Origin of the sequence: Streptomyces phaeofaciens (genome assembly GCF_014648915.1) — a bacterium.
In the GTDB taxonomy this organism is placed as follows: Bacteria; Actinomycetota; Actinomycetes; order Streptomycetales; family Streptomycetaceae; genus Streptomyces; species Streptomyces phaeofaciens.
In genome coordinates this window covers 230,687-286,935 of the sequence record NZ_BMSA01000006.1, presented here as the reverse complement: position 1 = coordinate 286,935, position 56,249 = coordinate 230,687, and the positions used below count along the sequence as shown (strand labels likewise).

At 71.8% G+C, this 56,249-nt stretch carries 54 protein-coding genes (2 of these 54 running past the window's edge); 23 read left to right on the top strand and 31 right to left on the bottom strand.

The window, feature by feature from the left end:
* Window positions 1–260, top strand: partial view of a serine/threonine-protein kinase gene (locus IE275_RS14375; RefSeq protein WP_189711573.1) — the end only. It extends 1,945 nt beyond the left edge of the window; only the last 260 of its 2,205 coding nucleotides appear in the window; the start codon falls outside the window, past its left edge; the stop codon is at window positions 258–260.
* A 152-nt stretch (window positions 261–412) separates the two neighbouring features.
* Here the strand turns inward: IE275_RS14375 and ilvD are convergent, their stop codons facing one another.
* The 4 genes from ilvD to IE275_RS14355 form a co-directional block, all read right to left on the bottom strand.
* Window positions 413–2,266, bottom strand: coding sequence for a dihydroxy-acid dehydratase (ilvD, locus tag IE275_RS14370; protein WP_189711572.1), 1,854 nt, complete (start codon window positions 2,264–2,266; stop codon window positions 413–415).
* Window positions 2,267–2,390: 124 nt separating this feature from the next.
* Entirely contained in the window at window positions 2,391–3,140 is a 750-nt protein-coding gene (locus tag IE275_RS14365; protein ID WP_189711570.1) for a TetR/AcrR family transcriptional regulator, read from the bottom strand.
* A complete protein-coding gene (locus tag IE275_RS14360; protein ID WP_189711568.1) occupies window positions 3,137–3,964 on the bottom strand; it encodes a sugar phosphate isomerase/epimerase family protein in 828 nt (275 codons plus the stop codon). Before IE275_RS14360 ends, IE275_RS14365 begins: the two co-directional genes overlap by 4 nt.
* A gap of 296 nt (window positions 3,965–4,260) precedes the next feature.
* Window positions 4,261–5,193, bottom strand: coding sequence for a Ppx/GppA family phosphatase (locus IE275_RS14355; RefSeq protein WP_189711566.1), 933 nt, complete (start codon window positions 5,191–5,193; stop codon window positions 4,261–4,263).
* Between the two features lie 167 nt (window positions 5,194–5,360).
* Here IE275_RS14355 and IE275_RS14350 point away from each other — a divergent pair, with 167 nt between their 5' ends.
* Window positions 5,361–6,155: a DUF3109 family protein gene (locus IE275_RS14350; RefSeq protein WP_373299220.1), complete on the top strand. Its 795-nt coding sequence runs from the start codon at window positions 5,361–5,363 to the stop codon at window positions 6,153–6,155.
* A 55-nt stretch (window positions 6,156–6,210) separates the two neighbouring features.
* Here IE275_RS14350 and IE275_RS14345 read toward each other — a convergent pair whose 3' ends face one another.
* Window positions 6,211–7,941 (bottom strand): RNA polymerase sigma factor, encoded by a 1,731-nt coding sequence (locus IE275_RS14345; RefSeq protein WP_189711562.1) that lies wholly within the window; start codon window positions 7,939–7,941, stop codon window positions 6,211–6,213.
* A 239-nt stretch (window positions 7,942–8,180) separates the two neighbouring features.
* Here IE275_RS14345 and radA point away from each other — a divergent pair, with 239 nt between their 5' ends.
* Entirely contained in the window at window positions 8,181–9,590 is a 1,410-nt protein-coding gene (gene radA, locus IE275_RS14340; RefSeq protein ID WP_189711560.1) for a DNA repair protein RadA, read from the top strand.
* 81 nt (window positions 9,591–9,671) lie between these two features.
* Window positions 9,672–10,796, top strand: coding sequence for a DNA integrity scanning diadenylate cyclase DisA (gene disA / locus IE275_RS14335; protein WP_189711558.1), 1,125 nt, complete (start codon window positions 9,672–9,674; stop codon window positions 10,794–10,796).
* Window positions 10,797–11,084: 288 nt separating this feature from the next.
* Here the strand turns inward: disA and IE275_RS14330 are convergent, their stop codons facing one another.
* On the bottom strand, window positions 11,085–11,906 hold the full coding sequence (locus IE275_RS14330) for a hypothetical protein (protein WP_189711557.1): 822 nt from the start codon (window positions 11,904–11,906) through the stop codon (window positions 11,085–11,087).
* Window positions 11,907–12,167: 261 nt separating this feature from the next.
* On the opposite strand from IE275_RS14330, the gene IE275_RS14325 reads away from it, so the two are divergent.
* The 5 genes from IE275_RS14325 (at window position 12,168) to cseC (ending at window position 17,050) form a co-directional block, all read left to right on the top strand.
* Window positions 12,168–13,091 (top strand): HhH-GPD family protein, encoded by a 924-nt coding sequence (locus IE275_RS14325; RefSeq protein WP_189711555.1) that lies wholly within the window; start codon window positions 12,168–12,170, stop codon window positions 13,089–13,091.
* A 313-nt stretch (window positions 13,092–13,404) separates the two neighbouring features.
* The gene (locus IE275_RS14320; RefSeq protein WP_189711553.1) at window positions 13,405–13,947 is read left to right on the top strand and encodes a SigE family RNA polymerase sigma factor; all 543 of its coding nucleotides are present in this window, start codon (window positions 13,405–13,407) and stop codon (window positions 13,945–13,947) included.
* Window positions 13,932–14,576: a hypothetical protein gene (locus IE275_RS14315; protein WP_189711551.1), complete on the top strand. Its 645-nt coding sequence runs from the start codon at window positions 13,932–13,934 to the stop codon at window positions 14,574–14,576. The genes IE275_RS14320 and IE275_RS14315 overlap by 16 nt, the downstream gene beginning before the upstream one ends.
* A gap of 408 nt (window positions 14,577–14,984) precedes the next feature.
* On the top strand, window positions 14,985–15,683 hold the full coding sequence (cseB, locus tag IE275_RS14310; RefSeq protein WP_189711550.1) for a two-component system response regulator CseB: 699 nt from the start codon (window positions 14,985–14,987) through the stop codon (window positions 15,681–15,683).
* Window positions 15,684–15,694: 11 nt separating this feature from the next.
* Entirely contained in the window at window positions 15,695–17,050 is a 1,356-nt protein-coding gene (cseC, locus tag IE275_RS14305; RefSeq protein ID WP_189711548.1) for a two-component system sensor histidine kinase CseC, read from the top strand.
* A gap of 34 nt (window positions 17,051–17,084) precedes the next feature.
* On the opposite strand, the gene IE275_RS14300 is transcribed toward cseC, so the two are convergent.
* The 3 genes from IE275_RS14300 to IE275_RS14290 all read right to left on the bottom strand — a co-directional run bounded on the left by IE275_RS14300 (window position 17,085) and on the right by IE275_RS14290 (window position 19,740).
* Window positions 17,085–17,519, bottom strand: a complete 435-nt coding sequence (locus tag IE275_RS14300) for a VOC family protein (protein ID WP_189711546.1) — start codon at window positions 17,517–17,519, stop codon at window positions 17,085–17,087.
* Window positions 17,516–18,013 (bottom strand): helix-turn-helix transcriptional regulator, encoded by a 498-nt coding sequence (locus IE275_RS14295; RefSeq protein WP_189711605.1) that lies wholly within the window; start codon window positions 18,011–18,013, stop codon window positions 17,516–17,518. The genes IE275_RS14300 and IE275_RS14295 overlap by 4 nt, the downstream gene beginning before the upstream one ends.
* A gap of 143 nt (window positions 18,014–18,156) precedes the next feature.
* Window positions 18,157–19,740 carry an MDR family MFS transporter gene (locus tag IE275_RS14290; protein ID WP_189711544.1) on the bottom strand — a complete coding sequence of 528 codons (1,584 nt, stop codon included), beginning with the start codon at window positions 19,738–19,740 and terminating at the stop codon, window positions 18,157–18,159.
* 134 nt (window positions 19,741–19,874) lie between these two features.
* On the opposite strand from IE275_RS14290, the gene IE275_RS14285 reads away from it, so the two are divergent.
* The gene (locus IE275_RS14285; protein ID WP_189711542.1) at window positions 19,875–20,471 is read left to right on the top strand and encodes a TetR/AcrR family transcriptional regulator; all 597 of its coding nucleotides are present in this window, start codon (window positions 19,875–19,877) and stop codon (window positions 20,469–20,471) included.
* A 48-nt stretch (window positions 20,472–20,519) separates the two neighbouring features.
* Here IE275_RS14285 and IE275_RS14280 read toward each other — a convergent pair whose 3' ends face one another.
* Complete coding sequence (locus IE275_RS14280; protein ID WP_189711541.1) at window positions 20,520–21,065, bottom strand: M23 family metallopeptidase; 546 nt, start codon at window positions 21,063–21,065, stop codon at window positions 20,520–20,522.
* A 536-nt stretch (window positions 21,066–21,601) separates the two neighbouring features.
* Between IE275_RS14280 and IE275_RS14275 the strand changes: the two genes are divergently transcribed.
* Complete coding sequence (locus IE275_RS14275; RefSeq protein WP_189711539.1) at window positions 21,602–22,243, top strand: HAD family acid phosphatase; 642 nt, start codon at window positions 21,602–21,604, stop codon at window positions 22,241–22,243.
* Window positions 22,244–22,491: 248 nt separating this feature from the next.
* On the opposite strand, the gene IE275_RS14270 is transcribed toward IE275_RS14275, so the two are convergent.
* A complete protein-coding gene (locus tag IE275_RS14270) occupies window positions 22,492–25,017 on the bottom strand; it encodes an ATP-dependent Clp protease ATP-binding subunit (protein WP_189711537.1) in 2,526 nt (841 codons plus the stop codon).
* Between the two features lie 832 nt (window positions 25,018–25,849).
* On the opposite strand from IE275_RS14270, the gene IE275_RS45905 reads away from it, so the two are divergent.
* Window positions 25,850–26,422, top strand: coding sequence for an SCO3374 family protein (locus IE275_RS45905; RefSeq protein WP_444545879.1), 573 nt, complete (start codon window positions 25,850–25,852; stop codon window positions 26,420–26,422).
* Here IE275_RS45905 and IE275_RS14260 read toward each other — a convergent pair.
* The 10 genes from IE275_RS14260 to IE275_RS14215 all read right to left on the bottom strand — a co-directional run bounded on the left by IE275_RS14260 (window position 26,401) and on the right by IE275_RS14215 (window position 34,766).
* Window positions 26,401–26,736: a histone-like nucleoid-structuring protein Lsr2 gene (locus IE275_RS14260; RefSeq protein ID WP_189711535.1), complete on the bottom strand. Its 336-nt coding sequence runs from the start codon at window positions 26,734–26,736 to the stop codon at window positions 26,401–26,403. The two genes, IE275_RS45905 and IE275_RS14260, sit on opposite strands and share 22 nt — an antisense overlap.
* Before the next feature lie 224 nt (window positions 26,737–26,960).
* A complete protein-coding gene (locus tag IE275_RS14255) occupies window positions 26,961–27,509 on the bottom strand; it encodes an amino-acid N-acetyltransferase (RefSeq protein WP_189711533.1) in 549 nt (182 codons plus the stop codon).
* Between the two features lie 9 nt (window positions 27,510–27,518).
* Window positions 27,519–27,938, bottom strand: a complete 420-nt coding sequence (locus IE275_RS14250) for a BlaI/MecI/CopY family transcriptional regulator (RefSeq protein ID WP_189711531.1) — start codon at window positions 27,936–27,938, stop codon at window positions 27,519–27,521.
* A 146-nt stretch (window positions 27,939–28,084) separates the two neighbouring features.
* Window positions 28,085–28,264 (bottom strand): hypothetical protein, encoded by a 180-nt coding sequence (locus IE275_RS14245; protein WP_189711529.1) that lies wholly within the window; start codon window positions 28,262–28,264, stop codon window positions 28,085–28,087.
* A 130-nt stretch (window positions 28,265–28,394) separates the two neighbouring features.
* Window positions 28,395–29,084: a hypothetical protein gene (locus tag IE275_RS14240; protein ID WP_189711603.1), complete on the bottom strand. Its 690-nt coding sequence runs from the start codon at window positions 29,082–29,084 to the stop codon at window positions 28,395–28,397.
* Window positions 29,085–29,302: 218 nt separating this feature from the next.
* Complete coding sequence (locus tag IE275_RS14235; protein WP_189711527.1) at window positions 29,303–30,100, bottom strand: type III pantothenate kinase; 798 nt, start codon at window positions 30,098–30,100, stop codon at window positions 29,303–29,305.
* Between the two features lie 16 nt (window positions 30,101–30,116).
* The gene (gene nadC / locus IE275_RS14230) at window positions 30,117–31,094 is read right to left on the bottom strand and encodes a carboxylating nicotinate-nucleotide diphosphorylase (RefSeq protein WP_189711525.1); all 978 of its coding nucleotides are present in this window, start codon (window positions 31,092–31,094) and stop codon (window positions 30,117–30,119) included.
* A 5-nt stretch (window positions 31,095–31,099) separates the two neighbouring features.
* On the bottom strand, window positions 31,100–32,815 hold the full coding sequence (locus tag IE275_RS14225) for an L-aspartate oxidase (protein WP_189711523.1): 1,716 nt from the start codon (window positions 32,813–32,815) through the stop codon (window positions 31,100–31,102).
* Window positions 32,812–33,804 carry a pantoate--beta-alanine ligase gene (panC, locus tag IE275_RS14220; RefSeq protein ID WP_189711521.1) on the bottom strand — a complete coding sequence of 331 codons (993 nt, stop codon included), beginning with the start codon at window positions 33,802–33,804 and terminating at the stop codon, window positions 32,812–32,814. The genes IE275_RS14225 and panC overlap by 4 nt, the downstream gene beginning before the upstream one ends.
* Window positions 33,801–34,766, bottom strand: coding sequence for a Rossmann-like and DUF2520 domain-containing protein (locus IE275_RS14215; protein ID WP_189711520.1), 966 nt, complete (start codon window positions 34,764–34,766; stop codon window positions 33,801–33,803). Before IE275_RS14215 ends, panC begins: the two co-directional genes overlap by 4 nt.
* 183 nt (window positions 34,767–34,949) lie before the next feature.
* Between IE275_RS14215 and IE275_RS14210 the strand changes: the two genes are divergently transcribed.
* Window positions 34,950–36,137: a threonine aldolase family protein gene (locus IE275_RS14210; protein ID WP_189711518.1), complete on the top strand. Its 1,188-nt coding sequence runs from the start codon at window positions 34,950–34,952 to the stop codon at window positions 36,135–36,137.
* A 41-nt stretch (window positions 36,138–36,178) separates the two neighbouring features.
* Here IE275_RS14210 and IE275_RS14205 read toward each other — a convergent pair whose 3' ends face one another.
* Window positions 36,179–36,397 (bottom strand): hypothetical protein, encoded by a 219-nt coding sequence (locus tag IE275_RS14205; RefSeq protein WP_189711516.1) that lies wholly within the window; start codon window positions 36,395–36,397, stop codon window positions 36,179–36,181.
* A gap of 160 nt (window positions 36,398–36,557) precedes the next feature.
* On the opposite strand from IE275_RS14205, the gene IE275_RS14200 reads away from it, so the two are divergent.
* A complete protein-coding gene (locus IE275_RS14200) occupies window positions 36,558–37,667 on the top strand; it encodes a DUF5937 family protein (protein WP_189711514.1) in 1,110 nt (369 codons plus the stop codon).
* Window positions 37,668–37,755: 88 nt separating this feature from the next.
* Here the strand turns inward: IE275_RS14200 and IE275_RS14195 are convergent, their stop codons facing one another.
* A complete protein-coding gene (locus IE275_RS14195) occupies window positions 37,756–38,427 on the bottom strand; it encodes a response regulator (protein ID WP_189711601.1) in 672 nt (223 codons plus the stop codon).
* A gap of 103 nt (window positions 38,428–38,530) precedes the next feature.
* Window positions 38,531–39,733 (bottom strand): sensor histidine kinase, encoded by a 1,203-nt coding sequence (locus IE275_RS14190; RefSeq protein WP_189711513.1) that lies wholly within the window; start codon window positions 39,731–39,733, stop codon window positions 38,531–38,533.
* Between the two features lie 118 nt (window positions 39,734–39,851).
* Here IE275_RS14190 and IE275_RS14185 point away from each other — a divergent pair, with 118 nt between their 5' ends.
* The gene (locus IE275_RS14185; RefSeq protein ID WP_229870231.1) at window positions 39,852–40,976 is read left to right on the top strand and encodes an SAM-dependent methyltransferase; all 1,125 of its coding nucleotides are present in this window, start codon (window positions 39,852–39,854) and stop codon (window positions 40,974–40,976) included.
* Between the two features lies 1 nt (window position 40,977).
* Here the strand turns inward: IE275_RS14185 and IE275_RS14180 are convergent, their stop codons facing one another.
* Entirely contained in the window at window positions 40,978–42,129 is a 1,152-nt protein-coding gene (locus tag IE275_RS14180; protein WP_189711511.1) for an NADH-quinone oxidoreductase subunit D, read from the bottom strand.
* A 31-nt stretch (window positions 42,130–42,160) separates the two neighbouring features.
* Here IE275_RS14180 and IE275_RS14175 point away from each other — a divergent pair, with 31 nt between their 5' ends.
* Together IE275_RS14175 and IE275_RS14170 are read left to right on the top strand one after the other, a co-directional pair.
* Window positions 42,161–42,664, top strand: a complete 504-nt coding sequence (locus IE275_RS14175) for a PH domain-containing protein (protein ID WP_189711509.1) — start codon at window positions 42,161–42,163, stop codon at window positions 42,662–42,664.
* Window positions 42,661–44,073 carry a PH domain-containing protein gene (locus IE275_RS14170; protein ID WP_189711507.1) on the top strand — a complete coding sequence of 471 codons (1,413 nt, stop codon included), beginning with the start codon at window positions 42,661–42,663 and terminating at the stop codon, window positions 44,071–44,073. Before IE275_RS14175 ends, IE275_RS14170 begins: the two co-directional genes overlap by 4 nt.
* 45 nt (window positions 44,074–44,118) lie before the next feature.
* Here the strand turns inward: IE275_RS14170 and IE275_RS14165 are convergent, their stop codons facing one another.
* On the bottom strand, window positions 44,119–45,687 hold the full coding sequence (locus IE275_RS14165; RefSeq protein ID WP_189711505.1) for a prolipoprotein diacylglyceryl transferase: 1,569 nt from the start codon (window positions 45,685–45,687) through the stop codon (window positions 44,119–44,121).
* A 176-nt stretch (window positions 45,688–45,863) separates the two neighbouring features.
* Window positions 45,864–46,988 carry an alpha/beta hydrolase gene (locus IE275_RS14160; protein WP_189711503.1) on the bottom strand — a complete coding sequence of 375 codons (1,125 nt, stop codon included), beginning with the start codon at window positions 46,986–46,988 and terminating at the stop codon, window positions 45,864–45,866.
* 235 nt (window positions 46,989–47,223) lie between these two features.
* On the opposite strand from IE275_RS14160, the gene IE275_RS14155 reads away from it, so the two are divergent.
* From IE275_RS14155 to IE275_RS14130, 6 genes are all read left to right on the top strand, one after another.
* Window positions 47,224–49,035 carry a phosphatidylglycerol lysyltransferase domain-containing protein gene (locus IE275_RS14155; protein WP_189711501.1) on the top strand — a complete coding sequence of 604 codons (1,812 nt, stop codon included), beginning with the start codon at window positions 47,224–47,226 and terminating at the stop codon, window positions 49,033–49,035.
* 213 nt (window positions 49,036–49,248) lie between these two features.
* Window positions 49,249–50,214, top strand: coding sequence for a dihydropteroate synthase (gene folP, locus IE275_RS14150; RefSeq protein WP_189711499.1), 966 nt, complete (start codon window positions 49,249–49,251; stop codon window positions 50,212–50,214).
* Window positions 50,211–50,726, top strand: a complete 516-nt coding sequence (locus tag IE275_RS14145) for a nuclear transport factor 2 family protein (RefSeq protein ID WP_189711497.1) — start codon at window positions 50,211–50,213, stop codon at window positions 50,724–50,726. The genes folP and IE275_RS14145 overlap by 4 nt, the downstream gene beginning before the upstream one ends.
* Before the next feature lie 354 nt (window positions 50,727–51,080).
* Entirely contained in the window at window positions 51,081–51,440 is a 360-nt protein-coding gene (gene folB / locus IE275_RS14140) for a dihydroneopterin aldolase (protein ID WP_189711496.1), read from the top strand.
* Window positions 51,437–52,048 carry a 2-amino-4-hydroxy-6-hydroxymethyldihydropteridine diphosphokinase gene (folK, locus tag IE275_RS14135; protein ID WP_189711494.1) on the top strand — a complete coding sequence of 204 codons (612 nt, stop codon included), beginning with the start codon at window positions 51,437–51,439 and terminating at the stop codon, window positions 52,046–52,048. Before folB ends, folK begins: the two co-directional genes overlap by 4 nt.
* Window positions 52,049–52,103: 55 nt before the next feature.
* Window positions 52,104–52,589 carry a DUF3180 domain-containing protein gene (locus IE275_RS14130; protein WP_189711492.1) on the top strand — a complete coding sequence of 162 codons (486 nt, stop codon included), beginning with the start codon at window positions 52,104–52,106 and terminating at the stop codon, window positions 52,587–52,589.
* 1 nt (window position 52,590) lies between these two features.
* On the opposite strand, the gene folE is transcribed toward IE275_RS14130, so the two are convergent.
* The 4 genes from folE to tilS form a co-directional block, all read right to left on the bottom strand.
* On the bottom strand, window positions 52,591–53,196 hold the full coding sequence (gene folE / locus IE275_RS14125; RefSeq protein WP_189711490.1) for a GTP cyclohydrolase I FolE: 606 nt from the start codon (window positions 53,194–53,196) through the stop codon (window positions 52,591–52,593).
* 121 nt (window positions 53,197–53,317) lie between these two features.
* A complete protein-coding gene (gene ftsH / locus IE275_RS14120) occupies window positions 53,318–55,357 on the bottom strand; it encodes an ATP-dependent zinc metalloprotease FtsH (RefSeq protein ID WP_189711597.1) in 2,040 nt (679 codons plus the stop codon).
* A gap of 205 nt (window positions 55,358–55,562) precedes the next feature.
* The gene (hpt, locus tag IE275_RS14115) at window positions 55,563–56,123 is read right to left on the bottom strand and encodes a hypoxanthine phosphoribosyltransferase (RefSeq protein ID WP_189711595.1); all 561 of its coding nucleotides are present in this window, start codon (window positions 56,121–56,123) and stop codon (window positions 55,563–55,565) included.
* Between the two features lie 51 nt (window positions 56,124–56,174).
* On the bottom strand, window positions 56,175–56,249 hold the 3' portion of the coding sequence (gene tilS / locus IE275_RS14110) for a tRNA lysidine(34) synthetase TilS (RefSeq protein ID WP_189711488.1). It continues 957 nt past the right edge of the window; only the last 75 of its 1,032 coding nucleotides appear in the window; its start codon lies off the right edge, out of view; the stop codon is at window positions 56,175–56,177.

The following is a 56,249-nucleotide window of genomic DNA, read 5'->3' as shown; positions in this document are numbered from 1 at the left end:
TCCAGACGGCTGTGAGCCGGGGTTCGGTGCCGGTCGCCGACGGCGAGCACGTGTACTTCAGTGCCGCGGACGGCCGTCTCCTCGCCGTGGACACCGACGCGGGGAAGCTCGTCGGGCAGACGGCGCTGCGGCTCGGCGCGAACGCGGGCGAGGTCGTCTCGGCCCTGCCGGCGCCCGGGGCGGTCGACGGCCGGGTGTACGCGGGTGCTCCCGACGGCACGGTGTTCGCCGTGGACGGGCGGGATCCCGCGGCCTGGTAGCAGGGATGGCTCCGCGGGCGGCGGGCATGGGAGGGGCCGACCTTCCCTGAACATGCGAAGGGCCGCCCCCCCCTGAGCATGCGAAGGACCGCCCTTCCCTCAACATGCGAAGGGCCGCCCCTCCCTGAGGGAGAGGCGGCCCGCGCCGTGGCTCAGCCCAGCTTGGACACGTCCCGCACCGCGCCCTTGTCCGCGCTCGTCGCCATCGCGGCGTAGGCGCGCAGGGCGGCGGAGACCTTCCGCTCGCGGTTCGCCGGGGCGTACACACCGTTCAACGACTGCTCACGGCGCGTGAGTTCCGCGTCGTCGACGAGCAGCTCGATCGAGCGGTTCGGGATGTCGATGCGGATGCGGTCGCCGTCCCGGACGAGGGCGATCGTGCCGCCGGACGCCGCCTCGGGAGAGGCGTGGCCGATCGACAGACCGGACGTGCCGCCGGAGAAGCGGCCGTCGGTGATCAGGGCGCAGGTCTTGCCGAGGCCGCGGCCCTTCAGGAACGACGTCGGGTAGAGCATCTCCTGCATACCGGGGCCTCCCTTGGGGCCCTCGTAGCGGATGACGACGACATCGCCGTGGGTGACCTGCTTGTTGAGGATCTTCTCGACGGCCTCCTCCTGCGACTCGCAGACGACCGCCGGGCCCTCGAAGGTCCAGATCGACTCGTCCACGCCGGCCGTCTTGACCACGCAGCCGTCGACGGCGAGGTTGCCGCGCAGGACCGCGAGGCCGCCGTCCTTGGAGTAGGCGTGCTCGGCGGAGCGGATGCAGCCGCCCGCGGCGTCCTCGTCCAGCGCCTCCCAGCGCTCGGACTGGGAGAAGGCCTCGGCGGAGCGGACGCAGCCCGGGGCGGCGTGCCACAGTTCCACGGCCTTTGCCGACGGGGAGCCGCCGCGGACGTCCCAGGTCTTCAGCCAGTCCGCCAGGGACGGGCTGTGGACCGAGTACACGTCCTCGTTGAGCAGGCCCGCGCGGTGCAGCTCGCCGAGCAGGGCGGGGATGCCGCCGGCGCGGTGCACGTCCTCCATGTAGTACGTGCGGTCCTTGGCGACGTTGGGCGCCACCTTCGCCAGGCAGGGCACGCGCCGGGAGACGGCGTCGATCTCGTGGAGGCCGAACGGGACGCCCGCCTCCTGGGCGGCCGCCAGCAGGTGGAGGATCGTGTTGGTCGAGCCGCCCATCGCGATGTCCAGCGCCATGGCGTTCTCGAACGCGGCGAAACTGGCGATGGTGCGCGGCAGGACCGTCTCGTCGTCCTGCTCGTAGTAGCGCCGGGTGATGTCCATGACCGTGCGGGCCGCGTCGACGTACAGCTGCTTACGCGCCGTGTGGGTGGCCAGCACCGAGCCGTTGCCGGGGAGGGAGAGGCCGATGGCCTCGGTCAGGCAGTTCATCGAGTTGGCGGTGAACATGCCGGAACAGGATCCGCAGGTCGGGCAGGCGTTCTCCTCGATGCGGAGGATGTCCTCGTCCGAGATCTTGTCGTTCACGGCGTCGGAGATCGCGTCGACCAGGTCGAGGGTGCGGACCGTGCCGTCGACCAGCGTGGCGCGGCCGGACTCCATCGGGCCGCCGGAGACGAAGACCGTCGGGATGTTGAGCCGCAGGGCGGCGTTCAGCATGCCCGGGGTGATCTTGTCGCAGTTGGAGATGCAGATCAGGGCGTCGGCGCAGTGCGCCTCGACCATGTACTCCACGCTGTCCGCGATCAGGTCGCGGGAGGGCAGGGAGTACAGCATGCCGCCGTGGCCCATCGCGATGCCGTCGTCGACGGCGATCGTGTTGAACTCGCGGGGGATGCCGCCGGCCTCACGGATCGCCTCGCTGACGATCCGGCCGACGGGCTGGAGGTGGGTGTGGCCGGGCACGAACTCGGTGAAGCTGTTGGCCACCGCGATGATCGGCTTCCGGCCGATGTCCGCACCGGGTACACCGGAGGCGCGCATAAGGGCGCGGGCGCCCGCCATGTTGCGACCGTGGGTGACTGTGCGGGACCTCAGCTCGGGCATCGTCGCTCGCTCCTTCAGACAGATAGGGCTGTTATTGAGCGTACGCCGGTCATCCAGCGTACGGGACGAGGTGTCCGGAATGCGGGACGCATGTCTCGGCCTCGGCGGGACGCATGTCCCGGCCTCAGGGGCCGGTCAGGTGTCCCTGTACGACCGGTGCCACCCGCGCGACGAGCTGCTCGACGTCGGCCGACGCCAGCGGCTCGACCTTGATCACGTACCGCAGCATCGCGCAGCCGACCAGCTGCGCGGCCGCCAGTTCGGCGCGCAGCTCGGCGTCCGGCAGGTCGAGCTGGGCGGCGATGCGGCGCAGCACCTGGGCGGCGACCAGGCGGCGGAAGACGGCGGCCGCGGTCTCGTTGTTCACGGCCGAGCGGAGGATCGCGAGGAGGGGCGTACGGGTGGCGGGGTTCTCCCAGACGCCGAAGAAGAAGCGGGCCAGCCGCTCCCCCAGGCCTTCCATCGGGCCCTCCGCGAGCGCGGCCGGCGCGTCGAGGGTGGGCGCGAAGGCGACCTCGATGGCCGCCTCGAAGATCTGTTCCTTGGTGCCGAAGTAGTGGTGCACGAGCGCCGGGTCCACGCCGGCCGACTTCGCGATCCCACGCACGGACGTCTTGTCGTAGCCCCGCTCGGAGAACTGCTCGCGGGCGGCGGCCAGGATCCGGTCACGGGTGTCGGCCGACTCGGTCCGCGGGGGGCGGCCCCGTCGGCGGGCGGGGGCGGTGGGGGAGTCGCTCGGGGCGGCGGGGGTGACGGGGGTGGGTTCGTCGGGGGTGACGGGGGTGGGGGCCGTCGGGCCGGGTGCCGACGGGTCCGCCGATGTCGTACGAGGAGATCGGCCGTGGCTCCGGGGGGCCCGGTGGGCGTCGGTCACGTGCGGGGCGCCTTCGCGGCCGCCGATGCCAGGTGCAGGCGGGTGAAGGCCAGGGCCTCCGCCAGGTCGGCCTCGCGTTCGGCGCCGGACATGGCCCGCCGGGTGTTGACCTCGATCACGACATGGCCGTCGAAGCCGCTCAGCGCGAGCCGTTCCAGCACCTCGGCGCAGGGCTGGCCGCCACGGCCGGGGACCAGGTGTTCGTCCTTGGCGGAGCCGTTTCCGTCGGCGAGGTGGACATGGCCGAGCCGGTCCCCCATGCGGTCGATCATCTGCATCGCGTCCGTGCGGGCGGTCGACGCGTGGCTGAGATCGATCGTGAAGTGCCGGTAGTCGTCCTTCGTCACGTCCCAGTCGGGGGCGTACGCGAGCATCTCGCGGTCGCGGTAGCGCCACGGGTACATGTTCTCGACAGCGAACCGTACGTCGGTCTCGTTCGCCATCCGCCAGATGCCCTGGACGAAGTCCCGGGAGTACTGGCGCTGCCAGCGGAACGGCGGGTGGACGACGACCGTGGTCGCCCCGAGCTTCTCCGCCGCCGCGCGGGCCCGCTGAAGCTTGACCCAGGGGTCGGTGGACCACACGCGCTGGGTGATGAGCAGGCAGGGGGCGTGCACGGCGAGGATCGGGATCCGGTGGTGGTCGCTCAGCCGGCGCAGCGCCTCTATGTCCTGGCTGACCGGGTCGTTCCACACCATGACCTCGACGCCGTCGTAGCCGAGGCGCGCGGCGATCTCGAAGGCCGTCGCCGTCGGCTCCGGGTACACGGAGGCCGTCGACAGGGCGACCTTCGCATCCGGGATCCGCACGACTGGCTCTGCCATGGGGGACAGGTTACGGGGTGCGGATGGGTGTGACCGGGCGCCTGTTGGCCGTTGTGGGATGCGCCACGGGCGGGCGCAGGCGGTTTGTGGCCGATCGCACAGTCGTTCGCACCCCTTGCGTTTCCCGCTCCCGTGGCATTCGGTCCGGCTCGTGACCTTCCGGTCGGCTCGTGGCCTTCCGGTCGGCTCGTGACCTTCCTGTCCGGCTCGTGGCCTTCCGGTCCGGCTCGTGGCCCTTCTGCGCCGGTGGCATGTGATCGGGTCTCTACGCCGACCCCATCCGACCGATCAGGTCCCTACGCCGACCCCATGTGATCGAGCCGCCGCAGGATCACGCCCTCCCGCAGTGCCCACGGGCAGATCTCCAGGTTCTCCACGCCGAACAGGTCCATCGCGCCCTCGGCCACCAGGGCGCCGGCGAGGAGCTGGCTCGCGCGGCCCTCGGAGACGCCCGGCAGTTCGGAGCGCTGCGCGGCCGTCATGCCGGCCAGCCGCGGCACCCAGGCCTCCAGGGACACCCGCTTGAGCTCGCGCTGGACGTAGTCGCCCTCGGTGGAACGGGCGGCACCGCCGATGCGGGCGAGCTGCCGGAACGTCTTCGAGGTGGCGACGACGTGGTCGGGGGCGCCGAAGCGGGTGAATTCGCCGACCGAGCGGGCGATCTGCGCGCGGACGTGCCGGCGCAGTGCCCTTATGTCCTCGGGGTCGGGCGGGTCGCCCGGGAGCCAGCCCGCGGTGAGGCGGCCCGCGCCCAGCGGCAGCGACACGGCCGCGTCGGGCTCCTCGTCGATGCCGTACGCGATCTCCAGCGAGCCGCCGCCGATGTCCAGGACCAGCAGCTTCCCGGCCGACCAGCCGAACCAGCGGCGGGCGGCGAGGAAGGTGAGGCGGGCCTCCTCCGCGCCGGTGAGGACCTGGAGCTCGACGCCGGTCTCGGCCTGCACGCGCGCGAGGACGTCGTCGGCGTTGGTGGCCTCGCGCACGGCGGAGGTCGCGAACGGCAGAAGATCCTCGACGCCCTTGTCCTCCGCGGCCTGGAGCGCCTCGTGGACGACCTCGATCAGCCGGTCGACACCGTCGGGGCCGATCGCCCCGTCCGTGTCGAGGAGTTGGGCCAGGCGCAGCTCCGCCTTGTGCGAGTGCGCGGGCAGCGGGCGCGCGCCGGGGTGCGCATCGACGACCAGCAGATGCACCGTGTTCGATCCCACGTCGAGGACACCGAGTCTCATGTAGGGAACGCTACTGCCAGCGGTGCGGTGCTCCGTCCCAGGTGTGCCCGCCGGGACGGTGCCGTTCAAGGGTGTGGGCGACTTACCCTGGATGCGTGCCAAAGACGAAAAAGGCGAAGGAAGAGAAGGCCGACAAGGCCCCCAAATCGTCCAAGGGTTCCTCGCCGGTGCAGTCGGTGAGGTCACCGGGGACGGCGAAGCAGGCCCTGGCAGCGGACGAGAAGGGCCTCGACTTCGCACGCGCGTGGGTGGAGTTCCCTGATCCGGCGGACGACGAGCAGGTCTTCCGCTGCGATCTGACATGGCTGACCTCTCGCTGGAACTGCATCTTCGGCAGCGGCTGCCAGGGAATCCAGGCGGGCCGCGCGGACGACGGGTGCTGCTCGCTGGGTGCCCACTTCTCCGACGAGGACGACGAGAAGCGCGTCGCCGGGCATGTAGCGCGCCTCACGCCGGACATCTGGCAGCACCACGCCGAGGGCACCCGCGACGGCTGGACCTCGGTCGACGAGGAGGGCTCCCGGCAGACCCGCCCGTTCAACGGTTCGTGCATCTTCCAGAACCGTCCGGGCTTCGCCGGCGGCGCGGGCTGCTCGCTGCACATCCTGGCCCTCAAGGAGGGCCGCGAGCCCCTGGAGACCAAGCCGGACGTCTGCTGGCAGCTTCCGGTGCGGCGGACGTTCGACTGGATCGACCGGCCCGACGACACGCGCGTGCTCCAGGTGTCGATCGGCGAGTACGACCGCCGCGGCTGGGGTCCTGGTGGCCATGACCTGCACTGGTGGTGCACGTCGGCGACCTCGGCGCACGGCGCGGGCGACCCGGTGTACGTGTCCTACCGGGCCGAGCTGACCGAGCTGATGGGCAAGGCCGGGTACGACCGGCTGGTCGAGCTGTGCGAGGAGCGGCTGGCGTCGCAGCTGCCGCTGCTGGCGCCGCATCCGGCGGATCCGGCGCGCTGAATCGCCCGGTCCGGGTGTTCTCCGGTCCTGGCCCGCGGCGCGCACAGCCCGCGGCCTACGAGGTCGCCGGGCTCGGGTCGCCGCCGTCCGTCGGCGGCGTGGAGCCCGGGTCGGTCGGGGACGGGTCGCCGGGGGTGGGCTCCGGGTCCTGGGAGGGCGGCGGGTCGCTGGGCGTGGGCTCGGGAGGCGCCGGGTCCGTGGGGGTCGGGTCCGGGTCGGGCGAGGACGCGGGCGGGCCGGAGGGGCCGCCGGGGCGGGGGCCGGTGCCGGGGTCCGCGGGGCCCGGCGCGGTGCCGTAGCCGTCGATGGACACGACCGTGCCGGCCGGGGCGATCGCCACACGCGCGTGCCAGTGCCCGGCAGGCTCGCGCAGCTGGTCGACGTGGACCTTGACCGTCACGGACTCGCCGGGCCGAAGCGTTCCCGTGGAGCGGCTCAGGTAGAGCCAGGCGGCGCCGGTGGTGGCGGACCAGCGGATCGGTTCTTCGGCGTCCTCGGAGGCGGCCAGGGTGATCAGTGTGGTGTCGCCGCTGGTGCGGGCGGTCACACTCAGCCGGGCGGCGCTCTTCGTGCCGAGTCCCGTGACGCTGACCACCTCGACGGAGACGTCCGGGCCGTCGTCCCCGGTGAAGCCGGTGCCGGGGCGGGTGCTGGCGTTCCCGGCGTTCTCGTAGCCGCCGGCCGCCTCGCTGTCGAGGCCGCCGGAGTCCTGCGCCTCGCCGACACCGGTCGCGCGGCCGTCGACACCCTCGCCGGCCGGGGCACCCCGGTAGGCCGCCCACAGGGCGAAGACGGGCGCCGCGACGACGGCGGCGACCACCGTGGTCGTGACGGCCCGCGCGCGGAGGCGGTCCCGGCGGGCGGCGCGGTCCTTGGGGTCCATCGGGAAGCCGCGCCGGTCGTAGCGCGGTACGGCCGTGCCCCGCGCGCGCGGGAGGTGCGTCAGGGCCATGTGCAGTTCCGCGCGGGGAGCCTCCAGGACGGGCAGCTCGGCGGGGGTGACACCGGCGCCGGGCCAGCGGCCGGGGACGGCTCGCTCGGCGGTACGGCGGCAGCGGGGGCAGTCGTCGACGTGCCGGACGAGCTCGCGGCGCAGGGCGGCGCTGAGGACGAGCTGGTGCTCGCCGGTGAGCCGGGCGACGCCGGGACAGCCGCCGGTCTCGACGACGGCGAGGGCCGCGCGCGTGCGCTCGACCTCGCAGGCGGCGGTGGCGAGCAGCTCGCGGGCCGCCGCGTGGTCCGTGCCGAGGACGGCGGCGACCTCGTGCGCGGCGAGGTGGTGGCGTACGGCGAGTTCGAGCGCCTCGCGCTGTTCCGGTGTGGTGCCGGCGGCCTCCGGCCACGCGAGCAGGGCGAGTTCGCGCCGCCGCCGCTCCTGGAGTTCGTCCGGTACGGCGGCCTCGGCGCGTCGGCCGCCCGGCCGGCGGTGGCCGCCGGAGCGGCCGGCCGCGTGCGTGCTCTGACGTTTCTGCTTGGCCTCGGCCAGCTTGCGCAGGCACGCCCAGCGGGCCAGCGCGTACAGCCAGGCCCTGCGGTCGCCCGCGGCGTCCGGGACGCGCTGGCCGCGCCGCTCGGCGAGGGCGAGGACGTCCCCGAGGGCGGCGGTCGCGGCGTCGTGGTCGCACAGGACGGACAGGCAGTAGGTGAACAGCCCGTCCAGGTACGGCTCGTAGCGCGCGGGGGGACGCTGCGCCACCGTGCGCGCCGCGGCACGGTCGCGCGCCTCCCGGTGCGCCCGGTGTGCGCCGGTCGTGCGGGTCGAAATCTCCGGGCTGCTGCTCATCACCCGTGCGACCGTAGGCGGCACGGAACGCACTCCTCTTGTCCCTTGAGTCCATTTAATCCGTACGGGTGAAACGATCCCTCAATAGGGGACAGGGGTGGGGGGTTCCATGGCCCGTTCGTGACGGGGTGTGGCCGGATCACCGGGGGTTCCCGGCTTTTCCACAGGTGGGAGGCCCTGTGGGAGGTCCGCTCGTCCACAGGCACCCCCCGCTGTCGGTGGCGGCGGTTACGGTGTGACGCATGGCTGCCCGTACGAAGACCACCAAGGACCGTCCGTCCTACCGCTGCACGGAATGCGGCTGGCAGACGGCCAAGTGGCTCGGCCGCTGCCCCGAGTGCCAGGCGTGGGGCACGGTCGAGGAGTACGGCACGCCCGCGGTCCGTACGACGGCGCCGGGTCGCGTCACCACCTCCGCCGTCCCGATCGGCCAGGTGGACGGCCGGCAGGCCACGGCCCGCCCCACCGGTGTGCCCGAGCTGGACCGTGTCCTCGGCGGCGGGCTGGTCCCCGGCGCGGTCGTGCTGCTGGCCGGCGAGCCCGGCGTCGGCAAGTCGACCCTGCTCCTGGACGTGGCGGCGAAGTCGGCGAGCGACGAGCACCGCACCCTCTATGTCACGGGCGAGGAGTCGGCGAGCCAGGTCCGGCTGCGCGCCGACCGCATCGGCGCCATCGACGACCACCTGTACCTGGCGGCGGAGACGGACCTGGCGGCCGTCCTCGGCCATTTGGACGCGGTGAAGCCGTCCCTGCTGATCGTGGACTCGGTGCAGACGGTGGCCTCCCCGGAGATCGACGGCGCCCCCGGTGGCATGGCCCAGGTCCGTGAGGTCGCCGGCGCCCTGATCCGTGCCTCCAAGGAACGGGGCATGTCCACTCTCCTGGTGGGCCACGTCACCAAGGACGGCGCGATCGCCGGCCCCCGCCTCCTCGAACACCTCGTGGACGTCGTGCTGTCCTTCGAGGGCGACCGGCACGCGCGCCTGCGTCTCGTGCGCGGCGTGAAGAACCGCTACGGCGCCACCGACGAGGTCGGCTGCTTCGAGCTGCACGACGAGGGCATCACGGGCCTGGCCGACCCGAGCGGACTTTTCCTGACCAGACGTGACGAACCGGTCCCGGGCACCTGCCTGACGGTCACCTTGGAGGGCCGCCGGCCGCTGGTCGCCGAGGTGCAGGCGCTCACCGTCGACTCGCAGATCCCGTCCCCGCGCCGTACGACCTCCGGTCTGGAGACGTCCCGGGTCTCGATGATGCTGGCCGTCCTGGAGCAGCGCGGGCGGATCAGCGCGCTCGGCAAGCGGGACATCTACTCGGCGACGGTCGGCGGCGTGAAGCTGTCCGAGCCCGCGGCGGACCTGGCGATCGCCCTCGCGCTGGCCTCCGCGGCGAGCGACACCCCGCTGCCCAAGAACCTCGTCGCGATCGGCGAAGTGGGCCTCGCGGGCGAGGTCAGACGGGTCACGGGCGTGCAGCGCAGGCTCGCCGAAGCACACCGTCTGGGCTTCACGCACGCGCTCGTACCGGGCGACCCCGGCAAGGTCCCGGCCGGTATGAAGGTGCTGGAAGTCGCGGACATGGGGGACGCCCTGCGGGTCCTGCCTCGCTCGCGTCGACGAGACGCCCCACGGGAGGCGGAGGAGCGCCGGTAGACTTTGCCCAGGTCTCGCCCGTCCGTACGAACCGAGTGCGCGAAACGGGAGCGCCTCAGAACCTGCGACCGGAGGAGTGCAGTGGCAGCCAACGACCGGGCGGCAGCTCCCGGAAAGTCCGGTGGGAGTTCCGGTGCCGAGGGGCTGATGCGCGCCGCGCTGAGCGCGGTGGCTCCGGGCACACCCCTGCGCGACGGCCTCGAGCGGGTTCTGCGCGGCAACACCGGCGGGCTCATCGTGCTGGGCTCCGACAAGATCGTCGAAACGATGTGCACGGGCGGCTTCGACCTGGACGTCGAGTTCTCGGCCACGCGTCTGCGCGAGCTGTGCAAGCTCGACGGCGGCATCGTGGTCTCCTCCGACCTGTCCAAGATCCTGCGGGCCGGCGTCCAGCTGGTCCCGGACCCGACGATCCCCACGGAGGAGACGGGCACCCGTCACCGCACCGCGGACCGGGTCTCCAAGCAGGTCGGCTTCCCGGTCGTCTCGGTCTCCCAGTCGATGCGCCTGATCGCCCTGTACGTCGACGGACAACGCCGCGTCCTGGAGGACTCGGCCGCGATCCTGTCCCGTGCGAACCAGGCCCTCGCCACACTGGAGCGCTACAAGCTCCGTCTGGACGAGGTCGCGGGAACGTTGTCAGCGCTGGAGATCGAGGACCTGGTGACGGTCCGGGACGTCTCCGCGGTCGCGCAGCGCCTGGAGATGGTCCGCCGCATCGCCACCGAAATCGCCGAATACGTGGTCGAACTGGGCACGGACGGCCGTCTGCTCGCCCTTCAGCTCGACGAGCTGATCGCGGGCCTGGAGCCCGAGCGCGAGCTGGTCGTCCGGGACTACGTCCCCGAGCCGACCGCCAAGCGCTCCCGCACGGTCGAGGAGGCGCTGTCCGAGCTGGACGCGCTCAGCCACGCCGAGCTGCTCGAACTGTCCACGGTGGCCCGCGCCTTGGGCTACACGGGCTCCCCCGAGGCGCTCGACTCGGCGGTCTCCCCGCGCGGCTTCCGCCTCCTGGCGAAGGTGCCGAGGCTGCCGGGCGCCATCATCGACCGCCTGGTGGAGCACTTCGGCGGCCTCCAGAAGCTCCTCGCCGCCAGCGTCGACGACCTCCAGACGGTGGACGGCGTGGGCGAGGCGCGGGCGCGCAGCGTCCGCGAGGGGCTGTCGCGGCTGGCGGAGTCCTCGATCCTGGAGCGGTACGTCTAGCCGGCACTGTGGCAGGTCCGGCGGCCAGGGGCGGTGAGTCCTCGGTGGTCGGCCCTCGGCCGGTCGACCCTCGGCAGTCGACGCTTGCTGGCCGACTCTGGGCGGTCGACCCTGGGCGGCCGACTCTGGGCGGCCGACTCTGGGCGGCCGACTCTGGGCGGCCGACCCTTGACGGTCGGCTCTCGGCGGTCGACCCTCGCCTCGGCTCTCGATGCGCGCCCCTCTCGGCGCGCCCTCCGTGCTCATGGCGCCCGGCCGCACCACCGGGCGCCCCCTGCCCCGGGTGGCTCAGTCGTCCTTGAGCACGAAGGACGTCTGTGCCTTCGCGAACCCCGGGGCCTGCGCCTCCACGAGGTAGGTGCCGGCGCCGGCCACCCCCGCCGGAGGTGTGGCGCACTCGGCGGCGCTCGGCTTGCGGTTCCACATGACGGTGTACGTGAAGGCGTCGCCGGCCGGTACGCGGTACAGCAGGCTGCCGGAGGCCTTGGGGCAGTCGGCCGAGGACCAGTAGTCGTCGGCGCTGCCGGTCTGAGTGATCGTCAACACCGCCTTCTTCGGGCCGAGATCGACCTTGCAGTCGTTGCCCGAGGAGTTCTTGGCGGTCAGCCGGAACGTGGGCGTCTGGTCGGGCGAGTACTCGTTGCGGACACTGCGCAGGCTCAACGTGACCACGCTGGCGGTGCAGTTGGGCAGCGTCGTCCCGGCCGGCAGGGTCGTACCCGAACCGCTGCCGGTGCCGTCGCCGCTGCCGTTGGCGCCGTCGTCCGTGCCACCGCCGCCCGCTGCGGAGCCCGCCCCCTCGTCGCCCGTGCCGCCCGTGCCGCCCGTGTCCGCGCCCGAGCCGCCGCCGGTGGCACCCTCGGTCGACTCGTCACGCCCGCCGGGTGCCTGGCTGATGGCGGGCCCCGACCCGGACGGTCCGGGGGTGATCGAGGACGCGGGATTCTTGCCGTTGGACCCCTTGGCGCCGTCGTCGCCGCCACCCCCGCCCGAGGTGACGATCCAGGTGATGAGCAGCGCCAACAAGGCGGTCACAGACAGCAGTACAACCCTCCGTCGCCAGTAGATGGAGGAGGGAAGCGGCCCGATCGGATTGCGCAGAGATCCCACGGCGCAAACTGTACGAGAGATCGCCGCGTTCGCTGGCCCCACCCGCCGCCCGGAGTACAACTTTTCCGGATCATCATTCCGGATTCCGCGCCCGTGCGCCCCACTTCGCGCCGGCGCGCACCCCCCGGACATTTGCAGCGGCGCCCCTTGCAGCTCTGGCCATGGCTACGGCACGCGCGCGGGGCGGCGGGTCCCCGCCGGACCCGGCCGAGTGGCGGTACGCACACGTGCCCCATCGCGCATGGCAGGATCGGAAGGGCCATGACTGCGCCCACGAAGCCCCCGCACAGCAGCCCCGCCGACGGCGTCGCCGGAGCGGACCTGCACTCCCCCGTCATCGACTGGTTCGAGGACAACGCCCGCGACCTGCCCTGGCGGCACCCCGAGGCGGGCGCGTGGGGCGTGATGGTCAGCGAGTTCATGCTCCAGCAGACCCCGGTCAGCCGGGTCCTGCCGGTCTACGAGCAGTGGCTCGCCCGCTGGCCGCGCCCCGCCGACCTGGCCGCGGAGGCCCCCGGTGAGGCCGTCCGCGCGTGGGGGCGGCTCGGCTACCCCCGCCGCGCCCTGCGGCTGCACGGCGCCGCGGTGGCCATAACGGAGCGGCACGGCGGCGACGTACCGGCGGACCACGCCCAGCTGCTCGCGCTGCCCGGTATCGGCGAGTACACGGCGGCGGCCGTCGCCTCCTTCGCCTACGGGCAGCGGCACGCGGTACTGGACACCAACGTCCGCCGGGTCTTCGCGCGCGCCGTCACCGGTGTGCAGTACCCGCCGAACGCCACCACCGCCGCCGAGCGCAAGCTGGCCCGCGCCCTGCTCCCCGAGGACGAGACGACCGCCGCGCGCTGGGCCGCCGCCTCCATGGAACTGGGCGCCCTGGTGTGCACGGCCAGGAACGAGACGTGCGTGCGCTGCCCGATCGCCGCCCGGTGCGCCTGGCGGCTCGCGGGCAAGCCGGACCACGACGGTCCGCCGCGCCGCGGGCAGACGTACGCCGGTACGGACCGGCAGGTCCGGGGCAAGCTGCTGGCCGTCCTCCGGGACGCGCACGCGCCCGTGCCGCAGAGCGCCCTGGACCGGGTGTGGCACGAGCCGGTGCAGCGCGCCCGCGCGCTGGACGGCCTCGTCGCCGACGGTCTGGTGGAGCCGCTGCCGGGCGGCCTGTACCGCCTGCCGCTGACCTGACACCGGGCCACTTCACAGGCGACCGGCTCCGTCACAGCCCTTCATCACGGTCGACGGCCGTCTGTGTCACGGCCATGGGCGGGACAACTCCGCACATGCATGCATGATTCGGCCTGCCTCTTTACCCCGAACTCATTTCCGTTACACAACCGACGGACAGCCGAGCGCTAGCCGCAGGCTGCTTCGGACAGCCCCGTGACAACACCTCCGTAGCTTCGTTTGCGTGCCCCCCAAGGGCACGAGGGCGACAGACCACGGCAGGAAACCGGCGGACGACCGCGAGCCGGAACGGGGAAAAACGGAGGGGTTGACCATGGCGCAGGGCGAGGTGCTCGGGTTCGAGGAGTACGTCCGCACCCGGCAGGACGCGCTGCTGCGCAGCGCCCGCCGGCTGGTCCCGGACCCGGTCGACGCACAGGACCTCCTCCAGACGGCTCTGGCCCGGACGTACGGCCGCTGGGAGGGCATCGCGGACAAGCGGCTCGCGGACGCCTACCTGCGCCGGGTCATGATCAACACTCGGACCGAGTGGTGGCGGGCCCGCAAGCTGGAGGAGGTCCCCACCGAGCAGCTCCCGGACGCCTGCGTGGACGACTCCACCGAACAGCACGCGGACCGCGCCCTGCTGATGGACGCGATGAAGGTGCTCGCTCCGAAGCAGCGCAGTGTCGTGGTGCTGCGACACTGGGAGCAGATGTCCACGGAGGAGACGGCCGCCGCCCTCGGCATGTCGGCCGGAACGGTCAAGAGCACGCTGCACCGGGCGCTCGCCCGGCTCCGCGAGGAGCTGGAAGCCCGCGATCTGGACGCACGCGCGCTGGAGCGTGAGGAGCGGGAGCGTTGCGCGGCGGCCTGACCCAGGCCGGGCCCTCACCGGCCCGAGGCAATTCCCAGGCGGCGATCACGGCGGTGTCCGTGCTCGCCGCCCTCGGCCTTTTCGTCTCCTCGTGCGGCACGGGAGGCACCGGCGCCCGTGACGAGGGCCCTGCGCACTCCGAAGCGGTGGAGGGCGCCGCCCCAGCCGCCACGCCCTCGGCGGCCCCCACCACCGCCCGGGGCCGGGTGGACGGCGTCCAGCTCGTCAAGAACGACCCCGCGGTCTCCGCGGAGGTCAAACACCAGCTGAAGCCCTGCGTCGGCAACGAGTACCCGGTCGACGTGGCGTACGGCGAGCTGACCGACGGCCCGGAGAGCGACATCGTGGTCAACGTGCTGACGTGCAGCGACGCCGTCGGCATCGGCTCGTACGTGTACCGGGAGACGGACGGCCGGTACGAGAACGTGTTCCGGACCGAGGAGCCTCCGGTGTACGCGGAGATAGACCGGGGCGAACTGGTCGTGACCAAGCAGGTGTACGGGAAGGGCGACCCGGTGTCGAACCCGTCCGGCGAGAACGTGATCACGTACCGGTGGGTGTCGGGCCGCTTCGTCAAGACGTTCAGCTGGCACAACGACTACAGCGAAGCGGCGGGCGAGGACCTGTAGACGGCGGCCGGGAGTGGCCTGCGGGAGCGGTCGGTGAGGTGACGGGAGCGGTCGGCCGGAGTGGCGGGAGCAGCGGGAGCGGCCTGCGGGAGCGGCCCTGCGGAAACATTCGGTGGAAGCGGTCGGCGGAAACAGCCGGTGGAAAACCGTCGGCGGAAGCGCGGTCGCGAAAAAATCTTCCGGCATCGTGAACCGATCGGGGCGCTCGTTCCGATCAATGGATGAGCGGGCCGGGGCGGGACACGTCACGGCCGCCGAGTGAACGCGCGGCACCGCCTACGCGTCCCCCCTAGGGACCGCCCGACAGGCACACGACAGACTGACGACGACCGACACCCCCGCACCGACGACCTTCCACCGAGACCCAGCCCCTACACCGAGACCCCTACGAGGACTGAGAGCACCGGGATGGCAGACCAGACACACGTCCTGTTCGTCGAGGACGACGACGTCATCCGCGAGGCCACCCAGCTCGCCCTGGAGCGGGACGGCTTCGCGGTCACCGCGATGCCCGACGGCCTGTCCGGCCTGGACGCGTTCCGGGCGAACCGCCCCGACATCGCGCTGCTGGACGTCATGGTGCCCGGACTGGACGGCGTGAGCCTGTGCCGGCGCATCCGCGACGAGTCCACCGTGCCGGTGATCATGCTCTCGGCCCGCGCCGACTCCATCGACGTGGTGCTGGGCCTGGAGGCCGGCGCCGACGACTACGTGACCAAGCCGTTCGACGGCGCCGTCCTGGTCGCCCGGATCCGCGCCGTGCTGCGCCGCTTCGGGCACGCGGGCGGCGGTGACCGGAGCGAGGAGACCGCGCCCGACGGCGGTGTGCTGACCTTCGGGGACCTGGAGGTGGACACCGAGGGCATGGAGGTCCGCAAGGCCGGCCGGCCGGTGGCGCTGACGCCGACCGAGATGCGCCTGCTGCTGGAGTTCTCCTCCGCCCCGGGCACGGTCCTGTCCCGGGACAAGCTGCTGGAACGCGTGTGGGACTACGGCTGGGGTGGTGACACCCGGGTCGTCGACGTCCATGTGCAGCGGCTGCGGACGAAGATCGGCCAGGACCGTATCGAGACCGTCCGTGGCTTCGGCTACAAGTTGAAGGCCTGAGCGGCGGGGGTATGCGGGGGATGTTCCGACACCTGGTTCCCGACCGCGTGGAGCGCGCGGGCATCCGCACGGGCCTGCGGTGGAAGCTCAGCGCGGCGATCGCGCTGGTCGGCGCGCTGGTGGCGATCGCGCTCAGCCTGGTCGTGCACAACGCGGCGCGGGTCTCCATGCTGGACAACGCGCGCGACCTCGCCGACGAGCGGGTCCAGATCGCCCAGCGCAACTACGAGCAGACCGGGCGGCCGAACTTCCCCAAGATCATCCTTGATGATCCCCGTCTGCCGCCCGCACTGCGGGAGAAGGTCGACGAAGGGCGCCGGGCGACGTTCGTCTCCGACAGCCCGCACGGAGGCCCCGACATCTGGGCGGCCGTACCGGTCAAGGGCGGGCATGTCCTGTCCCTGCACACCGGGTTCACCGACCGCAGCACCGACATCCTCAACGACCTCGACCAGGCCCTGGTGATCGGCTCCATCGCGGCCGTCCTCGGCGGCAGCGCGCTCGGGGTGCTCATCGGCGGGCAGTTGTCGCGCCGGCTCCGTAAGGCGGCGACCGCGGCCAACCAGGTCGCCAAGGGCGAGCCGGACGTACGCGTACGGGACGCGATCGGCGGGGTCGTCCGGGACGAGACCGACGACCTGGCGAGCGCGGTGGACGCCATGGCGGACGCCCTTCAGCGGCGGCTGGAGGCCGAGCGCCGGGTCACGGCCGACATCGCGCACGAGCTGCGCACCCCGGTGACGGGCCTGCTGACGGCCGCCGAACTGCTGCCGCCGGGCCGGCCGACCGAGCTGGTCCTGGACCGCGCCAAGGCGATGCGCACCCTCGTGGAGGACGTCCTGGAGGTGGCCCGGCTGGACGGCGCCTCGGAGCGCGCCGAGCTTCAGGACATCCTGCTGGGCGAGTTCGTCTCCCGTCGGGTGGCGGCCAAGGACCCGGCGGTCGAGGTGCGGGTGGTGCACGAGTCGATGGTCACCACCGACCCCCGGCGGCTGGAGCGCGTCCTGTTCAACCTGCTCGCCAACGCCGCCCGGCACGGCAAGCCGCCGATCCAGGTCACCGTCGAGGGCCGGGTCATCCGGGTCCGCGACCACGGCCCCGGCTTTCCCAAGGATCTGCTGGCCGAGGGGCCGCGCCGCTTCCGCACCGGGAGCGCCGACCGCGCGGGCCACGGCCACGGGCTCGGCCTGACGATCGCGGCGGGCCAGGCCCGGGTCCTGGGCGCCCGGCTGACCTTCCGCAACGTCCGGCCGGCGGGGGCCCCGGACCACATACCCGCCGAGGGGGCGGTGGCCGTCCTGTGGCTGCCCGAGCACGCGCCGACCAACACGGGGAGCTACCCGATGATGCCGCTGTCGGGAGGCTGAGCCGAAAGCACGGGCCGCCGCCGCCCGTGCTCGCTCAGCCGAAGTCCTTCGAGAAGTCCAGCTCCTCGTTGCGCTCGGTCAGGGAGTACCAGTTGCCGTTGTCGTCACGGAAGATCGCCTCGATGCCGTAAGGACGCTCCCGCGGTTCCTGGATGAACTCGACGCCGCGTGCGCCGAAGGTCGCGTAGTCGCCGCGGCAGTCGTCCGTGCGGAAGGCGCCCGCGCCGATGACGCCCTTGCTGACCAGCTTCTTCAGGGCCTCGGAGGATTCCGGGTCGAGGCCGGGGCCGTCGAGGCTCATCAGGGCGAGTTCGACGTCCGGCTGGTCCTTGGCGCCGACGGTGACCCAGCGCATGTCGCCCATGGCGAGTTCGGTGCGCACCTCGAAATCGAGCTTCTCGGTGAAGAAGGCCTTGGTGCGCTGCTGGTCGAAGGTCCACACGGTGGTGATGCCCAGGCCCTTGATCATGGTTCTGCTCTCCCGTCGGTCGAGGGGTCCTGTCCGTCACCGTAGGCAGGGCCCGGGCCGGGGCGCTTCTCCGAAGTTGCGGTCTTCGTGGCGGGCCCGGCCGTGGGCCTCGTCGTGGGGAAGCCGCCGGCCCAGAGCATCGCGTAGCAGCCGGGGATCAGTGAGGCGCCGCGGCCGACGTACCGGGCCCGGTAGGCGCTGGGGGTGAGCCCGGTGCGGGTCTTGAAGCGGCTGGAGAAGGTGCCGAGGCTGCTGAAGCCGACCAGGTGGCAGATCTCGGTCACGCCGAGGTCGGCGGTGCGGAGCATCTCCTCGGCCCGCTCGATCCGGCGGTGGGTGAGGTACTGGCCGGGTGTCTCGCCGTACGCCTCCTTGAAGGCGCGGACGAAGTGGTAGCGGGAGTAGCCGGCGTGCGCGGCCACGGCGTCCAGGTCGAGCCGCGGATCGGCCCAGTCGCGGTCCATGGCGTCCTTGGCCAGCCGCAACTGCCGCATCTTGTCCATGAGGCCGATGGTGGCACGCGGGACCGACAGGGACGCGGGGTGCGGTACCGGCTCCCCCGCGTCGGTGGACGGCGCCGCGCATGACGAAGGCCCCCGGGGCGGACACCGACCGGGGGCCTCACATCAGGTGGGGATCAGACCGCCTCGACCACCGGCGGAGCGGCGGCCGCGCCGTCCGTCGAGTCGTCGGCCGGCTTCTGCGGCCCTGCGCCCTTGAGCGGGACCTCCTTGACGAACACCGCCGCCGCCAGCGCGGCCACCGCCACCACCGCGCCCAGCAGGAACGCCGAGTGGGTACCGGAGGACACCGCGTGCTGGTAGGCCTCGCGGGCCGCTTCCGGCAGCTTGGCCAGGCTGGCCGCGTCGAGCTGCGCGGACTGCTCGGTGATCTTCGAGCCCAGCGCGCCGGCCCGCTCGGACATGACGTCCTGGACCCGGTTGTTGAACAGCGCGCCCATGATCGCGACACCGAAGGAGGAGCCGAGCGTGCGGAACAGGGTGGTGGAGGAGGACGCGACGCCCATGTCCTTCATCTCCACGCTGTTCTGCGCGACCAGCATGGTGATCTGCATCAGGCAGCCCATGCCGAGGCCGACGACGGCCATGAACACACCGGAGGTGAACCGCGACGTGCCCGTGTCCATCGTGGACAGCAGGTACAGCCCGATGACCATCAGCACGCTGCCGACCAGCGGGAAGACCTTGTACTTGCCGGTGTTCGTGGTGACCCGGCCGGCGACCATCGAGGTGACCAGCATGGCGCCGAGCATCGGCAGGAGCAGCAGCCCGGAGTTGGTCGCGGAGGCGCCCTGGACCGACTGCTGGTAGAGCGGCAGGAAGAGGGTCGCGCCGAACATCACGAAGCCGGTGATGAAGCCGATCAGGGACATCAGGGTGAAGTTGCGGCTGCGGAAGATGTGCAGCGGCACGATCGGCTCGGCGGCCCGGGTCTGCCAGAACACGAACCCGATGAGCGAGGCGACGCCGATGCCGATCAGCTCCATGATCCGCGCCGACGTCCAGGCGTACTCCGTACCGCCCCAGGTGGTGACGAGGACGATGGAGGTGATGCCGACGGTGAGCAGCGTGGCGCCCAGGTAGTCGATGCGGGCCTGCGAGCGCTTCCGCGGCAGGTGCAGCACGGCGCTGATCAGGCCGAGCGACACCACGCCGAGGGGCAGGTTGATGTAGAAGGACCAGCGCCAGCCCCAGTTGTCGGTGATGGTGCCGCCGACCAGCGGGCCGCCGATCATCGCCAGCGCCATGACGCCGGCCATCATGCCCTGGTACTTGCCGCGCTCGCGCGGCGGGATCAGGTCGCCGATGATCGCCATGACGCCGACCATCAGACCGCCGGCGCCGAGGCCCTGCACGGCGCGGAAGCCGATGAGCTCGCCCATGTTCTGGGCCATGCCGCTGAGCGCGGAGCCGATCAGGAAGATCACGATCGACGCCATGAAGGCGCCCTTGCGCCCGTACATGTCGCCGAGCTTGCCCCAGATCGGGGTGGAGGCCGCGGTCGCGAGGGTGTACGCGGTCACGACCCACGAGAGGTGTTCGAGCCCGCCGAGGTCGCCGACGATGGTCGGCATCGCGGTGCCCACGATCATGTTGTCGAGCATCGCGAGCATCATGGTGATCATGAGTGCGAGCAGGACGACCCGCACGCTCTTCGGCTGTTTCTCCGGCTCCGTCTCGGCCGGCCGTATGTCCGCCATCTTTCCCACTCCCCTGGGTACCACTCCGGGCTGGCCACTTACTTGCCGCCCGGCTAGTTGACTACACTGGGGAAGGTAGACCCGTCACTAGCCGGTCGTCAAGTAAGTTCCGCGGGAGCCCGAGGAGTACGAGGATGGACGTCACCATGGACGGCATGAAGCAGCAGCGCCGCGGGAACACCCGCCAGCGCATCCAGGACGTCGCGCTCGAACTCTTCGCCGAGCAGGGCTACGAGAAGACCTCCCTCCGCGAGATCGCGGAGCGTCTGGAGGTCACGAAGGCTGCCCTGTACTACCACTTCAAGACGAAGGAAGAGATCATCGTCAGCATCTTCCAGGATCTGACGAAGCCGATCGAGGAACTGATCGAGTGGGGCAAGGAGCAGCCGCACACCCTGGACACCAAACAGGAGATCGTACGGCGCTACAGCCAGATCCTCGCCGACGCGTCCCCGCTCTTCCGCTTCATGCAGGAGAACCAGGCGACGGTGCGGGAGCTCCAGATCGGCGATTCCTTCAAGGACCGGATGCGCGGGCTGCGCGACATCATCATCGACCCGGACGCGCGACTGACCGACCAGGTCCGCTGCGTGAGCGCCATCTTCACGCTGCACGCCGGGATGTTCCTGCTCCAGGACTTCGAAGGCGACGCCGAGGAGAAGCGCGATGCCGTCCTCGAAGTCGCCGTCGATCTGGTGACCCAGGCCCATGAGGGCAGCCGGCGGTCCTGAGCCTCCTCCGGCTCAGCGGGCCGCCCGGCATGCCGGAGTGCGGGGCTCTCAGATGGACAGGCCCTTGGCGCGCAGGAAGGCGACCGGGTTGATGGCCGAGCCGTAGTTCGCGGTCTTACGGATCTCGAAGTGCAGGTGCGGGCCGCTGGAGTTGCCCGTGTTGCCGGACAGGGCTATGCGCTGACCGGTCTTGACGATCTGGCCGACCCTCACCTCGACGCGCGAGAGGTGGGCGTACTGGGAGTACGTCCCGCTGCCGTGCTTGATGACGATGGCGTTGCCGTAGGCCGGACCGTCACCGGCGCCGTTGCCGCCGGCCTTGACGACCGTGCCGCCGTGCGTGGCCACGACCTTGGTGCCGCTCGGCACGGCGAAGTCCTGCCCGCTGTGGGTGGACTGCCACATGGCGCCGGCCTGGTGGAAGCTGGCGGACTTGGCGTAGTGCGCGACGGGCTTGACCCAGCCGGTGGCAGCGGAGGCGGACGTCACCCCGGCTCCCAGCACGACCGAGGCACCGAGGGCGGTGGCCCCGACGGCCACGCCGGTGCGACGGAGGGACGTACGGGAGAGACGGGACGTGACGCGCTGGAACATCGAAGACCTCATGAGAACGGGGACAGAGAAACCATCCGGCACACGGTCGGCCGCCGGATGGCCATCCCTTGGTAACCCCGAGCCCCACGGACCCCCAAACGTGTGATCTACGACGGAAGCTAGTACTTCAACCCAAAGCTTCACACTCCTTGACAGAACCCCTCAAGGCCGCAATTTGGACACCCTCCACGCCGGAGACTCGGCGCGCATTTCACCCCTGGGGCGTATGTCCTTTTTGCCCAAATGGGCTCTTCCACTACGCGCCCTAGTAGCCCTCGAAGGGCCTGTGCGGCATGTCACCGGCCCCCCTCCTCAAGGGACTTCGGGATGTGACGGGGGCTACTCCCCTGCCCCGCACGGCACTTGTGACCCCCGTCACGATCAAGGCAGGGGTCTGTGACCGGCCTCTCAGCACCCTCTACCGTCCAGTAACCCGCAGGTTCCCGCCAGTAACCCGCTGGTTCCCCTCAGGCCATCCCCACCGATGAGCATGCCCACGACACCGGCAGCGCAAGGACGCGAGAGGACCCCCACACATGACCAGAGGCACCTGGACGCGCCGTATCGCCATGACCGCCGTGGCCACCGCCGCCGCCTGGGCGCTGGCCGTCCCGGCCGGTGCCCAGGCGGCTACGGCCACCGGCACGTCCACCTCCACCGTCGCCGCGGCCGCAGCCGCAGAGGACGTCGACTACGCGACCTGGCAGACCGACTGCCAGGCCGTGATGAACGAGGCCCTGCCCTACCTGAAGCAGCGCATCGCCGCCGCCAAGCCGGGCGAGAAGCAGGCCATCGTCTTCGACATCGACAACACCACCCTGGAGACCGACTTCGGCTTCAGCTACCCGCAGCCGGCCAACAAGCCGGTCCTCGACGTCGCCACGTACGCCCAGGAGCACGGCGTCTCGCTGTTCTTCGTCACCGCCCGCCCGGGGATCATCTCCGGGGTGACCGACTACAACCTCAAGCACGTCGGCTACAAGGTCTCCGGCCTCTACGTCCGCGGCTTCCTCGACCTCTTCAAGGACGTCGCCGCCTACAAGACGGCCCAGCGCGTCACCATCGAGAACAAGGGCTACACGATCATCGCGAACGTCGGCAACAGCGCCACCGACCTCTCCGGCGGCCACGCCGAGAAGACCTACAAGCTGCCGGACTACGACGGCCAGCTGTCCTGACCCGACGGCGCACACGGCGTCGTAGCCGCGAGGCGGCAGATCGGTAGCCGCGAGGCGGCAGATCGTCCCGGCATCGCAGCGGGCACGCACGACGCGGGGGCGCACGAGGCCTGTGCGTACGACGCGGGCCGGCACGAAGCCCGTGCGCACGCGGCGGCCGGTACGAAGCCCGCACACGCGAAGCCCGCGGGCATGACGAAGGGGCCGGTGCTCGAAAGCACCGGCCCCTTCTGGCGTCGCCGTGAGGCTTACGCCTCCTTGCTCAGGTTCGGCCCGGCACCGCCGGCCGCCTGCTCGATCGGCGGGACGTCGGGCAGCGCCGACTTCTCCTCGCCGCGGAAGGTGAAGGTCTGGGCGTCGCCCTCGCCCTCGGTGTCCACGACCACGATGTGACCCGGACGCAGCTCGCCGAAGAGGATCTTCTCCGACAGCGTGTCCTCGATCTCGCGCTGGATCGTGCGACGCAGCGGACGCGCGCCCAGCACCGGGTCGTAGCCCTTCTTGGACAGCAGCTCCTTGGCGGACTGGGAGAGCTCGATGCCCATGTCCCGGTCCTTCAGGCGCTCGTCCACCTTGCCGATCATCAGGTCGACGATCCGCAGGATGTCCGCCTGCGTCAGCTGCGGGAAGACGACCACGTCGTCCACGCGGTTGAGGAACTCGGGGCGGAAGTGCTGCTTGAGCTCGTCCGAGACCTTGTTCTTCATGCGCTCGTAGTTGGACTTCTTGTCGCCCGAGGCCGCGAAGCCCAGGTTGAAGCCCTTGGAGATGTCCCGGGTGCCGAGGTTGGTCGTCATGATGATGACCGTGTTCTTGAAGTCCACGACCCGGCCCTGGGAGTCGGTCAGACGACCGTCCTCCAGGATCTGGAGCAGCGAGTTGAAGATGTCCGGGTGGGCCTTCTCGACCTCGTCGAAGAGGACGACGGAGAACGGCTTGCGACGGACCTTCTCGGTCAGCTGGCCGCCCTCTTCGTAGCCCACGTATCCGGGGGGCGAACCGAAGAGACGCGACACCGTGTGCTTCTCGCTGAACTCCGACATGTCGAGGGAGATCAGCGCGTCCTCGTCACCGAAGAGGAACTCGGCGAGCGCCTTGGACAGCTCGGTCTTACCGACACCGGACGGACCGGCGAAGATGAACGAGCCACCGGGACGCTTGGGGTCCTTCAGACCGGCACGCGTACGGCGGATCGCCTTGGACAGCGCCTTGACGGCGTCGACCTGGCCGATGACCCGCTTGTGGAGCTCGTCCTCCATACGCAGCAGACGCGAGGACTCCTCCTCGGTCAGCTTGAAGACCGGGATGCCGGTGGCCGTGGCGAGGACCTCGGCGATCAGCTCGCCGTCGACCTCGGCGACGACGTCCATGTCGCCGGCCTTCCACTCCTTCTCGCGCTTGGCCTTGGCGGCCAGGAGCTGCTTCTCCTTGTCGCGGAGGGAGGCGGCCTTCTCGAAGTCCTGCGAGTCGATCGCGGACTCCTTGTCGCGGCGGACGCCGGCGATCTTCTCGTCGAACTCGCGCAGGTCCGGCGGAGCGGTCATCCGGCGGATGCGCATCCGGGAGCCGGCCTCGTCGATCAGGTCGATCGCCTTGTCCGGCAGGAAGCGGTCCGAGATGTACCGGTCGGCCAGGGTGGCGGCCTGGACCAGCGCCTCGTCGGTGATGGAGACGCGGTGGTGCGCCTCGTACCGGTCGCGCAGACCCTTGAGGATCTCGATCGTGTGCGGCAGGGACGGCTCGGCGACCTGGATGGGCTGGAAGCGGCGCTCGAGGGCCGCGTCCTTCTCCAGGTGCTTGCGGTACTCGTCCAGCGTGGTCGCACCGATGGTCTGGAGCTCACCACGGGCCAGCATCGGCTTCAGGATCGAAGCGGCGTCGATGGCGCCCTCGGCGGCACCCGCACCGACCAGCGTGTGCAGCTCGTCGATGAACAGGATGATGTCGCCGCGGGTGCGGATCTCCTTGAGCACCTTCTTCAGGCGCTCCTCGAAGTCACCGCGGTAGCGGGAGCCGGCGACCAGCGCACCGAGGTCCAGGGTGTAGAGGTGCTTGTCCTTGAGGGTCTCGGGCACCTCGCCCTTGACGATGGCCTGAGCGAGGCCCTCGACGACGGCGGTCTTGCCGACGCCGGGCTCACCGATCAGGACCGGGTTGTTCTTGGTGCGGCGGGACAGCACCTGCATGACCCGCTCGATCTCCTTCTCGCGCCCGATGACCGGGTCGAGCTTGGACTCGCGAGCGGCCTGGGTGAGGTTCCGGCCGAACTGGTCGAGGACCAGGGACGTCGAGGGGGTGCCCTCGGCAGGGCCGCCGGCGGTGGCGGTCTCCTTGCCCTGGTAACCGGAGAGCAGCTGGATGACCTGCTGCCGCACCCGGTTGAGATCTGCGCCCAGCTTGACCAGGACCTGGGCGGCGACGCCCTCGCCCTCACGGATCAGGCCGAGCAGGATGTGCTCCGTGCCGATGTAGTTGTGGCCCAGCTGAAGGGCCTCGCGGAGCGACAGCTCCAGGACCTTCTTGGCACGGGGGGTGAAGGGGATGTGCCCGGACGGGGCCTGCTGCCCCTGCCCGATGATCTCCTCCACCTGCTGGCGGACCGCCTCGAGCGAAATCCCGAGGCTCTCAAGGGCCTTGGCGGCGACACCCTCACCCTCATGGATCAGGCCCAGGAGGATGTGCTCGGTGCCGATGTAGTTGTGGTTGAGCATCCGGGCTTCTTCCTGAGCCAGGACGACAACCCGCCGCGCGCGGTCGGTGAACCTCTCGAACATCGTTAATCGCTCCTCAGAGCGGTCAGGCAGTGGGGGGAACTTCCCCTCCCTGTCCTTCCGCAGCTTAGTCCCGCAAGCGGGGACCGCTCATTCCAACTGCCGACACCGTCGATGGCCTCCTGACCCCGAACGCCGACATCTGCTCCAACCCGATGGTGCGAGACGATGTTCCCGCAGGCCAGGCAGTTACCCTCACCATCAGTACGCCGATGGCGAACGTGAGACGTCCTTTCCTGCGTGTCGCCCCCTCCCACTAGGCATGTCTTACCCGCTGGGACTGACACTCCATGCCCTGCGCACCGGTTCCCTCCGCTACGGGCGAACAACCTTGCGCCTCCCGCCAGGCCCACCCGCCTCTTCTTTTCGCACACTGCGCAGTCACGGCGGCACCCAGCGTAACTCTCGGGGCTTTCGGACGGTTGCGCTTGGCATGGCTGGCTCAGTCCCACCGTTCGTGCCCCCGCTCGCGCCCCTCTGCGTTCCCCCCTCCGTGCCGCCGGCCGCCCCTGCGGCCGCCTCCGCGCACCCCCTGGTGCCCCTGCCTCGCCGTCCGCTCGGACCGGCCCGCACCGAGTACACGGAGCACACCGAGAGCACCGAGATCACGGAGAGCGCCGGGAACTCCGAGGGCGGGGAGGACGGAAAAGACGGGGAGAGCGACGGGGAGCACGACAGGGAGAACAGGGAGGCCGCGGACGCCAAGATCCGTGACTGGTACGAGAACGTACTGGCGTGGCCGACGGTGCCCGGGGAGCCGGTACGACTTTTGACCGGCGAGCGCTTCGACGTCCTGGACGTCCCGGTCACGGCGGGGTCCGCGGCGCTGCGGCGACTGGCGGCTGCCGCCGACCGGACGGGTATCGGCACCGACCGGACGGGTACCGGGGCGACCGAGAACGGCGCCGGCCCTGCGGCGGGCGGCGCCACGCGGGGCGATGCCGCGGTGTCGGGCTTCCCGAGTCTGCCGGGTCTGCCCGGTCTCCCGGGTCTCCGAGATGCCCCTGGCCTCCCGGGTCTCCCGGATCTCCCTGGCTTCCCGGTGGCCGTCCACGGGGACCGGATGTGGCTGCTGGTGGCCGCGGGGGGCGCGGAGGAGCTGCCCGGCATCCTCCAGTGGCTGGAGTGGGGCTCGCTGCCGCTGGACCTGACGGCGATCGGCGCGGGCGGGCTCGTCGAGGCCCCCGCGCCTCCGGGCCGCCGCCGCACCGGGCCATTGCAGGGGGCCGCTGTCTGGCTGCGGCCCCCCGTGGCGGCGTGCGAGGTCGAGGCCTCGCTGCCGACGATGTCGGCATGGAGGGGCGTGGGGGGCGCCCCCGATCTCGTTCGGCTGGTGAACACGCTGGCGACGGAGTGCCACCGTGTCCGGCTGTGGCGCGCGAGCGCTCAGCCGTTGGCCTTCTCGTAAGCCTCACGAATGGTCGCCGGAACACGGCCGCGGTCGTTGACCTCGAAACCGTTCTCCTTGGCCCACGCACGGATCTGAGCGGTGTCCTGGCTGCCGCCGGTCGCGGCGCGCGCCTTTCCACGCCCACCCGAAGCACGGCCACCCGTACGCCGGCCGCCCTTCACGTAGGCCTCGAGAAGACCACGCAGCTTGTCCGCATTGGCAGTCGTGAGATCGATCTCGTACGTCTTGCCGTCCAGCGCGAACGTCACGGTCTCGTCCGCCTCGCCGCCGTCGAGGTCGTCGACAAGAAGGACCTGAACCTTCTGTGCCACCGGATTTCCTTTCATCGATAACGTGAGGGACGGGGTCCGCGGCGTCCGCCGTTTAGCCGCGCCCTGTTATATGCAGTACTGCGTTACGTCGGAAAGCAAACCGCTTTTGCTGGGAAAACACAAACCCCTAGCGGAGGCCGACGGCCCGCCCCAGGCCCGGAAACATGCGCGTTTCGGACATAGGGAACCGGGCAAGGCCGCTCGGTCGGAATGGGTCCCGACGATCACAGATGCAGAAGCATCCGGCTGTTGCCCAAGGTGTTGGGTTTCACTCGTTCGAGTCCGAGGAACTCCGCTACGCCCTCGTCATAGGAACGCAGCAGCTCCGCGTAGACATCGGTGTCGACGGGCGTCTCGCCGATCTCCACGAAGCCGTGCTTGCCGAAGAAGTCCACTTCGAAGGTCAGGCAGAAAACACGGCGAACGCCGAGCCACCGGGCGGTGTGCAGCAACTTCTCCAACAACTGGTGACCGACGCCCGCGCCCTTCAGGCCGGGCTTCACCGCGAGAGTGCGCACTTCAGCCAGGTCTTCCCACATCACGTGCAGGGCGCCGCAGCCGACCACCTCGGCGTTGTCGTCGCGTTCGGCGACCCAGAACTCCTGGATGTCCTCGTAAAGCGTCACCGTCGCTTTGTCGAGCAGGATGCGGCCGCGGACGTACGCGTCAAGGAGTCGGCGTACGGCCGGGACATCGCTGGTCCGGGCCCGCCGGACGGTGATGGCTTTAGCGGAGACTTCGAGGTTCTCGCCGGAGGGGCTCTCTGCGGACATGAGCGGACGCTATCGCCCGTCGTCCTCCGTTGCCGAGCCGGGGTTCTCCCCGGGACTCGGCGCAGAGGCTTCGGAAGTTTCCGGACCTTGGGCGATGCGTACGGCGTCGCGCAGCGCCCCGCGCTGTTCGTCGCTCATCATCCCGAAGAAGGCGACGAGAGCGGCGGCGGGGTTGTCGCTCTGCGCCCAGGCGTCGTTCATGAGGGCAGCCGCGTAGGCGGCTCGGGTGGAGACCGCCTCATATCGATAGGCCCGGCCTTCCGCCTCACGGCGCACCCAGCCCTTCTGATGGAGATTGTCCAAAACGGTCATCACCGTGGTGTACGCGATGGACCGTTCCTGCTGAAGGTCTTCCAGGACTTCTCGAACGGTCACCGGGCGGTTCCACTTCCACACCCGCGTCATCACCGCGTCTTCGAGTTCTCCCAATGGGCGAGGCACAACTCAGAACAATAATGGGAGATCTCGCCGATCGCGTGCCGGACGTGCACCTTCATCAGCAAACATGAACAAAAAGGGCGCACGGCTCCGGGAGGGAGTCGTGCGCCCTTGGAGGGTGCGAGCGGGCGGCGGGGTCAGGCGTCGGGGCCCACGGAGGCCTGGCGGGCGCTCTGCGCGCGCGCGAGGGCCGCGTCCACGGCGGCGTCCTCCTTGGCCTTGTTGGCTCCGCCCTGGGTCTTCACGATCACCCGGATCACACCGATGAAGAACACGGCCATGACGACCGGGGGCACGAGCGCGGAGACGTAGTCCATGGATCCAGGGTAGCCAGGGAGGAACGGGACATCGGGGCGGGGTCGGGCCGCCGGCGGACCCGCAGGTGGCGGCCACCGGTGGCGCGGGCGACCGGTGGCGCGGGCGACCGGTGGCGAACGGGGTGCCGCCTCAGCCCGCCACGAGCCGCCGCTGCTCCGGGTCCGCGGGCGGCGGAGCCGGCTTGCGGCGCGGGAAGACCTCGCCCGGCGTGGGGATGGGCCGGTGCGGGGGCTGGGGCTCGGCGGGCTTCGCGGGGACGGGTCCCGGTGCGGGCGCGGCCGGTTTCTCGGCGGGCTTCCTGCGCGGCTCCTCGCCCGGCCCGCCCGATCCGTCGGCCGCGACGAGAAGGCGGTCGGCGTCGTCGCCGGAGCGGCCCCCAGGGAGCGCCAGGAGGCGCGTACGGGACGCCGGGACCAGCGGGGTGGCGTGTACGGCCCCGCGGGCCGTACGGCGGGCGAGACGGGTGCGTACGTCCTGCTCGGCGAGTACCTGGCAGCGCTCCAGCAGGGCGGCGGCCGTGGGGTTGCCGCGCAGGGCGCGCAGGGCGGCCAGGTCGTCGGGTTCGGGCCGGTGGCCCGTGGCCAGGACTTCCTCCAGGAGCGTCAGATAGCCGGTGACGGTGCCGGGGAGGGCGGCGCGGTACCGGGCGAGGTCGGCCACCAGGAAGGCCCGCAGCCGGGCGGCCTCGCGCATCGCGTCGTCGAGGGAGTCGGCGAGGCGATGGCAGTCCTGGACGTCCTCGGCGGAGACGGGACCGGGGTGGAGGGCGAGGGCGAGGGCACGGCGGAGCACACGCAGCTCCTCCGCGCCGAACGCCAGGCCGCCGCGGGATCCGTAGGGCGTGGGCATGCCGCGACGGTACGCGCTAATCAGACAAATTCGACATAACAGTGGGAAGTGACGCGCCCGAATCCGCCCCGATGGCCCCTTCGGAGCCGGCCGCCGGGCGCGGAGCCCGACTCCGGCGCGGCGGACGGCGGGCCGTCACCGGCCGCCCTCGCGCAGCCGGGCGCACCGCACCGCGCCGCCCGCACCCGTCACATTCGCGAGACGTTCCGCTCGTACACCAGCCGCAGTCCGATCAGCGTCAGCCAGGGCTCGTGCTCGTCGATCACCGAGGACTCGCCGAGGACCATCGGGGCGAGGCCGCCGGTGGCGATCACCGTGACGTCGTCCGGGTCCTCGGCCAGCTCCCGTGCCATCCGGCCGACCACGCCGTCGACCTGGCCGGCGAACCCGTAGACGATGCCGGACTGCATGGCCTCGACCGTGTTCTTGCCGATCACGCTCCGGGGCCGCGCCACCTCGATCTTGCGCAGCTGGGCGGCCTTGACGCCGAGGGCCTCGACGGAGATCTCGATGCCGGGGGCGATGACCCCGCCGACGTACTCTCCGCGCGCGCTGACCGCGTCGAACGTGGTCGCCGTGCCGAAGTCGACCACGATCGCCGGGCCGCCGTACAGCTCGTTCGCGGCGACCGCGTTGATGATGCGGTCGGCGCCGACCTCCTTGGGGTTGTCGAAGAGGATCGGCACGCCGGTCTTCACACCCGGCTCGACGAGGACCGCGGGCACGTCGCCGTAGTAGCGGCGGGTCACCTCGCGCAGCTCGTGCAGCACGGAGGGGACGGTGGCGCAGATCGCGATCCCGTCGATGCCGTCGCCCAGCTCCACCCCGAGGAGCGGGTGCATGCCCATCAGGCCCTGGAGGAGTACCGCCATCTCGTCGGCCGTACGGCGTGCGTCGGTCGAGATCCGCCAGTGCTCGACGATGTCCTCGCCGTCGAACAGTCCCAGCACGGTGTGCGTGTTGCCCACGTCGATCGTCAGCAGCATGGCCGGTTCCCGCTCCCTACTCCGCCGCCCGCAGATCCAGGCCGATGTCCAGGATCGGCGAGGAGTGCGTGAGGGCTCCGACGGCCAGGAAGTCGACGCCGGTGTCGGCGTACGCGCGCGCGTTGTCCAGGGTGAGCCGGCCGGACGCCTCCAGCAGGGCGCGCCCGCCGACGACACCGACGGCCTCCGCACACTCTCCGGGCGTGAAGTTGTCCAGCAGGATCAGGTCTGCGCCGGCGTCCACGACGTCGCGCAGCTGGTGCAGGGTGTCGACCTCGACCTCGATCGGGACGTCCGGGAAGGTCTCCCGTACGGCCTTGAAGGCCTCGGCGACGCCGCCCGCGGCGACCACGTGGTTGTCCTTGACCAGGGCCGCGTCGGAGAGCGACATGCGGTGGTTGATGCCACCGCCGCAGCGGACCGCGAACTTCTCCAGGGAGCGCAGGCCCGGCGTGGTCTTGCGGGTGTCACGCACGCGTGCCTTGGTTCCCTCCAGGACGTCCGCCCACGCGCGCGTGGCGGTCGCGATACCGGAGAGGCGGCACAGCAGGTTGAGCGCGCTGCGCTCGGCGGTCAGCAGGTCACGCGTGCGCGTGGTGACCGACAGCAGCTTCTGGCCGGCCTCCACGCGGTCGCCGTCCTCGACGTGCCGCTCGACCTCGAACTCGTCGGTGCACACGACCGAGACGACGGCCTCGGCGACCCGCAGGCCCGCGACCACGCCGGCCTCCCGGGCGGTGAAGTCGGCGGTGGCCACCGCGTCCTCGGGGATGGTCGCGACGGTCGTCACGTCCACGCCGTGGTCCAGGTCCTCCTGGATGGCGACGTTGGCGATGTCCTCGACCTCGACGGGGTCGAGGCCGGCGTCGGCGAGGAGCTGCGCGAGCGCGGGGTCGAGCCCGCACTCCAGGTACTCGGCGTCGTCCTCGGCGCCACAGGCGCAGCCGTCGCCGCAGCCGCCGCTCTGGGCGAGGGGAAGATCGGGGGTGCTCACGTCTGTCACTGCTCCTGCTGGTGGTGCCGGGTCGGGGGGAAGTCTGCGGTATCGGTGGCGTGTACCGCGAGGGTGCGGTCCGGATTCAGCCGTACGACGATGTGGCGCCGCCAGTCCGTGTCGTCGCGGTCGGCGTGGTCCTCGCGCCAGTGGCAGCCGCGGGTCTCCTCGCGCAGCGCGGCGGCGGCGACCAGGACGCGTGCCACGCACAGGAGGTTGGTGGCCTCCCAGGTGTCGACGCCGGGCTCGGCGGTCTTGCCGTTCTCGTCGAGGGCGTCGCGGGCCTCGGTGTGCAGCCGCTGGAGCTGGTCGGCGGCCTTGGCCAGGGACTCGGCGGAGCGCAGGACGCCCGCGCCCTCGGTCATGATCCGCTGGATCGCGAACCGGGCCTCGGGGGCCAGGAGCGGGTGCGCGGGCCGCTCGGGGTGCTCGACCGGTGCGGGCACGCGCGCGTGCGGGCCGTCGTCCGCGTGGCTGTCGGTGATGTCGACGGCGATCCGCTCGGCGTAGACCAGGCCCTCCAGGAGGGAGTTGGACGCCAGCCGGTTCGCGCCGTGCACGCCGGTGCAGGCGACCTCGCCGCACGCGTACAGGCCCGGGACGGTGGTGCGGCCCCGGGAGTCGGTGCGTACGCCGCCGGAGGCGTAGTGGGCCGCCGGCGCTATCGGGATCGGTTCGTGGACGGGGTCGATGCCGTGGGCGCGGCAGGCGGCGAGGATCGTCGGGAAGCGGTGCTCCCACATGGCCGCGCCGAAGTGCCGGGCGTCGAGGAACATGTGCTCGGCGTCCTGCTCCTGCATCCGGCGCATGATGCCCTTGGCGACGATGTCGCGGGGCGCCAGCTCGGCCAGCTCGTGCTGCCCGACCATGAAGCGCACGCCGTCCGCGTCGACCAGGTGGGCGCCCTCGCCGCGCACCGCCTCGGAGACCAGCGGCTGCTGGCCCTCGGCGTCCGGGCCGAGGAACAGCACGGTGGGGTGGAACTGCACGAACTCCAGGTCGGAGACCTCGGCGCCGGCCCGCAGGGCGAGCGCCACGCCGTCACCGGTGGAGACGGACGGGTTGGTGGTCGCGGAGAACACCTGGCCCATGCCGCCGGTCGCGAGGACGACCGTGGGGGCGTGCACGGCGCCCACGCCGTCGTGCTGGCCCTCGCCCATGACGTGCAGGGTGACGCCCGCCGTACGGCCGGCCGCGTCCGTCAGCAGGTCCAGGACGAGCGCGTTCTCGATCGTGCGCAGCCCACGCGCGCGTACCGCCTCCACGAGGGCGCGGGAGATCTCCGCGCCGGTCGCGTCTCCGCCCGCGTGCGCGATCCGGCGCCGGTGGTGGCCGCCCTCGCGGGTGAGCTCCAGGTCGCCCTCGGCGGACTCGTCGAAGTGGGCGCCGGTCTCGATGAGCCGCCGTACGGCGTCGGGACCCTCGGTGACGAGGATCCGTACGGCCTCCTCGTCGCACAGGCCCGCGCCCGCCACCAGCGTGTCGTCGAGGTGCTGTTCGGGGGTGTCGCCCTCACCCAGGGCCGCCGCGATGCCGCCCTGCGCCCAGCGGGTGGAGCCGTCGTCGAGACGCGCCTTGGTGACGACGACCGTGCGCAGGCCGGCGGCCTCGCAGCGCAGGGCCGCGGTCAGGCCGGCGACGCCGGAGCCGACGACCACGACGTCCGCGGTGATGCTCCACCCGGGCGCGGGTGCGTGCAGTCGTATGCCTGTGCTGCTCACGAGGCGGCTCCGAAGGTCAGGGGGAGGTTGTCGATCAGCCGGGTCGCACCGACCCGGGCGGCGACGGCGAGGACGGCCTCGCCGGTGAAGTCGTCCCCGATCTCCGTGAAGTCGGCGGGGTCGACGAGCGCGAGATAGTCCAGCTGCAGCGGCGGGTCGAGGCGGACGGCCTCGTCGAGCGTCTGCCGGGCGGCCGCGCGGACGGCCGCCGGGTTGCCGGGGGCGGCCTTGGCGACGGCGTGCGCGTCCGCGGCCGCGCGGGACTCCCCTATGGCGCTGAGCGCCTCGGCCCGCGCCTGGGTGGCGGGCACCTCACGCGCGCGTGCCCGCAGCGCCTCCTGGGCGGCGTGCCGGTCGCGGCCCGCGAACAGGGCGGCGGACAGGGCGAGCGCGGTGTGCCGCTCCTTCGGGGAGAGGTAGCGGTTGCGGCTGGACAGGGCCAGCCCGTCGGCCTCACGGACGGTGGGGACGGCGACGATGTCGACGCCGAAGTTCAGGTCGCGGGCCATGCGCCGGATCAGGGCCAGCTGCTGGGCGTCCTTCTGCCCGAACAGGGCCGCGTCGGGCCGGGTGAGGTGCAGCAGCTTGGCGACGACGGTGAGCATGCCGTCGAAGTGCCCGGGGCGCGAGGCGCCCTCCAGCCGCTCCCCCATCGGGCCGGCGCTGATCCGGACCTGGGGCTCGCCGCCCGGGTAGACCTCGTCCACGGACGGGGCGAACACGACGTCCGCGCCGGCCTGCTCGGCGATCTTGAGGTCGGCGTCCAGGGTGCGCGGGTAGCGGTCGAGGTCCTCGCCCGCGCCGAACTGGAGGGGGTTCACGAAGACCGTGACGACGACCTCGCCGTCCGGTCCGGCGAGCTCCCGGGCGGTGCGCACGAGGGTGGCGTGGCCGTCGTGCAGGGCGCCCATCGTCATCACGACGGCCCGGCGGCCCGCACGCGTGCCTTCGCGCAGTTCGGCGGCGGTGCGCAGCAGGGTGGCGGTCATCCGGCATCTCCTTCGGTGCCGTGCGTTCCGTGGGGTCCGTGCGGTCCGTGCGTCCCTTGGGCGTCGCCCGCGAGCACCCCGAGGAGATCCTCGGCGAGTTCGGGCTTGAGCAGCCCGTGGGCGAGCGCGCGGTCCGCGGTCGCGCGGGCCATCGCCAGATAGCCGTCGACGGCCTGCGGGGCGTGCCGGCGCAGCTCGGAGACGTGCGCGGCGACCGTGCCCGCGTCCCCGCGCGCGACGGGCCCGGTGAGTGCGGCGTCACCGGAACGCAGCGCGTTGTCGAGGGCGGCGCCGAGCAGGGGGCCCAGCATCCGGTCGGGGGCCTCCACGCCCGCCGTCCGGAGCAGCTCCATGGACTGGGCGACCAGCGTGACCAGGTGGTTCGCGCCCAGGGCGAGGGCCGCGTGGTAGAGCGGGCGGTTCTCCTCGGCGATCCACTCCGGTTCGCCGCCCATCTCGATGACGAGCGCCTCGGCGGCCATCCGCAGCTCCTCGGGCGCGGTGACGCCGAAGGAACACCCGGCCAGACGCTGGACGTCCACGGGCGTGCCGGTGAACGTCATCGCCGGGTGCAGGGCCAGCGGCAGCGCGCCCGCGCGCAGGGCGGGGTCGAGGACCCGCGTGCCGTAGCGCCCGGAGGTGTGCACGAGCAGGTGGCCGGGCCGGACGGCCCCGGTCTCGACAAGTCCCTCGACGAGACCGGGCAGGACGTCGTCGGGGACGGTCAGCAGCACCAGGTCGGCGCGCCCGAGGACCTCCGCGGGCGGGACGAGGGGCACGTCGGGCAGCAGCAGCGCGGCCCGCCGCCGGGAGGAGTCGGAGACACCGGAGACGGCCACCGGGCGGTGCCCGGCGAGCTGGAGGGACGCGGCGAGCGCGGGACCCACGCGGCCGGCGCCGACGACGCCGACGGTGAGCCGCGCGGGGCGGTCCCTGGGGTCTGGTTGTTGGACTGTACTCACGCGACGGCGGCCTTCCGTTCCAGTCCGCTCGGGGTACCGGACGATTTCTCGTCATGTTAACGCGATTGGTTCGGGGCGAGTCCGGCCCGTCCACAGGCTGTGGGTTATCTCGCAGCCGAACGCCCCCTGGGAGCCCGGGAAATCCGTGTGTCCGCGCGAACCGGCGCACGGCATGATCCGCTCATGAGGGATACGGCGGAACAGAGCGGCCAGGACGAGGAGAAGTCGCCGCGGGAGCGGCTGCGGGAGCGGCGGACGGCGGCCTTCCGGGCGGCGGAGCGTGTCCTGTCCCGCGGGGGCTACCACGGCACGCTGCGCGAGCGGCTCACGCTGCTCCAGGACGCCGCGCCCGAGGTCTACGACCTGGACGAGCGGGCGGACATCTACGGCAACGGGGTCGTGGCGGCCCTGGAGGAGCGGGTCGCCGCGCTGCTGGGGACGGAGGCCGCCGCGTTCTTCCCGACCGGCACGATGGCCCAGCAGGTCGCCCTGCGCTGCTGGGCCGGCCGCACCGGCGACCGCACGGTGGCACTGCACGGCCTGGCCCATCCCGAGGTGCATGAGCGGGGCGCGTTGTCCGTGGTCAGCGGGTTGCGCACGGTCCGGCTGACGAGCGAGCCCCGGCTGCCCACGGCCGACGAGGTGCGTGCCTTCGAGGAGCCGTTCGGCGCACTGATGCTGGAGCTGCCCCTCAGGGACGCCGGTTTCGTCCTGCCCACCTGGGAGGAGCTGAACGAGGTCGTGGAGGCGGCGCGCGAGCGCGACGCGGTGGTGCACTTCGACGGCGCGCGCCTGTGGGAGTCCACCGTCCACTTCGGCCGTTCCCTGGACGAGACGGCCGGTCTCGCGGACAGCGTCTACGTGTCGTTCTACAAGTCCCTCGACGGCTTCGGCGGCGCCGCGCTCGCCGGCCCGCACACGCTGATCGAGGAGGCGAAGGCCTGGCGGCACCGGTACGGCGGCATGGTCTTCCAGCAGTTCCCCACCGCCCTGTCGGCGCTCGTCGGCCTGGAGCGGGAGCTGCCCCGCCTGCCCGGGTACGTGCGGCACGCGCGCGTGGTGGCCGCCGCGCTGCGGGAGGGGTTCGCCGAGTCGGGTGTGGCGTGGGCGCGGGTGCATCCCGAGGTGCCGCACACCCACGAGTTCCGGGTCTGGCTGCCGTACGAGGCCGACGTACTCGCCGAGGCGGCGGCGCTCCAGGCCGAGGAGACCGGGTCGATGCTGTTCGCCTCCGCCTGGGACACCGGCGGGCCCGGACTGTCGTTCACCGAGGTCACGATCCGCTCCCAGGGCCTGGAGTGGACGGCGGACGACGTGCGGGCGGCGGTCGCCGACTTCGTCGCCCGGGTGGCGTCGGTGGCCGGCGGGTAGCCGCGGGCGGCCCGGCCCACCGGCCGTCCCCGCCGGGATGGTCAGCCGGTGGTGGGGCGCCGGCGGGGGTGGAGCAGGCGGCTGAGGGCCCGCCGGATCCTCCCGTGGGCCGGGCGGCCGGCGAGGACCGCGCGGAACTGCCGGTGGTCGCGCAGCTCGCGCACGACCTGCCAGTCGTGGGCGCCGGGCGCGGGCGGGAGGGGCTCGCCGTTGCGGCGGGCACGGTAGGTGTCGAGGACGTACTGCTGCGTGATGCTCATGACGACGCCTTCGCGGGTCGTGGGGAAACGGGAATCCGGAGGGCTCCGCGGTAGCCCCGGTCGTCCCAGGCTGCGCCCGGCCGGCGGGGTTCGTCGCCTCGATTGACGGCGGCCGTCAATCGAGGCAGGCGTTGTCGGTGGCCGGGTGCACCATGAGGACATGAGCGTGAGCATCGACATCGCGGGGCTGCGGCCGGAGAGGGTCGCCGTCGTGCCCTCCCCCTTGGCCGAGCTGGGCATGGCGCTGCACGCCCTGTCCGAGCCCGGCCACCATCCCCGGCTCCAGGGCTGGGCCACCGGCGTCACCGCCGGGCTCGACCCGCATCTCGCCGACCGGATGTGCGAGGCGGACTTCCTGTGGCGGACGACGTTCTCGGACATCTTCCTGCCGTACGCGGGCGTCCCGGGCGGCGGCACCCTGCCGGGGGCCACGCTCGCCGAGGAACTGGACCTGCTGGACAAACTGACCGACGAACAGTTCGTGGACGCGGCGCTGGAGTTCATCACCTGCTCGCTCGCCTACGACACCCAGCCCTCGGGCGTCCTCTCGGACGCGTCCGTGCGCCCACGGGCCCTGGAGGCGGCCGCCTACCGCGGACCTCAGCAGGTGCGGTTCACCCAGCGGCTGCTCGACGACCCGCCCGGCGTCCGCGGCTGGGTGCGGCGCTTCCTGGAGGACTGCGAGGAGGCGTTCTTCGCGGACGCCTGGTCCCGGCTCTGCCACCAGCTGGCGGCGGACGCCCGGCACAAGACGGAGCTGCTGCGGCACCGGGGGCTTTCCGAGGCGCTGGCCGCGGTCTCCCCGGTGGTGACGCTGGACGAGGCCGCCGGACGGATCGTCGTCGACAAGCTGCTCGAAGGCCGTACCTCCGTCCAGGGCGGCGGTCTGCTCCTCGTCCCGACCAGCTTCGGCTGGCCCCACCTCAGCGTGCTGCACCGGCCGGGCTGGCAGCCCGTGCTGCACTACCCGGTCGGCTCCCCCGATCCGGCCTCACCGCCGTCGGTCGAGCAGCTCACGCTGCGGATGACGGCCCTGTCCCACCCCGTCCGGATGCGGATCTGCCGCTACCTGGCGCGCAGCGCCTACACGACGAGCGAGCTGGCCCAGGTGCAGGGCATGACGGCCCCGGAGATATCCCGGCACCTCGCCGTCCTGAAGAAGGCCGGCCTGGTCACCACCCGCCGGCGCGGCCGGTACGTGCTGCACCAGCTGGACGTGGCGGTGGTGGCGCGGCTGGGCAGCGACTTCCTGGAGGGCGTCCTCCGGTAGCGCTCCCGGCGGTGTTCTCGGGCGGCACCCGGCGGCGGGCAGCAGGGTCGCCGTGGCGACCCGGCCCTGTCCTGGGACAGCTCCCGTGTCAGCCGAGCCCGCCCGCCCGGACCAGCCCCGTCTCGTACGCGAGGACGACGACCTGCACGCGGTCGCGCAGCCCCAGCTTGGTCAGGATGCGGCCCACGTGGGTCTTGACGGTCGCCTCGGACAGCACGAGCCGGGCCGCGATCTCCCCGTTGGACAGGCCCTGCGCGACCAGCACCATGACCTCGCGCTCGCGCTCGGTGAGCCGCTCCAGCTCCTTGCGCTGGGGCTCCTTGCCGGTGGTCGGCAGCATCGGTGCGAACCGGTCGAGGAGCCGACGGGTGGTGGAGGGGGCGACGACGGCGTCACCGCTGTGCACGGAGCGGATCGCGGCGAGCAGCTCACCGGGCGGCACGTCCTTGAGCATGAACCCGGAGGCGCCCGCCTTCAGGCCGGAGAACGCGTACTCGTCGAGGTCGAAGGTGGTCAGGATGAGCACCTTCGGCGGTTCGGGCTCGGCGCAGATCCGCCGGGTCGCCTCCACCCCGTCCAGCTTCGGCATGCGCACGTCCATCAGGACGACGTCGACCGCCGTGGACCGGACCACCTGAAGGGCCTCGACGCCGTCACCCGCCTCGGCCACGACCTCCATGTCCGGCTGGGCGGCGAGCACCATCCGGAACCCGGTGCGCAGCAGCACCTGGTCGTCGACGAGCATCACGCGGATCGGCATCGGGTCGTCTTCCATGGGGCGTTCTCCATGCGGGGTGGGCGGACGGGGCGGGAGTGGACGGCTAGGGGGCGTGACAGGTGTCAACGAACGGCGTGCGTTCGCGTCAATGCGCCGGTTTGAGGGGGAGCAGGGCGCTGATGCGGAATCCTCCGCCCGGACGCGGGCCCGCGTCCAGCGTGCCACCGACCATGCCGACCCGTTCACGCATGCCGATCAGGCCATGGCCCTGGCCGTCGACGCCGCCCTCCTCGTACAGCTCGTGCGGTGCGCCCTTGCCGTCGTCCTCGACGAGGAGGCCGAGGCCGTCGTCGAAGTAGACGAGACGCACGCTGGCGCCCGTGTTGGGCCCACCGTGCTTGCGTGTGTTCGTCAGCGCCTCCTGCACGATGCGGTAGGCGGTCAGCTCGACGCCGCTGGGCAGCGGGCGCGGGGTGCCCTCGATCTTGAAGTCCACGGGCAGCCCGGAGCCCCGGCACTGCTGGACGAGATCCTCGATCTGCTCGACGTCCGGCTGCGGCACGTACTCGCCGCCCTCCTGGTGCTCGCCGGTGCGCAGCACACCCAGCAGGCGGCGCATCTCGGCGAGGGCCTGGCGGCCGGTCGAGGAGATCGTCTCCAGGGCCTTCTTCGCCTGGTCGGGGGCGGCGTCGAGGACGTACGCGGCGCCGTCGGCCTGCACGACCATCACCGACACGTTGTGCGCGACGACGTCGTGCAGTTCGCGTGCGATCCGGGCGCGCTCGGCGGCGACGGCGACCTTCGCCTGCGCCTCGCGCTCCTTCTCCAGTCGTGCCGCGCGCTCCTCCAGTTGCGCGAAGTAGGCGCGCCGGGTGCGTATCGAGTCGCCCAGCACCCAGGCGAGCGCGAACGGCACCGTCTGGAAGACGATGATCGCGACCTGGCCCGGCACGCTGGTGTCGTCGTGCGGCCAGCGCACCGCGGCCACGGTCGCCGCGCTGAGCCCCATGACCAGCGCGAGCCGGGAGGCCCAGCGGGCGCCGGTCGCGGCGACCGTGTAGACGATCACCAACAGGGCGAAGTCGGCCGCCGTGGCCCCGACGTTCAGCACGAGCTGCGCGACGCCGAGCCCGGCGGCCAGCAGCAGCATCTTCTCGGGCATGCGTCGGCGCAGCGCGATGACCAGGCACAGCAACAGGGCGACGGGCACGAGGCGCGCCATCGAATCGGTGCCGCCCCGCTCCTGGCCGGCGGTTCCTGCGGCCGCGGAGATCCCGAAGAGGATGATGGCCCAGAAGCCGTCGACCCCGGTCGGGTGTCTGCGGAGAAAGTCATAGAGGCGCTGCACGTGACCCAGCGTAGGGAAGCGGGATGTGTGCGGGGGTCAACCGGAGGGCCGATCCGTTCCCGACGCGCGTACTCCGCAAGGTGGAGGCCGTGATCACCTGTGCGCCTAGTCTGTCCGGGTGGTGCGAGAGGTGACCGGTTCCGGTGAGTGGCGCGGGTGGCGCGGGGCGACCCGGGCCGCCCTGTACGGGACGGAAGGCGACGGCGGCTTCTACCGGCGGCCGGAAGGCCCGGCCGGGCACTTCCGTACGTCCGTGCACGCCTCGCCCCTCTTCGCCGCGGCCGTGGCCCGGCTGCTGTGCCGGGTCGACGAGGAACTGGGCCGGCCCGCCTCGCTCGACTTCGTCGACATGGCCGCCGGGCGGGGCGAACTGGTCACCGGGGTGCTGGCCGCGCTGCCCGCCGACGTGGCGGCCCGCACGCGCGCGTACGCCGTCGAGATCGCCGGCCGTCCCGAGGGGCTCGCTCCCCGGATCACCTGGCTGCCGGAGCCCCCGCCGCAGGTCACCGGGCTGTTCTTCGCCAACGAGTGGCTCGACAACGTGCCCGTGGAGGTCGCCGAGGTCGACGACGCGGGCGTGGCGCGGCTGGTGCTCGTCCGGGACGACGGCACCGAGCGCCTCGGGGATCCCGTCACCGGGGCGGAGGCGCGCTGGCTCGCGCGGTGGTGGCCGCTGCCGGCGGAGGAGGGGCTCCGCGCGGAGATCGGCCTGCCCCGGGACACGGCCTGGGCGTCCGCCGTCTCCCGCGTCTCGCGCGGGCTGGCGGTGGCGGTGGACTACGCCCACACGTCCGGCTCCCGTCCCCCGTTCGGGACACTCACCGGTTTCCGGGAGGGGCGCGAGACGGCACCCGTACCGGACGGGTCGTGCGACATCACGGCGCATGTGGCGCTGGACTCGTGCGCGGAGGCGGGTGCGAAGGCCTGCGCGGAGGCGGATGCAACGGTGGACGGGGAGGCTCGCGGGGAAGCGGATGCAACGGTGGACGGGGAGGCTCGCAGGGAAGCGGATGCGCCGGAGCGCGCCTCGCTGCTTCTCCAGCGCGCGGCCCTGCGCGCCCTGGGCATCACCGGCGCGCGCCCCCCGCTCGCGCTCGCCTCCACCGACCCCTCGGCCTACGTCCGCGCCCTCGCGGGCGCCGGGGAGGCCGCCGAACTCACCGCGCCGGGCGGCCTGGGGGACTTCGGATGGCTGCTCCAGCCCGTCGGCATTCCGGACCCACTGGCGGAGGAGCCCGCCTGAGCTACTTGTCGATGTCCCCGACCACGAAGAACATCGATCCCAGGATCGCCACCATGTCCGCGACCAGCGTGCCCGGCAGCAGTTCGGTGAGCACCTGGATGTTGTTGTAGGAGGCGGACCGCAGCTTCAGCCGGTACGGCGTCTTCTCGCCCTTGCTGACGAGGTAGTAGCCGTTGATGCCGAGCGGGTTCTCGGTCCACGCGTACGTGTGCCCCTCGGGTGCCTTGAGGACCTTGGGGAGCCGCTGGTTGATCGGACCGGGCGGCAGCTCGGCGAGGCGGTCCAGGCAGGCGTCCGCGAGGTCGAGCGCGTTGTGGGTCTGGTCGAGCAGGCACTCGAAGCGGGCGAGACAGTCGCCCTCGCTCCGGGTGACCACCTTCAGGGTGTCCGCCAGTTCCCCGTAGGCCAGGTAGGGCTCGTCGCGGCGCAGGTCGAAGTCGACGCCCGCGGCGCGCGCGATCGGCCCGCTCACGCCGTACGCGTGCACGGCCGAGGGCGTGAGGGTGCCCACGTCGCGCGTGCGGCCCCGGAAGATCTCGTTGCCGAGGACGAGGTCGTCGAAGACGTCCATGCGCGAGCGCACCGCGGCGACGGCGCCACGCGCGCGTGCGGCCCAGCCGGCCGGCAGGTCCTCCTTGAGGCCGCCGACGCGGTTGAACATGTAGTGCATGCGGCCGCCGGAGACCTCCTCCATGACGTTCTGGAGCACCTCGCGCTCACGGAACGCGTAGAAGACCGGGGTGATGCCGCCGAGTTCCAGCGGATAGGAGCCCAGGAACATCAGGTGGTTGAGGACCCGGTTCAGCTCCGCGAGCAGCGTGCGAGTCCACACCGCGCGCGGGGGGACCTCCATGCCGAGCATCCGCTCCACGGCGAGGACCACGCCCAGCTCGTTCGAGAAGGCGGACAGCCAGTCGTGGCGGTTGGCCAGCATGACGATCTGGCGGTAGTCACGCGCCTCGAACAGCTTCTCCGCGCCCCGGTGCATATAGCCGATCACCGGCTCCGCGTGCTGGATGCGCTCGCCGTCCAGCACGAGCCGCAGCCGCAGCACGCCGTGCGTGGACGGATGCTGGGGGCCGATGTTCAGCACCATGTCGGTGCTCTCCGCGGCACCGCCGATCCCGACCGTGGTCTCCGTCGTAGGAGTCATGGACACAGTCTCCCCTACGTACGCTGGCCGTATGGAGACGGGGAGCGCCGGGGGCGTGGAGACGGCGGCGGACGAGCCGGTGTGGACCGGGCTGCCGCCGGGGCTGCTGCGGATGCGGCGGCTGCTGCTGGTGGTGTGGCTGGGTCTGGCGGCCGTGGGTGTCGGGCTGCTGCTCGGGCTGCTCGTCGGCCCCGCGTGGGCGGCGTTCGCGCTGCTGCCGCTCGCCGGGATCGGCTGGGGCTGGGTGCTGCTCGGCCGCAACTGGCGCTCCTGGCGCTACGCCGAGCGCGCCGACGACCTGCTGATCAGCCGGGGTGTGCTGTGGCGGGAGGAGACCGTGGTGCCGTACGGGCGGATGCAGTTGGTCGAGGTCACCTCCGGGCCGGTCGAGCGGCACTTCGGGCTGGCGAGCGTCCAGCTGCACACGGCGGCCGCCGCGACCGACGCGACCGTCCCGGGCCTGGCCCCGGCCGAGGCCGAGCGGCTGCGCGACCGGCTCACCGCACTCGGCGAGGCCCGATCGGCGGGACTGTGACCACGCCGGGCGCCGACGACGGCGTACCCGACGGGTCCGGGACCGACGACGCGTCCGGTACGCCCGGGGAGCGCCCCGCGCGGCCCGTCACCGAGCGTCGGCTGCATCCCGTCACGCCGTTCCGGCGGGCGTGGGCGCCCGTCGCGGTGCTGGTCGGCTGGGCGGCGCACGACCCGAACCAGGCGCAGCAGCAGCTGACCCGGCTGACCACCACGATGCTGCTCGTCGCGCTCGCCGTACTGCTTCCCGCGGCCGCCGCGTACGGCTTTCTGACCTGGTGGTTCACCCACTTCGCGGTGACGGACGGCGAACTGAGGATCCGTACCGGTCTGCTGTTCCGGCGCACCGCGCACATCCGGCTGGAGCGCATCCAGGCGATCGACATCACCCAGCCCCTGCTCGCGCGGGTCGCGGGGGTGGCGAAGCTGCGGCTCGACGTCGTCGGGGTGGAGAAGAAGGACGAGCTGGCCTTCCTCGGCGAGGAGGAGGCCCGTGCCCTGCGTGCCGAGCTGCTCGCGCGGGCGGCGGGTTTCGCGCCCGAGACGGCGCACGAGGTGGGTGAGGCGCCGGCGCGCGAGCTGGTGCGCGTACCGGCGCGCGAGCTGGCGATCTCGCTGGCGCTGACCGGCGCCACCTGGGGCGCGCTGGCCGCCGCGCTCGTGGTGCCGCCGGTGCTGTGGCTGGCCACGCACAGCGTCGTCACGGTCCTGGCGACCGGGCTGCCGCTGCTCGGCGCGGCGGGCGCGAGCAGTGTGGGACGGTTCGTCCGCGAGTACGACTGGCGGGTCGGCGAGTCCCCGGACGGGCTGCGCATCGACCACGGGCTCCTGGACCGCGCCCACGAGACGGTCCCGCCGGGCCGCGTGCAGACCGTGCGGATCGTCCAGCCCCTGCTGTGGCGGCGGCGCCGCTGGGTGCGCGTCGAGCTGGACGTGGCCGGATCGTCCAACTCCGTGCTCCTGCCGGTCGCCCCGCGCGCGGCCGCGGAGGCCGTCATCGCGCGCGTGCTGCCCGGTGTGACCGTCCCGCCGGCCGACGCCCTGTCCCGCCCGCCGCGCCGGGCAGGGCGATGCCTCCCGCTGTGGTGGCGCGGCCACGGCATCGCCGTCACGGACGCCGTGTTCGCGGCACGGCACGGACTGCTGCGCCGCCGCCTGTCGCTCGTGCCCCACGCGAAGGTGCAGAGCGTAAGGCTGTCCCAGGGGCCCTGGCAGCGCCTCTGGCGCCTCGCGGACGTCCATGTGGACACGGGGGCCGACAAGACCGTCACGGCCCGGCTGCGGGACGTACAGGAGGCCGTGGAGCTGCTGCACGGCCAGGCCGAGCGGTCCCGGACCGGGCGCCGGGACGCACGGCCCGACCGGTGGATGGCCCAGGAGACGAAGCGGGCCCCGTGGCCGGCGTCCTGAGGACGGCGGCGCGGGGCCCGGGGACGACCGGCCCGAAGGGCCGGTTCAGGAGACGGCGCTGCGCAGTCCCCGAAGGTTGATGTGCTCGGTCTCGTCGTGCGCGGTCAGGTCGATCACCTGGCCCACACCGCGCGCTTCCGCGCTCGCGGGCTTGAACTCCGCCTCGGCCTCGGCCTTGTGCAGCGCGAGGGCCTCCTGCCCTACGACGTCGGCGAGATCCTCGTTCTGCACGTCCGCCAGGGCGTCCGACGGGTCGGCGTTCTTCGTGCCGAAGAAGTCGAACCCGCCCTCGGCCGTGGGTCGGCGCACCGGCGCCGCGGCCGGTACGACGGCGACGGCGGTCGGCACGGTGAAGTGCCCGGAGGGCCGCACCACGGGCCCGGCGGGACGCGGGACCAGCGCGGCCGAACCGGAGGGCTCCGGGGCCGGGACCGGGGTCGGGGCCTCCGAAACCGAGGCCTCCGGAACCGAAATCTCCGGAACCGAGGATTCCCGGGCAGCCTCGACCTCGTCCGGAGCGGTTTCCGGCTCCTCCGGAGCGGTCTCGTTCGAAGGGGTCTCGTCCGAAGCGTCCGAAGCGTCCGAAGCATCCGGAGCGGCCGTCTCCGTGGGGCTGTCGTGCCGCTCGGAGTCCGTGTGGGGGGCGGCCGCGCGCGCGTGCTCGTCGGCCGCCTCGGACTTCCCCTCCGCCTCGTCCTCCCCTGCGGCCTCCGTGTCGCCGCCGGAGATGCCCGTCGAGCCGGTCGAGCCGATCGCGCTCTCGGCGGAAGTCGCCTTCACAGGCTCCTCCTCGGCCGGGGCGGCACCCTTGGCGGCGTCCGGGTCGAACTTGACCAGCGCCGCCTGGGCCCGCAGGAACAGCTTGGACCCCTGCGGGGAGAAGACCGCGGGAGCCTCGGGCTCGTCCTCGGCCAGCGTCCCCGCGGCGTCTTCCTCGTCCTCGTCAGCGTCCTCGGCCGCGTCCTCGTCGACAGCAGATTCGTCGAGCGACTCGTCGCCGGCGGCCTCGTCGTCAGCCGCTTCGTCGTCAACCGCTTCGTCGGCGGCCGTCTCGTCGAGCGCGTCGTCGTCCGTCCCGGCCTCGACCGTCGCGAAGTCGTCCGTCTCCTGCTCCTGCTCCTGCGCGGAGCGCGCGGGAGGCAGGGCGGGCGGCGCCGTCGTGGTCTCTATCTCGAGCAGGCGGCGGCCCTCCAGGGCGGTCGCCCGCTCGGTCTCCGCGGTGGCGTAGCGGCGCAGCAGGGCGGCGTGCTCGTTGCGCAGGCCGGCCAGCTCGGTCCGCTTCGCCCGCAGTCGCTGTTCCAGCTTGACGCGCAGTTCACGCGATTCGTCGAGGTCGGTCTCCAGTTCGGCGACCCGTTCCTCGAAGCGCCACTCGTCGCTCGCCCGCGCGCGCGTGAGGTCGGCGACATGACGGCCGGCCTGCATGTCCCAGCGCCGCATGACGAACGCGCCGACGAGCGCCGTCGCCGCGGCGGCCGCGGCGAGGCCTCGGAGAGCCATGGGTTCCGTGAAAAGCCAGGGGCCGAGGGCGCAGACGACCGAGACACCTGCGATAGCCGACGGAGGCAGCAGCCTGTGCAAAGGCGGGGAATGACGGTGACGTCCACGTGGCATGGCCAGAAACTTACCGCGCGTAGGCGAATGTTGGCGCCCCGGCCCGTAAAAACACAGCCATACAGAAGTCTTCACTGCACATCAGGAAACAGACCGGTCGTCGAATTCGACAGGAAACAAGATCATTTCCGGTCGGGCCGGGTGAAGACCGACGTCACCGGGCACCCGCCGACCCCTCACCGGTCGCTCAGGCGCCCGCTGATCCACTCCAGTGTCGGCGGGATCTCCCGTCGCCAGGTGTTGAAGTTGTGGCCGCCGCTTTCGAGGATGATCGACGAGATCCTCGTCCTGCCGTTGGCCTTCACCTCGTCGATGAACTTCAGCGTGGCCTTGTAGTTGGATTCTCCAACCTTGCTGCTCGTGACCAGCAGAGAGGTGTCGGGGGCGGAACGGTTCTTCAGATACCAGTGCAGATCGGCCTCGTCGCGCAGGGTCTCGTTCCCCTGGAAGAGGTCACCGGTGGTCGGATCGACCGGCGCCTTGTAGTAGGCCGAAAGACCCGCGCCCGCCGCGTACACCTCCGGGTGGTGCATCGCGAGCTTCAGCGCGCAGTAGCCACCGGTGGAGTCCCCGATGATGCCCCAGCTGCCGGGCTTCTTCCCGACCCTGTAGTGGGCCGTCACCGCGTCCGGCAGATCCTCGGCGAAGAACGACTCGGTCTGCGGCCCGCCCGGGACGTCCACGCACTCCGTGTCGCGCGGCGGCGCCACCGTGGGCCGCATCATCACCAGGATCATCGGCTGCATCCGCCCGTCCTTGGCGAGCTGCCGCGCGGTGCGCGGGTAGTGCAGCTTGTCCACGAGCGCCTCGGCCGTACCGGGGTAGCCCGTGAGGACCACGGCCGCCGGGAACGTACGCGTGCGGTTCGCCGGGTCGAAGTACTCCGGCGGCAGGTACACGTACGCGGGTGTGGCGATGTGCGTCGTACGGCCGTTGAGGGCGACCTTCTGGATCTGCCCGCCGTACCGCGGGCCTCCGCCGCCGCCGTCCACGTGCCGGGTGTCGACGACCTGTAAGGGCCCCGCCGTCGCGCCGCCGGCCGAGTGGTCGACGACCACGCCGACGTCGGTCTCCCGGCCGAGGAGGTCCGCCCAGCTGGCGTAGAAACCGAAGGCCTGGTTCGCGGAGAGGCCCACCGACACGAAGAGCGCCAACTGTGTGGCCAGCAGCAGGCCGACGCGTCCGCCGACGGCCCGCCAGCCGCGCCGCGCCAGCCGTGGCCACAGCCACACCGTGCCGACGAACAGCAGCACGGCGAACGCGACCGACAGCAGCAGCACTGTGTTGCTCGTGAGACCCATGCGGTGGTTTCCTGCCTGCTCTCCGTCCGGGCACAGGCCCGTCCCCCCGACTCCTTCGCGAGGGCTTGTCCCGGACTTTCCTTGGCCTTTTCACTGGCTTTGAGGAGCCGAGTGAACCTCTCTCCCCAAGACACCGTCCTAGAGGGCGCAATGTCGCCGGATGCCCGAATCGGGCCCGGATCCAAGCTCTCTCGCGGAACTACGGGATGCGATGTCTGTCAGGGAAGATGGCGAAATGTCGGGCGGGGTTCCGCGCCGATCAGTCCTGGTGCGCCGGATAGCTCGCGGCCCGCGCCCCGAGGCCGTGCCCGCCCTCGTCGGCAGAGCCTGCGCCCTCGTCGGCCTGCTGGACGTGGCCGCGGGCGTCTTCCCGCGGTTCCGGCACAGCCGTATGCACACCCTCGCCGAGGTGCTGCCGGGCTCGTTCGGCCCGTTCGTCGCGGCCCTCTCGCTCAGCGCCGGCGTCCTGCTGCTGCTCCTCGCCCACGGCCTCAAGCGCGGCAAACGGCGCGCGTGGCGTGCCGCGGTGGTGCTGCTCCCGGCGGGCGCGGCCGCCCAGTTCGTGTACCGCCACTCGATCGTGGGCGCGCTCATCTCGATCGCGCTCCTGGTGCCGCTGGTGGTCCACCGCGACCAGTTCGCCGCCCTGCCCGACCCGCGCAGCCGCTGGCGCGCGCTCGCCAACTTCGTCCTCATGGGCGCCGGTTCCCTCGGTCTCGGACTGGTCATCGTCAGCGTCCACCCGAACCGCCTGATCGGCGACCCGAGCCTGGCCGATCGCCTGACGCACGTCCTGTACGGCCTCTTCGGCTTCGAGGGCCCGGTCGACTACGCGGGCAACACCTCCTGGACCGTCGCCTTCTCCCTCGGCGCCCTCGGCTGGATCACCGCCGTCACCACCATCTACCTCGCGTTCCGGCCCGAGCACCCGGCCGCGCGCCTCACCGAGGAGGACGAGACCCGGCTGCGCGCCCTGCTGGTCAAGCACGGCAGCCGCGACTCCCTCGGCCACTTCGCGCTGCGCCGGGACAAGGGGGTCGTCTTCTCCCCCAGCGGCAAGGCCGCGGTGACCTACCGCGTCGTCTCCGGCGTGATGCTCGCCAGCGGCGACCCGATCGGCGACGTCGAGGCCTGGCCCGGCGCCATCGAGCGCTTCATGGACGAGGCCAGGGCGCACTCCTGGACGCCCGCCGTCATGGGCTGCTCGGAGACCGGCGGCGAGGTCTGGACCCGCGAGACCGGCCTCGACGCCCTCGAACTGGGCGACGAGGCGGTGGTGGACGTCGCGGATTTCTCCCTCGCCGGCCGCGCGATGCGCAACGTGCGACAGATGGTCAAGCGCATCGAGCGCGCCGGTTACGAAACCCGCGTACGACGTGTCCGTGACCTCGGCGAGGCCGAGCTGGAGCGGATCCGGCGGGCCGCCGAGGACTGGCGCGGCACCGACACCGAGCGCGGCTTCTCCATGGCGCTGGGCCGCGTGGGCGACCCCGCCGACGGCGACTGCCTCATCGCGACCGCCCACAAGGCCGACGAACTGCCCGGCCCGTACGGCGATCTGAAGGCGATCCTGCACTTCGTGCCCTGGGGCACCGACGGCGTGTCCCTGGACCTGATGCGGCGCGACCGCTCGGCGGACCCCGGCATGAACGAGCTGCTGATCGTCGCCGCGCTCCAGGCCGCTCCGAAGTTCGGCATCGCGCGCGTGTCCCTGAACTTCGCGATGTTCCGGGCGGCGCTGGCACGCGGCGAGAAGATCGGCGCGGGCCCGGTGCTGCGCGCCTGGCGGGGCCTGCTGGTCTTCCTGTCCCGCTGGTTCCAGATCGAGTCGCTGTACAAGTTCAACGCCAAGTTCCAGCCCCGCTGGGAGCCCCGTTTCGTCGTCTACCGGGCTTCCGGCGACCTGCCCCGCATCGGCTTCGCCGCCATGCAGGCCGAGGGCTTCGTCAACCTCGCCCTCCCCCTGCCCCGCTTCCTCCGGCGCCGTACGAAGCCGGCACGCGTGTGTGCGCACGCGCCGGCGGAGAGAGACGTGCGGGCGGCATGAGAGCGACGGCGGCGCGGGGCCGACGGCGGCGCGAAGGCCCCGGTACAGGGACGACGACGGCGCCGAGGCCGCCGCGCGTGCGCCGGGAAGGCCGCGGCCCGTGCGCCGCGGCGGCGCCCCGAGAGCGCCCGGACGGGAGCCCCGCCCCCAGCCCCGGGGCCTCCGTCCGGGCCGGGCGACGTCCCCGTCCGCCGCGGGGCCTACGCTGAACGTATGAGCAAGCAGAGCGGACGCGGGCGGGTCGCCGGTCTTCCGGATTGGGACCGCTGCGCGGTCATGGGGGTCGTCAACGTGACCCCCGACTCCTTCTCCGACGGTGGCCGCTGGTTCGACACGACGTCCGCCGTGAAACACGGCCTCCAGCTCGTCGACGAGGGCGCCGACCTCGTCGACGTCGGCGGCGAGTCCACCCGCCCCGGCGCGACCCGGGTCGACGAGGCCGAGGAACTGCGCCGTGTCATCCCCGTCGTGCGCGGCCTCGCCGCCGAGGGCGTCGTCGTCTCCGTCGACACCATGCGCGCCTCCGTCGCCGCCCAGGCCCTCGCGGCCGGCGCCGCCCTGGTCAACGACGTCAGCGGCGGCCTCGCCGACCCGGAGATGATCCCCGTCGTGGCCGACGCCGGCGCCCCCTTCGTCGTCATGCACTGGCGCGGCTTCCTGGAGGGCGGCAACGTCAAGGGCGTCTACGCCGATGTCGTCGCCGAGGTCGTCGACGAGCTGCACACGCGTGTGGAGGCCGTTCTCGCGGGCGGCATCGCCCCCGACCGGGTCGTCGTCGACCCCGGACTCGGCTTCTCCAAGGACGCCGACCACGACCTCACGCTGCTCGCCCACCTCGACCGGCTGCGCGCCCTGGGGCACCCGCTGCTCGTCGCCGCCTCCCGCAAGCGGTTCCTCGGCCGCGTCCTGGCCGGCCCGGAGGGCGCACCGCCCCCCGCGCGCGAGCGCGACGCCGCCACGGCCGCCGTCTCCGCGCTCGCCGCGCACAGCGGGGCGTGGGCGGTGCGGGTGCACGAGGTCCGCGCGACGGCGGACGCGGTACGGGTCGCGCGCGCCGTGGAACAGGCGCGCGCCGTCACGCACACACCCGGCGCGCACCCCCATGAAACGGACGACCCGCACACCGCCCACGAGCCCCACGGCGCAAAGGGGCCCCACGGCGCAGAAGGAGCCCGGTGAGCGCCCCCCACACCGACGTCGAGCAGGTCGAGGCCGCCAACACCGCCTTCTACGAGGCGCTGGAACGGGGCGACTTCGAGACGGTGTCCTCGCTCTGGCTCACCCCCGCCGACCTGGGCGTCGACGAGGAGTACCACGACCCGGCCGACACCGGCGTGATCTCCTGCGTGCACCCCGGCTGGCCGGTGCTCACCGGGCGCGGCGACGTGCTGCGGTCGTACGCGCTGATCATGGCGAACACCGACTACATCCAGTTCTTCCTGACCGACGTCCATGTCTCCGTCACCGGTGACACCGCCCTGGTGACCTGCACGGAGAACATCCTCAGCGGGGGCCCCGCCCCGGCGGCCGGCGAGGAGCTGGGGCCGCTGGTGGGCCAGCTGGTGGTCGCCACGAACGTGCTCCGCCGCACCCGCGACGGCTGGAAGCTGTGGTCGCACCACGCCTCCCCGGTCCTCGCCGACAACGACGACGAGTCCGAGAGCGACGAGGACGGCGAAGCCTCCCCCTGACCGGGCGACGCCCCCACCGCGCCGGGAGCGGGCGACCGGCTGGGCCGCGGGCCGGGAGCGGGCCGGCAGACGGGCCGAGGCCCGGCAAGGCAGCCGGCCCCTCCCGAAGCCGCCGTTCCCCCTCCTGAACCAAGAAGTGGTTGGAATCACGAACCCACGGGTAGGGGCGGCTACCAGCCCGTGAGCCACCGGGTTCCCCAAGGGAAACACCCGGTGAAAACTCCCGGCTCCGGGCCGGGTCACGGCAGTCGGGCCCGGCCCTGTCAGTGCTCGCAGGTAGATTCGTTCGAGGCCGGGGTGTCGCCCGCACGCGGTACGGACCGGCCGAAACCGACGATTGCAGGAGTGATTCGCGTGGATCGTGTCGCGCTGCGCGGCCTGAAGGCCCGCGGGTACCACGGAGTGTTCCCCAAGGAACGCGAGGAGGGCCAGACCTTCATCGTGGACCTCGTCCTGGGCCTGGACACCCGACCGGCCGCCGCCGACGACGACCTGGCGAAGACCGTGCACTACGGCATCGTGGCGGAGGAGGTCGTCGCCGTCGTCGAGGGCGAGCCGGTCAACCTCATCGAGACGCTCGCCGAGCGCATCGCCCAGGCCTGTCTGAAGCACGAAGGGGTAGACGAGGTCGAGGTTCGTGTCCACAAGCCGGACGCGCCGATCACCGTCCCCTTCGACGACGTGACCGTCACGATCACCCGGAGCCGAGCATGACCGCGTCCTTCACCGAGGGTCACAGCGACCCGACCGTACAGCCGGTGCCCGCCTCCGTCGTGGAGAAGGTCGACGCCGCCGACACCACCCTGCACAACCCCCAGCGTGCCGTGATCTCCCTCGGCTCCAACCTCGGGAACCGCCTGGAAACCCTCCAGGGCGCCATCGACGCCCTGGAGGACACCCCGGGTGTCCGCATCAAGGCCGTCTCCCCCGTGTACGAGACGGAGCCGTGGGGCGTCGAGCCCGGCAGCCAGCCCTCGTACTTCAACGCGGTGGTCCTGCTGAAGACGACCCTGCCCCCGTCCTCCCTCCTGGAGCGGGCGCACGCGGTCGAGGAGGCCTTCCACCGCGTCCGCGACGAGCGCTGGGGCGCGCGCACCCTCGACGTCGACATCGTCGCGTACGCCGATGTCGTCGACGACGATCCGCACCTCACCCTGCCCCACCCGCGCGCCCACGAACGCGCCTTCGTCCTCGCCCCCTGGCACGACGTGGAGCCGGAGGCCCAGCTGCCCGGCCACGGCCCGGTCGCGGACGTCCTCGGCGAGGTCACCCGCGAGGGCGTCACCGCGCGTAAGGACCTGGAACTTCACCTGCCCGAGTAGTCGTTAAGGTCAAGACGACCACTGTCCGGGGTACCGGGGGAGCTGAAGGGACACCGTGAGAGAGCTGCGCATCAGGGTGCTGGTAGGGGTCTTCCTCGTGGCCGGCATCCTGTCCTGGGCGGGCGCCCGCCTCTGGAACTCGATCGGGACCCTGCCCAGCGTCCCGCTGGCCGCGCCCATCGTCCTCGCCCTGATCGCGGTGGTCCTGCTGGCCACCGCGCTCTCGCTGCGCGCCCGCCTCAAGGCGCAGCGCGAGCGCCGTCCCGGCGCCAAGGGCGTCGACCCCCTGATGGCCGCCCGCGCGGTCGTCTTCGGCCAGGCCAGCGCCCTGGTCGCCGCCCTCGTCTCCGGCATGTACGGCGGCACGGGCGTCTTCCTCCTGGAGTCACTCGACATCCCGGCCCGCCGCGACCAGGCCATCTACGCCGGCTTCTCCGTCGTCGCGGGCATCGGCGTCATAGCGGCGGCCCTGTTCCTGGAGCGCGTCTGCAAACTCCCGGAGGACGACGACCACAACAACGGAGCGGCGTCGGCGGCGTGACTCAGTGAGCCATGATCAGGCTCATCGCCTCGTTGCGCGTCGCCATGTCGCGCAGCTGCCCGCGCACCGCCGAGGTGATGGTCTTGGCACCGGGCTTGCGGATGCCCCGCATCGACATGCACATGTGCTCGCACTCGACGACCACGATCACACCGCGCGGCTCCAGGATCTCCATCAAGGAGTCCGCGACCTGAGTGGTGAGACGTTCCTGCACCTGCGGGCGACGCGCGAAGACATCCACCAGCCGGGCCAGCTTGGACAGGCCGGTGATCTTCCCGGTGGTCGACGGGATGTAGCCGACGTGCGCCACGCCCCTGAACGGCACCAGATGGTGCTCACAGGTCGAGAACACCTCGATGTCCTTGACCAGCACCATTTCGTCGTGCCCCAGGTCGAACGTCGTCGTCAGCACGTCCTCGGGCGTCTGCCACAGCCCCGCGAATATCTCCCGGTACGCCCGCGCCACCCGCGCCGGAGTCTCCTTCAGCCCCTCACGGTCCGGGTCCTCGCCCACCGCGATCAGCAGTTCGCGTACGGCGTTCTCGGCCCGCTTCTCGTCGAACTCGCCGATCGAACCCTCGCCGTCCAGCGTCACGGGGTCGGTCATGTGCTGCCTCGTTCCTCAGGTGTCCCAAACAGGGCATACAGAAAATGCCGCGCCCCCCAGGCTAGAACCTGGGGGGCGCGGCATCCATTCCGGGCCTGGTGAGAGGCGCCCGGGAGCCGGATCAGCTCTCGGGGCGGTCCTCCGGGGCCGGCTCGGTCACCGGGGTGGCCTCCGCCGCGGTGGACTTCACGGTGGAGATCGCCGGGGTGGCGCCGTTGGCACCGTTCGTCAGGGCCAGCTCCTTGGGGGAGAGCACCGGCGGACGGGTCGAGGGCGTGCGGCGGGAGGAACCGGTCCAGGCCGGCCGCGGGGGACGCTTGACGATGGGGGCGAAGATCTCGGCGATCTCCTCCTTGCCCAGCGTCTCCCTCTCCAGCAGCTGGAGGACCAGGTTGTCGAGGACGTCGCGGTTCTCGACCAGGATCTCCCAGGCCTCGTTGTGCGCGTTCTCGATGAGCTTCTTGACTTCCTCGTCCACCAGCGCGGCGACCTCTTCCGAGTAGTCGCGCTGGTGAGCCATCTCACGGCCGAGGAACGGCTCGGTGTTGTCGCCGCCGAACTTGATGGCGCCCAGACGCTCGGTCATGCCGTACTGGGTGACCATCGCGCGGGCCGTGGTGGTGGCCTTCTCGATGTCGTTCGCCGCACCCGTGGTCGGGTCGTGGAAGACCAGCTCCTCCGCCGCGCGGCCGCCCAGCATGTAGGCCAGCTGGTCCAGCATCTCGTTGCGGGTGGTGGAGTACTTGTCCTCGTCCGGCAGGACCATCGTGTAACCGAGGGCACGGCCGCGGGACAGGATCGTGATCTTGTGGACCGGGTCGGAGTTCGGCGAGGCCGCCGCGACCAGGGCGTGACCGCCCTCGTGGTACGCGGTGATCTTCTTCTCCTTGTCCGACATGATCCGGGTCCGCTTCTGCGGGCCCGCGACCACGCGGTCGATCGCCTCGTCCAGCATGTGGTTGTCGATCAGCTTCAGGTCCGAGCGGGCCGTCAGCAGCGCGGCCTCGTTCAGGACGTTCGACAGATCGGCACCCGTGAAGCCGGGGGTGCGGCGGGCGACAGCGGCCAGATCGACGTCGGGCGCGACCGGCTTGCCCTTCTGGTGAACCTTGAGGATCTCCAGGCGACCCTGCATGTCCGGGCGGTCGACCGCGATCTGGCGGTCGAAGCGGCCGGGGCGCAGCAGGGCCGGGTCCAGGATGTCGGGCCGGTTCGTGGCGGCGATGAGGATCACACCGCCCTTGACGTCGAAGCCGTCCATCTCGACGAGCAGCTGGTTCAGCGTCTGCTCGCGCTCGTCGTGACCGCCGCCGAGGCCGGCGCCGCGGTGGCGGCCGACCGCGTCGATCTCGTCGACGAAGACGATCGCCGGGGCGTTCGCCTTGGCCTGCTCGAACAGGTCACGGACTCGCGAGGCACCGACACCGACGAACATCTCGACGAAGTCGGAACCGGAGATCGAGTAGAAGGGGACGCCCGCCTCGCCGGCGACGGCGCGCGCGAGCAGCGTCTTGCCGGTACCGGGAGGGCCGTAGAGCAGAACGCCCTTGGGGATCTTGGCGCCGACGGCCTGGAACTTCGCCGGCTCCTGGAGGAACTCCTTGATCTCGTGGAGCTCCTCGACGGCCTCGTCCGAGCCCGCGACGTCCGCGAACGTGGTCTTCGGCGTGTCCTTGGTGATGAGCTTCGCCTTGGACTTGCCGAAGTTCATGACGCGGGAGCCGCCACCCTGCATCTGATTCATCAGGAACAGGAAGACGACCACGATGAGGACGAAGGGGAGCAGGGACAACAGGATCCCGACGAAGGCGTTCTGCTTCGTCGGCGACACCGTGTAGCCGTCCGGGATCTGCTTGTCCTGGTACTTGGTCTGCAGCGTATTGGCGATGGTCACGCCCTGGTCGCCGATGTAGCTCGCCTGGATCTTCGAGCTGCCCTCGACCTTTACGCCGTCCTTGAGCGTGACCTTGATGGTCTGCTCGTCACCGGTGGTGAGCTTGGCCGACTCGACCTTGTTGTCGTTGATCGCTGCAACGACCTGGCCTGTGTCCACCGTCTTGTAGCCGCCGGACGAGCCGACGACCTGCATCAACACGACCACGGCAAGGACGGCCAGCACGATCCACATGACCGGCCCACGGAAGTATCGCTTCACGTCCATCCATACGGAGCGGTGCCGCCCCGTCCCTCCTGCCATAGTGAGTTTGATAAGACAGTTCTTCTGACGGTACCCCAGCTTTGTGGCCCGAAGCCGCATGGGAAGGCCGGTGAACCCGTCTGCCTGCTCCAACGGTGCGAAACCCGCTGGGGTTCCCGATCGTCCTACAAGACTGGCCCGTACGGCTCAGCCGTCACGCAGGACGGGCTCAACCACCGTAGACGTGGGGCGCGAGCGTACCGACGAACGGGAGGTTGCGGTACTTCTCGGCGTAGTCGAGGCCGTAGCCGACGACGAACTCGTTGGGGATGTCGAAGCCCACCCACTCGACGTCGATGGCGACCTTGGCCGCGTCCGGCTTGCGCAGCAGCGTGCACACCTTGAGCGTGGCGGGCTCGCGCGAGCCGAGGTTCGAGATCAGCCAGGACAGGGTCAGGCCGGAGTCGATGATGTCCTCGACGATCAGGACGTGCTTGCCCTTGATGTCCGTGTCGAGGTCCTTGAGGATCCGCACGACACCGGAGGACTGGGTGCCCGCGCCGTACGACGACACGGCCATCCAGTCCATGGTGACGGGGGTGGACAGCGCCCGGGCGAGGTCGGCCATGACCATCACCGCGCCCTTGAGGACGCCGACGATGAGCAGGTCCTTGCCCACGTACTCCGCGTCGATCTTCGCGGCCAGCTCGGCCAGCTTCGCGTCGATCTCTTCCTTGGTGATGAGCACCTCTTTGAGGTCGGTGCCCATGTCTTTCGCGTCCACCCGCATCACTTTCGGTCGTCCCACCGGCCGCCGGCCCTCCGTGTGGAGGGTCGGGATTCAGCCTTGCCGAATCACCAGTCTGCCACCCTGGCGCTGGGCCACGACTTTGCCGGGGAGATTGATGCCCCCCTG

Bases quoted from the DNA above. Each gene is read 5' to 3' on its own strand.
- IE275_RS14355 (WP_189711566.1), bottom strand. From the start codon at position 5,193: ATGAGACTCGGTGTCCTCGACGTGGGATCGAACACGGTGCATCTGCTG.
- cseB (WP_189711550.1), top strand. From the start codon at position 14,985: ATGGCAGACCAGACACACGTCCTGTTCGTCGAGGACGACGACGTCATC.
- IE275_RS14360 (WP_189711568.1), bottom strand. From the start codon at position 3,964: ATGGCAGAGCCAGTCGTGCGGATCCCGGATGCGAAGGTCGCCCTGTCG.
- panC (WP_189711521.1), bottom strand. From the start codon at position 33,804: ATGACCGCCACCCTGCTGCGCACCGCCGCCGAACTGCGCGAAGGCACG.
- IE275_RS14270 (WP_189711537.1), bottom strand. From the start codon at position 25,017: ATGTTCGAGAGGTTCACCGACCGCGCGCGGCGGGTTGTCGTCCTGGCT.
- IE275_RS14200 (WP_189711514.1), top strand. From the start codon at position 36,558: ATGAGCGTGAGCATCGACATCGCGGGGCTGCGGCCGGAGAGGGTCGCC.
- IE275_RS14245 (WP_189711529.1), bottom strand. From the start codon at position 28,264: ATGGACTACGTCTCCGCGCTCGTGCCCCCGGTCGTCATGGCCGTGTTC.
- folK (WP_189711494.1), top strand. From the start codon at position 51,437: ATGACCGCGTCCTTCACCGAGGGTCACAGCGACCCGACCGTACAGCCG.
- IE275_RS14320 (WP_189711553.1), top strand. From the start codon at position 13,405: ATGGCGCAGGGCGAGGTGCTCGGGTTCGAGGAGTACGTCCGCACCCGG.
- IE275_RS14255 (WP_189711533.1), bottom strand. From the start codon at position 27,509: ATGTCCGCAGAGAGCCCCTCCGGCGAGAACCTCGAAGTCTCCGCTAAA.
- IE275_RS14235 (WP_189711527.1), bottom strand. From the start codon at position 30,100: ATGCTGCTGACGATCGACGTGGGCAACACGCACACCGTGCTGGGACTG.
- IE275_RS14295 (WP_189711605.1), bottom strand. From the start codon at position 18,013: ATGCGGCAGTTGCGGCTGGCCAAGGACGCCATGGACCGCGACTGGGCC.
- IE275_RS14290 (WP_189711544.1), bottom strand. From the start codon at position 19,740: ATGGCGGACATACGGCCGGCCGAGACGGAGCCGGAGAAACAGCCGAAG.
- IE275_RS14285 (WP_189711542.1), top strand. From the start codon at position 19,875: ATGGACGTCACCATGGACGGCATGAAGCAGCAGCGCCGCGGGAACACC.
- IE275_RS14210 (WP_189711518.1), top strand. From the start codon at position 34,950: ATGAGGGATACGGCGGAACAGAGCGGCCAGGACGAGGAGAAGTCGCCG.
- folE (WP_189711490.1), bottom strand. From the start codon at position 53,196: ATGACCGACCCCGTGACGCTGGACGGCGAGGGTTCGATCGGCGAGTTC.
- IE275_RS14325 (WP_189711555.1), top strand. From the start codon at position 12,168: ATGACTGCGCCCACGAAGCCCCCGCACAGCAGCCCCGCCGACGGCGTC.
- IE275_RS14300 (WP_189711546.1), bottom strand. From the start codon at position 17,519: ATGATCAAGGGCCTGGGCATCACCACCGTGTGGACCTTCGACCAGCAG.
- radA (WP_189711560.1), top strand. From the start codon at position 8,181: ATGGCTGCCCGTACGAAGACCACCAAGGACCGTCCGTCCTACCGCTGC.
- IE275_RS14205 (WP_189711516.1), bottom strand. From the start codon at position 36,397: ATGAGCATCACGCAGCAGTACGTCCTCGACACCTACCGTGCCCGCCGC.
- hpt (WP_189711595.1), bottom strand. From the start codon at position 56,123: ATGCGGGTGGACGCGAAAGACATGGGCACCGACCTCAAAGAGGTGCTC.
- IE275_RS14155 (WP_189711501.1), top strand. From the start codon at position 47,224: ATGTCGGGCGGGGTTCCGCGCCGATCAGTCCTGGTGCGCCGGATAGCT.
- IE275_RS14175 (WP_189711509.1), top strand. From the start codon at position 42,161: ATGGAGACGGGGAGCGCCGGGGGCGTGGAGACGGCGGCGGACGAGCCG.
- IE275_RS14165 (WP_189711505.1), bottom strand. From the start codon at position 45,687: ATGCCACGTGGACGTCACCGTCATTCCCCGCCTTTGCACAGGCTGCTG.
- IE275_RS14195 (WP_189711601.1), bottom strand. From the start codon at position 38,427: ATGCCGATCCGCGTGATGCTCGTCGACGACCAGGTGCTGCTGCGCACC.
- cseC (WP_189711548.1), top strand. From the start codon at position 15,695: ATGCGGGGGATGTTCCGACACCTGGTTCCCGACCGCGTGGAGCGCGCG.
- IE275_RS14160 (WP_189711503.1), bottom strand. From the start codon at position 46,988: ATGGGTCTCACGAGCAACACAGTGCTGCTGCTGTCGGTCGCGTTCGCC.
- IE275_RS14180 (WP_189711511.1), bottom strand. From the start codon at position 42,129: ATGACTCCTACGACGGAGACCACGGTCGGGATCGGCGGTGCCGCGGAG.
- IE275_RS14280 (WP_189711541.1), bottom strand. From the start codon at position 21,065: ATGTTCCAGCGCGTCACGTCCCGTCTCTCCCGTACGTCCCTCCGTCGC.
- IE275_RS14275 (WP_189711539.1), top strand. From the start codon at position 21,602: ATGACCAGAGGCACCTGGACGCGCCGTATCGCCATGACCGCCGTGGCC.
- ilvD (WP_189711572.1), bottom strand. From the start codon at position 2,266: ATGCCCGAGCTGAGGTCCCGCACAGTCACCCACGGTCGCAACATGGCG.
- ftsH (WP_189711597.1), bottom strand. From the start codon at position 55,357: ATGGACGTGAAGCGATACTTCCGTGGGCCGGTCATGTGGATCGTGCTG.
- folP (WP_189711499.1), top strand. From the start codon at position 49,249: ATGAGCAAGCAGAGCGGACGCGGGCGGGTCGCCGGTCTTCCGGATTGG.